Source organism: Streptomyces mangrovisoli (genome assembly GCF_000974985.2).
Lineage (GTDB): Bacteria > Actinomycetota > Actinomycetes > Streptomycetales > Streptomycetaceae > Streptomyces > Streptomyces mangrovisoli.
The window spans coordinates 112,657-166,682 of record NZ_LAVA02000034.1 but is presented as its reverse complement, the minus strand read 5'-3'; the positions used below and the strand labels follow the sequence as shown (position 1 = coordinate 166,682).

The window sequence follows — 54,026 nt, the reverse complement described above, 5'->3', positions numbered from 1 at the left end:
TGTGACATCCCATGACCGGAGGCAGGTGTGCAGGTGGAGTCAGGTGCGGTGGCCGATGCCGATTCCTTTCCGCAGGAGCGGCTGACGCGGCGGATCTTCCGTGACGAGACCCTTCTCGTCCTGGGCCTCTCGCTCGGCGCGAGCGGCGTGTCCGCCCTGATCAGCTTTGTCGGGTCGGTCACGAAGCCGGGCGGGCTCAAGGACCAGGCCGCCACGATGAACGCGTCGGCCGCGCCGGGCCGGCCCTGGCTCGACCTCGCCTGGCAGCTGTTCGGCATCGCCACGGCCCTGGTGCCCGTCGTGCTCGTCGCGCACTTCCTGATGCGCGAGCGGGAGAGCCTGCGCACGCTCGGCTTCGACCGCACCCGCCCGTGGCCCGACCTCGCCCGCGGCGCCGGCGTGGCGGCCGTGATCGGCAGCTTCGGCATCGCCTTCTACCTGGCCGCGCGCGGGCTCGGCGCCAATCTGACGGTGGTGCCCGAGGCGCTGCCCGACGTGTGGTGGAAGTACCCCGTGCTGATCCTCTCGGCGGTGCAGAACGCCGTCCTGGAGGAGGTCATCGTCGTCGGCTATCTGCTCCGCCGCCTCGGCCAGCTGGGCTGGACACCGGGCACGGCGCTGGTCGCCAGCGCCGTGCTGCGCGGCTCCTACCACCTCTACCAGGGCATCGGCGGCTTCCTCGGCAACCTGGCGATGGGCGTGGTGTTCGTGTGGCTGTACCGCCGGTGGGGCCGGGTCGGCCCCCTCGTGGTGGCGCACTCCCTGCTCGACATCGGTGCGTTCGTGGGCTACGCCCTGCTCGCGGGGCGGGTGGGCTGGCTGCCCACCGCGTGAGGGGGGCCGCGGCGGTCTCGCGGCTACGGCGTGAGGGGCCGCGCGGCGGTCTCCCGGCTACGGCGTGAGCAGCTCGCCGTCGATGACGGTGACCGCGTGCCCCGTGAGCAGGGTGCGCTCACCGCGCACCGCTGTGCGTACGTACCCGGTGCGCGGGGACGCCTGGAGGCCGGTGAGGTCGGTGCGGCCGAGGCGCGCGGACCAGAAGGGGGCCAGCGCGGTGTGGGCGCTGCCGGTGACCGGGTCCTCGTCGATGCCCACGTTCGGGAAGAAACACCGGGAGACGAAGTCGTGGTCCGCGTCCGGGTCCTCGGCGCGGGCGGTGGCGATGATCCCCCGCGAGGAGTAGGTGCCCAGCGCCTTGTGGTCCGGCGCCAGCCCCAGCACCGTCTTCTCGTCGGCCAGCTGCACCAGAAGGTCGCCGACGTCCGGCCCGGTGTCGAAGGCGACGAGCGGCTCGGCGCCGAGGGCCTCCGCGACGCCCTGCGGTACCTCCACCTCGGTGAGCGGGGCGGTCGGGAAGTCCAGGGTGATCGAGCCGTCCGCGTTCGGGGTGGCGACGAGCACCCCGCTGCGGCTGGCGAACCGGACCGGCCCCTCGATGGCGCCGGTGGTGTGCAGGACGTGCGCCGTGGCGAGCGTGGCGTGCCCGCACATGGCGACCTCGGTGAGGGGCGTGAACCAGCGCAGCGCCCAGTCGGCCGCGCCGCCCTCGGGCAGCGGGTGGGCGAACGCGGTCTCGGCGTGGTTGACCTCGAGGGCCACCCGCTGGAGCCAGGCGTCCTCCGGGAAGCTGTCGAGGAGCAGCACCCCGGCCGGGTTGCCGGCGAAGGGGCGGTCGGTGAAGGCGTCGACGATTCGAATCCGCATACCCGGACGCTAGCCGCCCGCCGGGCCCGGTGCCCAAGGCCAATCCGGGGTCCGCGGCCCTTTCGCAAAGGCGCGTCCCGCCCGGGTGCCCTAGGGCCTGTCGTCACATTCCCGTCTGCCACGCGACGCCTGGCCCTAGACTCCCGCCATGGACGTCCGGGTAGACATCGTCACGTCGGTGAGCGAGCAACTCGTGGAGGCCTTCGGGCGGTTGCTGCCGCAGCTGTCCTCGACGGCGAAGCCGCTGGACCTGGCCGCGATGGAACGGCTCGTGGCGTGCGACGCCACCACGGTGCTCGTGGCGCGCTCGGCCGGGGAGATCGTCGGCACCCTGACCCTGGTGCTGCTGCCCCTGCCGACCGGGCTGCGGGCGCGCATCGAGGACGTGGTGGTCGACGGCGCCGCGCGCGGCCGGGGCGTGGCGGGACTGCTGACCGGGGAGGCCGTCCGGCTGGCCCGGGAGGCGGGCGCCCGCACGGTGGACCTCACCTCCCGCCCGGACCGCGCCGCGGCGAACCGCCTCTACGAGCGCCTCGGCTTCCGCACCCGGTCCTCGACCGTGTACCGCCTGCCGGTGGAGGGATAGCCCCGGCCGACGTGCAAGGGCGTACGGCCCCTCAGGCGTCGGTGAAGGCCGTCTGGAGAAGATCCGCGAGCAGCGCCGCGCAGGAGCCGTCGGGGTCCAGATCGGGGTCGTAGATCGTAAGGTTGAAACCGACGCAGCGTTCCGACCGCACCAAGGTCCGCAGCAGCGGGGCGAGTTCGTCGGGCAGGAGGCCGCCGGGGTCGGGGCTGTCGACGGCGGGCATGACGGACGGGTCCAGCACGTCCGCGTCCAGGTGCACCCAGAACCCCTCGGTGACGGGCGCTTCGAGACTCGCCGCCACCGCGGCCGCGAGATCCGCGGCGCCCCACTCCCGTATCTCGCCGACGGTCGCGTTCGGGATCTTCAGCGCGGTCAGCTCGGCCCGCTCGTCGTCGTAGTCCCGGATGCCGAAGACCCGTACGTCCTCGTCCCTGATGTACGGCCGCAGCCCTTCGAGGTCGGTCAGGTCCGCCTGACCGCGGCCCGTCGCGAGGGCCAGCTCCTCGCCCCCGGCGGCCCCGATCCGGTCGGAGTTCCCGGGGTGCCGGAAGTCCGCGGATCCGTCGACGACGGCGAGTCCGTACCGCCCGATGCGGCGCAGCGCGAGGGAGGCGCCGAGCTGGATGGAGCAGTCCCCGCCGAGGACGACCGGGAAGTCCCCGCGCCGGACGTGCTGCTCCACGCGGTCGGCCAGTCTGCGTGTGTACGTGGCGATCGCCTCGGCGTTGAACACGCCGTCGCCCTCCCGCCAGCCGCCGCGGTCGTAGCGCGGCGGTACGACGACCCCGCCCTCGTAGGCCCCCAGCCGCTGCACGATCCGCTGCTCGCGCAGCGCGCCCGCCAGTTTGTAGCACCCGGGCACGGTGCCTTCGGCGGGCGGACGGAGACCGAGATTCGACGGGGCGTCGATGACGACGATGCGGCGCATCCGGCCATTCTGGCCGCGCGGCAGGGCCCGTGGCGGAACTTTCCGGAGGGCGACGCTTGCCATCCGAAGTCTTCCGATATATCGTCGAAGCATCGCGACAGATCAACGATGGAATGGAGTGATTGCGATGCGTACCCACGGATTCGAGCGTGGACATCGACAGGACGGCCCCTCCCGGCGTGGCCGGGGCGGGCGTGGCGGAGAGCGTGCGGCCTTCGGGCCCTTCGGGCCGGGTGGCCCCGGCTTCGGGCCGGGCTTCGGTCCGGGCGGACCGCAATGGGGCCCGCGAGGGCGCGGCGGCCCGCGTGGCCGGGCGCGGCGAGGTGACGTACGGGCATCGATCCTGGCCCTGCTGAAGGACCGGCCGATGCACGGTTACGAGATGATCCAGGAGATCGCCGAGCGCAGCGGCGGCGCGTGGAAGCCGAGCCCCGGCTCGGTGTACCCGACGCTCCAGCTGCTGGAGGACGAGGGCCTGATCGCCAGCGAGACCGGTGAGGGCAAGAAGCTCTTCGCGCTCACCGACGCCGGCCGCACCGCCGCCGAGGAGGGTCCCGACGCGCCTTGGGAAGAGGCGTCGCGCGGGGTTGACTGGGAGGCGCTGAACGACATCCGGCAGGCCGGCTTCGGCCTGATGGAGGCGTTCGGGCAGGTCTGGAAGACCGGTACCAAGGAACAGCGTGACAAGGCGGTCGCCGTGATCAACGAGGCCCGCAAGAAGCTGTACCTGATCCTCGCCGACGAGAACGGGACGCCGGAGGACTGACGGTGCGGTCCGGTGACGGACGGCCGACGAGAACACCCGGCGTGAAAGGCGCCCCGCGGAGTGATCCGCGGGGCGCCTTCTTTGCGCGCCGATGCGCGGTCTCAGGCCACCAGCGCGCCCAGTTTGCGCAGTGATTCCTCCAGGGCGGCCGTTGCCGAGTCCTTCAGGCGGCCCGCCATCAGGGAGACGGCCGCACCCGTGAACTCGCCGTCGATGCGCACCTCCGTGGCGTCCCCGGCGGGGGTCAGCGTGTAGCGCGTCGCGACCGTCACGGCCATCGGGCCCTTGCCACGGATGGCCAGTACCCGTGCCGGCTCCAGCTCCTCGACGGTCCACTCGACCTCGGCGGGGAACCCCATGAGCTTCATGTTCTCCTGGAACGTCGCGCCGACCTCCAGCGTCTCCGGGCCGCCCTTGGGGAAGTTGGTGTGCGTCGCGTTCCACTCGCCGTGGGCGGGCCAGTCGGTGAGCTGCGCCCACACCTTCTCCGCGGGCGCCTCCAGGCGTGCCTGCGCGCTGACTTCGGCCATGCGACCACCTCTTCGTCTCGGCTGACGTGCGCGGAACGTAACCGCAGGGGCCGCAACTTTCAATACTGATGAGCCGTCAGATATGCCCGCCGAGCGGCCTCGATGGCCCTGATGTCCTCCCCGAGGAGGAGATTGCGCGCCCGGAGGTCCACTTCCCGAGGGACATCGGCCGGCGAGAAATGCTCCCCCTCGCGGATGGCGCGCGCACCGAGGGGCTGATGGGGTGGGGAGGGTGCAACACCGTATTCCCCGGCAGCCGGATCAGGATCCCGGGCCGGCTCCCCGCCGCCCGGACAACGATGTCGGGCTCAGTGCCGAACTGGCCGCCGCGCTCGCCGCCGCCCGCCGCAGAGCGCTGCGCGACGGAGACCGGCAGATCGACTCGGCCCATCTGCTGCATGCCCTCGTGGAGTCCGACCCGCAGGCGCGCGCCGCGTTCGGCGAGGGCCCGCACGTGGCCAGACTGCTCGGCTATCTCGTCCAGCGCAGCATCGGCTACGGCCTGCGCTGGCAGACCGGGGTGGAGAACGCCCCTGCCGTCGCCCCGGCTGGGGAGACGTCCACCGCCCGCCCCCGAGCCCTGGTGAGCGCCGCCCCCGCCGGGGTCCAGGCCGAGGACTTCTCGCCGCTCGCCGCCGAGGCGCTCGCGCGTGCCGCCGCGGCCGCCGCGCGCCGGGACGGCGGGCCGGCCCGGGGCACCGACCTGCTCGCGGCCCTTCTGGCCGAGCCCGGCGCGCGCGCCGTCGAGGTGCTGACGCACGCCGGGATCGACGCGGCGGAGCCGGCCGCCCGGCTGCGCGACCCGCTCGACGGCGTCGAGGACCGGCTGGAGGGGTCCAGCCGCTGAGACAGGTGCCAACGGGGGTGACGCTCCTGTCGTCGCCTGTCATCATGTGCCGGTGCGTACGTCGGACAGCAGTCATGGAACCCCCGCGAAGGGCGTCGGCCTCGGCCTGGCGCTCGGCTCGGCACTCGCCTTCGGCGGCTCGGGGGTGGCGGCCAAGCCGCTGATCGAGGCGGGCCTCGACCCGCTCCACGTGGTGTGGCTTCGCGTGGCGGGGGCGGCGCTCGTGATGCTGCCGCTGGCCGTGCGCCACCGCGCGCTGCCGCGCCGCCGCCCGGCGCTGCTCGCGGGCTTCGGGCTGCTGGCGGTCGCCGGGGTGCAGGCGTGCTACTTCGCCGCGATATCGCGGATCCCGGTCGGCGTCGCGCTGCTCGTCGAGTACCTCGCGCCCGCCCTGGTGCTGGGCTGGGTGCGGTTCGTGCAGCGGCGGCCGGTGACGCGGGCGGCCGCGCTGGGCGTGGTGCTCGCGGCGGGCGGTCTCGCCTGTGTCGTCGAGGTCTGGTCGGGGCTGAGCTTCGACGCCCTGGGCCTCGCGCTCGCGCTGGGCGCCGCCTGCTGCCAGGTCGGCTACTTCGTCCTCTCCGACCAGGGCGGCGACGCCGGGGCCGAGGCGCCCGATCCGCTCGGCGTGATCGCGTACGGCCTGCTGGTGGGCGCCGCCGTGCTGACCGTCGTGGCCCGCCCCTGGACGATGGACTGGTCGGTGCTGGCCGGCACCGCGGACATGAACGGCACCGCGGTGCCCGCGCTCGCCCTGCTGGCCTGGATCGTGCTGATCGCCACCGTGCTCGCCTACGTCACCGGCGTCGTCTCGGTGCGCCGGCTGTCGCCGCAGGTCGCGGGCGTGGTGGCGTGCCTGGAGGCGGTGATCGCGGCCGTCCTCGCGTGGGTGCTGCTGGGGGAGCACCTCTCGGCCCCGCAACTCGTGGGCGGCGCGGTCGTCCTGCTCGGGGCGTTCATCGCGCAGTCCTCCACCCCGGCGAAGGGCTCCCCGGAGCCGGTGGCGGCCGGCGGCCCGGAACGCGAACTGTCCACGCCGGGGGCCGCCGCTTAGCACCCCGGGCGAGGAGGCCGCTCCCCGCCCGGCCGTGACGTCACTCGGTCCCGCGCCGCACCAACTGCTCCCGAGCGGCGCCGTCCCGCGGGCCCGCGCGCTCGGTCAGCCGGTCCGCGATGCGCTCCCGCACCTGCGCCGACCGCTTGCCCGCGTACTTGAACTTCGCCCGCACCCCGGTCACCTCCAGGCGCAGCCCGCGGATGCCGGACAGCAGCCTGCCGTACGGCGCCTCCCCGGCCGCGGCCCGCGCGGAGCCGCCCTCGGGCTGGAAGTGGCCGAGCTGGCGGTTGAGCAGCGCGGCCTTCTCCTCGGGATCGTCCACCACGTGAGCGGTGCAGCGGAGCTGGACGGCCGCGTAGAAGCTCGTCGGCACGCCGTGCTCCGGCGGGGTGCCGGGATCCGCCTGCCAGGGGCCCGGGACGAACACGTAGTCGTCGACGACGCTGAGCAGCACCTCGGGCGCGGCCTCGAGGGCGGCCCACAGCGGGTTCGGGCGGGCCAGGTGCGTCACCGCCTCGCCGCGCCCGGCGTCGTAGGCGAAGTGCAGCGGCTGGACGAACGGGGGCTCGCCCGGCGGTCCGTTGACGGCGAGCTGGCCGAAGTCGTGGGCTTCGAGCCAGCCCTGCCACTCGGCGTCCTCGCGCGGTGCGTCCCAGGGGTGGACCAGCATCACAGGTCCGCGAGGTAGCCGGGCACCTCGGTGCCGGGGGCGAGGCCCGCGTCGGGCTGCGGGGTGCCGTGGCTGCGACCGACCGGGACGACGCCGGCCCAGTGCGGCAGGGCCAGGTCCTCGGGCTCGTCGTTGACACCGCCGGTGCGCAGCTTGGCCGAGACCTCGTTCAGGTCCAGCCGGATCACCGAGGTGGCGGCGAGCTCCTTCTTGTTCGCGGGGCGCGAGTCGGCCGAGCGGCCCGGCACGACGTGGTCGACCAGCGCGTCCAGCGCGGTCCGCTTCTCCTCCGGGTCGGTGACCTGGTGGGCGATGCCGTGCACCACCACCGAGCGGTAGTTGATGGAGTGGTGGAACGCCGAGCGGGCCAGCACGAGACCGTCGACATGGGTCACGGTCAGGCACACCGGCAGCCCGGGGTCGGTCCGGCCCGCCATGTGCAGAGGCCGCGAGCCGGTGGAGCCGTGCACGTAGAGGGTCTCGCCGACCCGGCCGTAGAGCGTGGGCAGCACCACGGGCGCGCCGTCGCGGACGAAGCCGAGGTGGCAGACGTACGCCTCGTCGAGTATCGCGTGCACCAGCTCCCTGTCGTAGGCCGCGCGCTCGGGGGAGCGGGTGGGGACGGTGCGGTCGGTGGGTGTGTAGGCGGCGGGCGGCGTCTGCTGCTGTGTCCCCTGCATCACGGCTCTCCGTTGCGTGCTCGTTCGGTTGCCCGATGTTTTGCACTAGTGCATAATCGGCTTTGTGCTAGGAGAGTATCCGATCCAAGGGCGCCGCGCAGCTGAGATCGCGGCCAGTGTCGAGCGCGCGGTGGGCACGGGTGACCTCGAACCCGGTCAACTCCTGCCTCCCATGAGGGAGTTGGCGGACCGGTTGGGGGTCAACCCGAACACCGTCGCGGCCGCGTACCGCACCCTGCGCGAGCGCGGGGTGATCGAGACGGACGGGCGCCGCGGCAGCCGGGTCCGCCGCAGTCCCGCGACCACGGGCCGCGAGAAGGTGCGCCTGGACGTGCCCGCCGGGGTCCGCGACCTCGCGGCGGGCAACCCGGACCCCGCCCTCCTGCCGCCCCTCGCGCCCGCGCTCGCCGCGGCCGCCGCGGAGGGCGACCGGCACCCGGTCCTCTACGGCGGCGAGCCCGTCGACCCGGAACTGGCCGTGCTCGCACGCTCCGAACTGCGCGCCGACGGCGTGCCCGACGGCCCGCTCGCCGTGGTCTCCGGCGCCCTCGACGCCGTGGAGCGGGTGCTCGCCGCCCGGCTCAAACCGGGGGACACGGTGGCCGTCGAGGATCCCGGCTGGGGCCGCACCCTCGACCTCGTGCCCGCGCTCGGCCTGCGTACGGCGCCGGTGCGGGTCGACGACGACGGACCGCTCCCCGACGACGTGCGCGCCGCCCTCGCGGCCGGGGCGCGCGCCCTGATCGTCACCAGCCGGGCGCAGAACCCCACCGGCGCCGCGGTGAGCGCCACGCGCGCCCGGGAGTTGCGCGCCGTGCTGCGCGAGCATCCGCAGGCCCTGGTGATCGAGGACGACCACGGCCACGGCATGGTCGACCTGCCGCTGCATCCGCTCGCCGGGGCGGGCCGGCACTGGGCGTTCGTCCGCTCGGCCGCCAAGACCTACGGCCCCGACCTGAGGCTCGCCGTGCTCACCGGGGACGCGGAGACCGTCGACCGGGTGCGCGGCCGTCAGCGCCTCGGGCCGGGCTGGGTGAGCCTGCTGCTCCAGCGCACCCTCGTCCGGATGGTGCGGGACGGGGCCGTGGACGGTCCGGCGGTGGCGGCGGCCTACCGGGCCCGGCGCGACGGGCTCATCGAGGCCCTGGCCGAGCGCGGGATCGCGGCGCACGGGCGCAGCGGCATGAACGTGTGGGTGCCCGTCCCCGACGAGACGGGCGCGGTGGCGCGCCTGCTGCACGCGGGATGGGCGGTCGGCGCGGGGGCCCGCTTCCGCATGGGCACCCCGCCCGCCATCCGCATCACGGCCGCCACGCTGACCCCGCAGGAGACGGAGCCGCTGGCCGACGCGGTGGCGGCGGCGGTGGGGCCGTCGCCGGTCAGGGCGTATGTGTAGGGGGGTGTCCGGGGGCTGATCCGCGGGCGCCACTCGTCCGGCGGCGCCGCGCTCGGCCGTCCCGCCGCGCTCGGCCACGCGGCCGTGCTCGGCCGTCCCGCCGTCCGGTCGTCCGGCCGCGCGCCGCGTCGCCGTGTTCGTCCGCGCCGCCCTGCTCGGCCGTCCCGCCGAGCCCCGTATGCGGTCGTCCCGCCGGTCTCAGCCGCTCCGGCGCACCTGGGTCAGCGCCGCGCCCGCGAGGACGATCACCGCGCCCACCGGCGTCGACCAGCGCAGCGACTCGCCGAGGATCGCGACGCCCGCCGCCGTGGCGATGACCGGGATGAAGTAGGTGACCATCTGGGCGGTGGTCGGGCCGACTTCGGCGACCAGGCCGTACTGGACGAGGACCGCGAGTCCGGTGCCGAGCGCTCCGAGGGCGGCGATCGCCAGCAGCGGCACCACGTCCAGCCGGGTCGGCAGCGTGGTGAACAGCGGGGTGACGAAGGCGAGCTGGACCGTGGCCAGCAGCAACTGGGCCCCCGTGAGCGACAGATGGGAGTCGCCGGAGCCGGCGAGCGTGCGGCGGACGTAGATCCAGCCGACCGGGTAGCTGAGCGACGCGGCGAGGGCCATCGCGGTGCCCCGGGCGTCCAGGCCGCTGAATCCCTGCCAGGCGCCGAGGACCGTCAGCACGCCGAGGAAGCCCAGGCCGAGACCGGCGACGCGCACCCGGGTCGGGCGGTCCTCGGACAGCGCCACGATCGACAGCGCCATGCCCCACAGCGGCGAGGTCGCGTTGCAGATCCCGGCCAGCGTGGACGGGATGGTCAGCTCCGAGTAGGCGAACAGCGAGAACGGCAGCGCGTTGAGCAGGAACGCGGCCACGGCCAGATGGGCCCAGGTGCGCCCGCCGCGCGGCAGCCGCTCCCGCTTCACGGCCATGGTCACCGCCAGCACCGCCGTGCCGAAGAACAGGCGCCCGAAGGTGACCTGGAAGGGGGCGTAGCCCTCCGTGCCGACCTTGATCAGCAGGAAGCTGAAGCCCCAGATCGCCGACAGGGCGGCGAAGCGCAGCCGCCAGTCGAGCCGGCGGCGGGTGCGGGAGGGGGCCTGGGCGGTGCGGCGGGTGACCGTGGTGCTGCTCATGACCGCCACTGTGCGGGAGCGCGATGTCGTAGCACAAGCGAGAATTACAGCGCGGTATTTCGTAGGATCGCTTACATGTTGAATCTGGAGCGCCTGCGCACCCTCGACGCCCTGGCCCGGCACGGCTCGGTGAGCGGCGCGGCCGACGCCCTGCACGTCACCACGTCCGCCGTCTCCCAACAGCTGGCCAAGCTGGAGCGCGAGGTGGCGCAGCGGCTGATCGCCAAGAACGGCCGGGACGTGCGGCTGACCGACGCGGGGCGGCTGCTCGCCGACCACGCGGCGCGCATCCTCTCCCAGGTGGAGCTCGCCCAGGCGGACCTGGAGGCGCAGCGCGGGCAGGTGGTCGGCGAGCTGAGGCTGTCCGCGTTCCCGACCGCGGCCCGCGGGCTGTTCCCCGCCGCGCTGGCCGCGCTGCGCGCCGAACACCCCGCCCTGCGGGTGCGCAGTTGCGAGCTGGAGCCGGAGCGGGGCATCGCGGGCGTGGTCCGCGGCGACCTCGACCTCGCGGTGGTGCTGGACTGGTACAACAAGCCGATGCCGCTGCCCGACGGGCTGGTCAAGGCGGCGATCCTGGACGACCCCGCCGATGTCGCGATGCCGGCCGGGCACCGGCTCGCGGGCCGTGACGAGGTCGACCTCGCGGAGTTCGCCGACGACGAGTGGATCACCTGGGGCGAGGGCGAGTTCTGCCACGAGTGGCTGATGTTCACGCTCCGCTCACGCGGCGTCGAGCCGATCATCGGGCACCGCGCCGGGGAGACCCACACCCAGCTGGAGCTGGTCGCGGCGGGGCTCGGCGTGTGTGTCGCACCCGTGCTGGGCCGCCACCCGATGCCCGAGGGCGTGGTGATGGTGCCGCTCGTGCAGCGGGTGCGGCGCCATGTCTACGTCGTCTGGCGCGCCGACGCCGACCGCCGCCCGTCGATCCGTGCGGCGGTCGGGGCGCTGCGCGAGGCGGCACGCAAGATCGGGTGAAGTCCCCTTGCCCGCGCATCGGTTGGGGGCAGGACGCTCAGTTGGGTCCGAGCTTGCGGAAGTCCCAGGACACGATCTTCTCCGGGCGCAGCCGGATCCAGGCGTGCCGTCCGTCGTGCGGCATCTCCTCGAGCCCGAAGTTCTTGCGCGCGAACAGCGTCTCGGGGGCGTCGAGTTCGGCGACCAGCTCGCCCGTGCGCGGGATCTCGCCGACGAACTCCGCGGTGCCCGACAGCTCGACGCCGCGCAACTGGTCGTACTCCTCACCGCAGTCCACCACGACCGCCACCCGGGGGTCCCGGCTCAGGTCCGCCCACCGCTTGCTGCGCACGACCGAGTACAGCCACAGCGAGGTGCCGTCCCAGGCGAACCACAGCGCGCTCACGTGCGGGGCGCCGCCGCCCGAGACGGTGGCCACCCGGCAGGTGCGCTGGGTGGCGAGGAACTCGTCCAGCTCGCCGGGCGTCATCATGATCTTGCGGCCCCGGCGCTGAGTGACGGTCATTCGGCCCCCTCTTCTCTCACGTCGCGCCGGAGGAGGTCCCGTGGTCCTCCGGCGTCCTCGACCTCTTGATCCTCTGACATGGTGTCAGAAAAAGAATGGGTCGCCTTCCCTTCGCACGCAAGGGTGGCTAGTCTCGCCCGCCCCACACCCTCGGCGAAAGGGGGCGACGTGGCCTCGCGCGAACGTCCGGGCGAGCTCCTCGAACCCGCGCACACCGTCCTGCTCACCGTCGAGTGCCAGCAGGGCGTCGTCGGCGCCGACAGCGCGCTGCCCGAACTCGCCCGCGAGGCGAGGGAGTCCGGCGTGCTCGCCAACGTGGCACGACTGGTCGCCGCGGCCCACGCCGGCGGGGTGCAGGTGATCCACGCGGTCGCCGAGCGGCGCCCCGACGGGCGGGGCGCCAGCCGCAACGCGCGGCTGTTCCGCGCCGCCGAGCGGCTGCCCGTACAGCAGTTGAGCGGCACCACGGCGGTCCGCGTGGCGCCCCCGATCGTGGTCGCCGACGAGGACATCGTCGTACGACGGCTGCACGGTCTGTCGCCGCTGCACGGCACCGACGTGGACGCGCTGCTGCGCAACCTCGGCTGCCGCACGCTGATCGTCGCCGGGGTCTCCGCCAACGTGGCGATCCCCAACGCGGTGTTCGACGCCGTCAACCTCGGCTACACCGTCGTGGTGGCACGGGACGCCATCGCGGGGGTGCCTGCCGACTACACCCCCGCGATGATCCGTCACACCCTCGCGCTGGTCGCCACGGTCGCGACCACCGACGAGCTGCGCACGAGCCTCATGGGCGGGCCGCGGGCCGCGTCGCGGGTCAGGCCAGGCTGATCGAGTCCCCGCTCACCGTGACGTTCGCGGCGCTGAGCCCCGTGGTCGCGGGGCCCTTCTTGACGCTGCCGTCGGTCACGGAGAACTCGCTCTGGTGACAGGGGCACACGATCACGCCGTTCGCGATGCTGCTGACGGCGCAGCCCTGGTGCGGGCACCTGGTCGAGAACGCCTTGAACTGGCCCGACGACGGCTGCGTCACGACCACCGACTGGTCCTTGAATATCTTGCCGCCGCCCTCGGGGATGTCGCTGGTCTTGGCCAGGACCGTACCGGCGGCGCCCGATCCCGTGCCGCCGCTGCTCGCGTTCGCGCCGGCCTGGGTGTTCCCCGAGTCCGACGATCCGGAGGAGCTGTCGTTCGACGAGCACGCGGTCAGCGCGACGGCGAGCCCTGCCGCGCCGGCGGCCGCCATGACGGTTCGGCGGGCCGGTGCCTCGTGGGGCTGGAGCGATTCGCTGGTCATGCTGACGTTTCCCTTCCACTGCTGCGCGAGTTCGGTGGATCTGCACAGGGGTACGGCCGTCGGACGACCGGTGTTCAGACCCCGTCGAGATGGTGACCCGTGCGACGCATGAGGTGGGTAAAGGCCCGCTGTCACTTTGCTGTCGGCGTGCTCCCGGGGCCGGTCCGGCGGCGCGGGCGCGTCCGGCGGGGGCGGTCCGGGTGCCCGCCGCACCCCGATAGCCTGGGGCGATGCTCAAGGAAGTCACCGCGACCCGCTATGTCACGCCCCTGCGGGAGGGCGGCTCGCTGCCGGGGCTCGTCGAGGCTGACGACCTCGGTCTGTACGTCATGAAGTTCACCGGCGCCGGGCAGGGCCGCAAGACGCTGGTCGCCGAGGTGGTCTGCGGCGAGCTGGCGCGCCGGCTCGGGCTGAGGGTGCCCCGGCTGGTGACCCTCGGCCTCGACCCGGTGCTCGGCCTCGGCGAACCCGAGCAGCAGGTGCAGGACCTGCTCCGGGCCAGCGCGGGCACCAACCTGGGGATGGACTTCCTCTCCGGCGCCCTCGGCTTCGACCCGCTCGCCTTCCCGGTGGACTCCGCCGAGGCCGGGCGGATCGTCTGGTTCGACGCGCTGATCAACAACGTCGACCGGTCCTGGCGCAACCCCAACCTGCTCGTGCACCGGGGCGAGCTGTGGCTGATCGACCACGGCGCGACCATGATCTGGCACCACAACTGGCCCGGCGCCGCCGCCTCCGCGGCCCGCCCCTACGACGCCTCCGACCACGCCCTCGCCCGCTGCGCGCCCGATGTCGCGGGCGCCGCCGCCGCGCTCGCGCCCCTGGTCACCGAGGAACTGCTGGCCGAGGTCACCGCCGAGATCCCGGACGTCTGGCTGGCGGACGAGCCCGGCTTCGAGACCCCGGACGACCTGCGGCGGGCGTACGCGCGGCCGCTGCTCGACCGGGCACCCCTGGTCCACGAACGCGTCACGGGCATCGGCACCGAGACGAGCGGCCGTGAAGGCACCGGCACCGAGGCGAGCGGCCGTGAAGGCACCGGCACCGGCGCGAGCGGCCGTGAAGGCACCCGCACCCACACCCGCACCGGCACTCAGGAGGGCAAGTGAGCGAGCGCCACATCCATATGGCGGGCCATGTGGTCGAGCGCCACATCACCCGGGGCGACCAGGCCGGCGACCGGGACGTCTTCGAGTACGCCCTGCTGAAGGTCGTCCCGCGCGTCGAGCGCGGCGAGTGCATCAACGCGGGCGTCCTCGTCTACTGCCGGGCGCGGTCCTACGTCGGCGCCCGCACTCATCTCGACGAGGCGCGGCTGCTGGCCCTGGACCCGCGGGCGGACGTCGCGGGCGTCCGGGCGGCCCTCGGCGCGATCGAAGGGGTGTGCCGCGGGGGAGAGGCGGCCGGAGCGGCCGCGGGCGACGACGCGGGCCGTCGTTTCCGCTGGCTGATCGCGCCCCGTTCCGCCGTCGTGCAGCCCGGTCCGGTGCACACGGGCCTGACCGCCGATCCGGTGGCCGAGACGGAACGCTTGCTGGAACTCCTGGTGAGGTAATGGATCACACGCACCCGGTGTGCCGTTGACACCGGGTGCCAGGGCTTCTAGCGTCACGTCTGCTGAAGGTACTAAGCGGTCGCTCACCGCTGATCGGTCTTTCTCAAGGGCGAGGAGAAACAGCAATGTCCACCACTGACCAGCGGGTCGCCGTCGTCACGGGTGCCGCGCGCGGCATCGGCGCCGCCACCGCCGTACGACTGGCCGCCGAGGGCCGTGCCGTCGCCGTCGTCGACCTCGACGAGGCGGCCTGCAAGGACACCGTCGAGAAGATCACCGCGGCGGGCGGCAGGGCCATCGCCGTCGGCGCGGACGTCTCCGACGAGGCGCAGGTCGAGGCCGCGATCGCGCGCATCGCCGAGGAGCTCGGCGCGCCGACGATCCTCGTCAACAACGCGGGCGTGCTCCGCGACAACCTGCTGTTCAAGATGAGCGCGTCCGACTGGGACACGGTCATGAACGTGCACCTGCGCGGCTCGTTCCTGATGACCAAGTACATCCAGAAGCACATGGTCGACGCGGGCTTCGGCCGGATCGTCAACCTCTCCTCGTCCTCCGCCCTCGGCAACCGCGGACAGGTCAACTACTCCGCCGCCAAGGCCGGTCTCCAGGGCTTCACCAAGACCCTCGCCATCGAGCTCGGCAAGTTCGGCATCACCGCCAACGCCGTCGCCCCCGGCTTCATCGCCACCGACATGACCGCCGCGACCGCGGCCCGCGTCGGCATGGGCTTCGACGACTTCAAGGCCGCCGCCGCCACCCAGATCCCGGTGCAGCGCGTGGGCGAGCCCGACGACATCGCCAACGCCATCGCCTTCTTCACGAACGAGGCGGCCGGCTTCGTCTCCGGCCAGGTGCTCTACGTCGCCGGCGGACCGCTCAACTAGCCCATCGACCAGGGATCCGCGAGGAACACGGACATGACTGAACTCTCCGGCAAGGTAGCCCTCGTCACGGGCGCCAGCCGCGGTATCGGATACGGCGTCGCCGAGGCGCTGGTCGCCCGCGGCGACCGCGTGTGCATCACCGGCCGCAACGAGGACGCCCTCAAGGAGGCCGTCGACCAGCTCGGCGCCGACCGGGTCATCGGGGTCGCGGGCAAGGCCCACGACCTCGACCACCAGGCCGAGGCCGTGGCCCGCACGATGGAGGCGTTCGGCCGGGTCGACTACCTGGTCAACAACGCCGGCACCAACCCGGTGTTCGGGCCCATGGCCGACCTGGACCTGGGCGTCGCCCGCAAGGTGTTCGAGACCAACGTGATCTCGGCGCTCGGCTTCGCCCAGAAGACCTGGCACGCCTGGCAGAAGGACAACGGCGGCGCGATCGTGAACATCGCCTCCGTCGCGGGCATCGCGCCCTCGCCGTTCATCGGCGCGTACGGCGTCAGCAAGGCCGCCATGATCAACCTGACCCAGCAGCTGGCGCACGAGTTCGCGCCGAAGGTGCGGGTCAACGCGATCGCCCCGGCCGTCGTCAAGACCAAGTTCGCGCAGGCGCTGTACGAGGGCCGCGAGGAGGAGGCCGCGGCCGCCTACCCGCTGGGCCGGCTCGGCGTGCCGTCCGACATCGGCGGCGCCGCCGCGTTCCTCACCTCGAGTCAGTCCGACTGGGTCACCGGCCAGACGCTCGTCGTCGACGGCGGCATCTTCCTGAACGCGGGCGTGGGCTGACCCGCCCGGACCCGTGCCGACACGTGAGGCGCCGCTCCCGTCCCGGGGGCGGCGCCCTCGTCGCTTCGCGCGCCACCTTCGTCGCTTCGCGCGCCGCCCGGTACGGCGACGGCGCCCTCCGTCACCCGGTCTCCGGACCGGTTGTCAGTGGTCGCCTGTAGGTTCTGAGTTCGGCAGGACCTTCAAGAGACCGAACATCGTGAGGACGTTGACGTGACCGACATCGCCATGCTGCCCGAGTCCTGGCGCCCGGTGCTGGCCGACGAACTGAACCAGCCCTACTTCAAGGAGCTGACGGAGTTCGTCGAGGAGGAGCGGGCGAACGGCCCGGTCTACCCTCCGCGCGAGGAGGTCTTCGCCGCCCTCGACGCGACGCCGTTCGACAAGGTCAAGGTCTTCGTCCTCGGCCAGGACCCGTACCACGGCGAGGGCCAGGGTCACGGCCTGTGCTTCTCCGTCCGCCCCGGGGTGCGCGTCCCGCCCTCGCTGCGCAACATCTACAAGGAGATGCACAGCGACCTCGGCCTGCCGGTGCCGGACAACGGCTATCTGATGCCGTGGGCGAAGCAGGGCGTGCTGCTGCTCAACGCGGTGCTCACCGTCCGTGCGGGCGAGGCCAACTCGCACAAGGGGCGCGGCTGGGAGCTGTTCACCGACGCGGTGATCCGCGCGGTGGCCGACCGGCCCGACCCGGCGGTCTTCGTCCTGTGGGGCGCCTACGCGCAGAAGAAGCTCAAGCTGATCGACGAGAGCCGCCATGTGGTCGTCAAGGGCGCGCACCCCTCGCCGCTGTCGGCCAAGAAGTTCCTCGGCTCCCGCCCGTTCACGCAGATCGACGAGGCGGTCGCGGCCCAGGGCCACGAGCCCATCGACTGGACCATCCCCGATCTGGGGCGTGCCTGACCCGTTCCCGCCGGCCCGGCGGTGTCGGGCCGGCCCCGGCCGACCCGACCGCCCCGGTCGGCCCCGTGTGGCGCGGGGCCGCCTGACCGGGATCGCCGCCGCCTGCGGCTAGCGTCGAAGGCCACAGCCGGCGAAGGCGCGGAGGACGTGGTGGCGGATCATGACGGGGACGCGGCGCCGGACGGCCTGCTGACACGGATCGGGCAGGTCGTCATGTTGCACCACGCGGGGGACCGCGAGGAGGCCCGGGACCGGCTGCTGGCCCTGTGGACCGAGATCGGGGCGCAGGGGGCCGCCCTGCACCGCTGCACCCTCGCCCACTACCTCGCCGACACCCAGGACGACCCGACCGACCAACTCGCCTGGGACCTGCGGGCGCTGGCGGCGGCCGAGGAACTCTCCGACGACCACGAGGACGCGCCCGCCGTGCGCGCCCTGAGCCCGTCGCTCCATCTGGATCTCGCCGCCGACTACGTCCGGCTGGGGCGGCCCGAAGTCGCGCGCGGCCATCTGGGACGCGCCCGCCGCGCGGCCGTGGGACTCCCGGAGGATCGCTACGGCGACGGCGTCCGGGCCCGCATCCGGCGCCTGGAACAGCGGCTCGACGACCGGGATCCCGGCGGGGACTGGGGGCCGAGGCGGCGGCGGCCGTAGCCGGGGCGGCGGCGTCCGTGCCTGCCGCCCGGTCGGCGTCCGTGCCTGCCGCCCGGTCGGCGTCCGGTCAACGCCCGTACGTCCGCTCGCAGATCGTCGCCTCCGCGCTGTCCGCCGACCAGCCGCCGAACCGCCTGCCCAGCGCGCAGACGTCGGGGCTGCCGCCCGCCGGCGCGTCGACGCCCGGGAGCAGGGACCGGTGGTGCCGGGGCGCCGGGGGACGCGGGCGCGGATCGAAGTCGGCCCGCGGCGCGGGGGCGTGGTGGACCGGGGCCGCGGCCGGTGCCGGGGCGGCCCGCGCCGTCACCGCCTGCGTCGGGCGCGCGGAGGGCCGCCGCGAGGGCCCGGCCATCTCCAGGGCCTCCCGGGCCGGGGCCTGCACGATCTGCGGGTCGGCGCTGCCGTCCGGCCGTGGCGCGGAGGGCCGCGAGGGCGCCTGGGACGGAACGGCCGCCGTCGGGCGCTGGACCGTCACACAGCCGGCGAGGGCCGAGACGGCCACGGTGACCAGGAGCGTTGCGGTGGTCGTCGTTCGATGCACCCGCGCCACTCTGCTGGTTCGTCCGCCCCCGGGGAACGGAGTCCTCGACGATGATCCCCCACCCGGGTGATCTCCTGCCCCGTACGGAGGGCCCGGCCCCGCCGAGGCTGACGTCAGTCGCCGGTGCGGCCGTCGATCACCTCGCGGAGCAGGTCGGCGTGGCCGTTGTGGCGGGCGTACTCCTCGATCATGTGCGTGTAGATCCAGCGCAGGCTGAACGGCTCCCCGGTGCGGCGGCTCACCGTCTTGGAGAGGGCGTCGAGGTCCAGTCCGGCGGCGTTGCGGCGGGCGGAGGCGATCTCGGCCTGCCAGGTGGCGTGGGCCTCCTCCCAGGTGTCGGCGTCGGTGTGGTGGAAGTCGGCGTCCGGGTCCTCCTCGGTGGCGTAGACCGGTTCGTCCACGCCCGTCAGCACATGCGTGAACCAGCCGTTCTCCACCTCCGCCATGTGCCGGACCAGGCCCAGCAGGGTCAGCCCGGAGGGCGGCACCGAAGCGGTCCGCAACTGTGCGTCGGTCAGGCCCTCGCACTTCCAGGCCAGGGTCCGGCGGTGGTAGTCGAGCCAGCCTTCGAGCATGGCCCGTTCGCCGGCGTTCAGGGCGGGTTCCGTGCGTTCGGTCGTCATGCCCGCATCATGGTTCACGTCTCGGGGGAGCCACCAGGCAATTACCGCCGACCCGTATGCTTCCGAGCAGGTACAGGCAGGCGGGCAACGACTGGAGGAGCGCCACGTGAAGGTCGGCTGCATCGGTCTCGGCGACATCGCGCAGAAGGCGTATCTGCCCGTGCTGGCGGTCCAGAGCGGGATCGAACTGCACGTGCAGACCCGCACCCCGGCCACCCTCGCCCGGGTCGCCGACAGCCTGCACCTGCCCGCCGCGCAGCGCCACGCCGACCTCGACTCGCTCATCGCCGCGGGCCTCGACGCGGCCTTCGTGCACGCGCCCACCGCCGTCCACCCGGAGATCGTCGAGCGGCTCCTGGAGGCGGGCGTCCCCACCTACGTCGACAAGCCCCTCGCCTACCGGCTGGAGGACTCCGAGCGGCTCGTGGAGCTCGCCGAGCGGCGCGGCGTCGGCCTCGCGGTCGGCTTCAACCGGCGCCACGCCCCGGGGTACGTGCAGTGCGCCGACCACCCCCGCGAGCTGATCCTGATGCAGAAGAACCGCGTCGGGCTGCCCGAGGAGCCCCGCACGATGATCCTCGACGACTTCATCCACGTCGTCGACACCCTGCGCTTCCTGGTGCCCGGACCGGTCGACGACATCACCGTGCGCGCCCGCGTCGAGGACGGCCTGCTGCACCACGTCGTCCTCCAGCTCGCCGGGGACGGCTTCACCGCGCTCGGCGTGATGAACCGGCTCAGCGGCTCGGCCGAGGAGATCCTGGAGGTGTCCGGGCAGGACACCAAGCGTCAGGTGATCAACCTCGCCGAGGTCGTCGACCACAAGGGCCAGCCGACCGTGCGGCGGCGCGGCGACTGGGTGCCGGTGGCCCGGCAGCGCGGCATCGAGCAGGCCTCGCTCGCCTTCCTGGACGCCGTGCGCGCGGGCAAGGTGCTCAGCGCCCGGGACGCGCTGGCGACTCATGAGCTTGCCGAGCGGGTGGTACATGCGGTTCGGGAGCGTTCCGGCGCGGCCTGAGCGCCCGCATCCCCTCCGTCGCGCAGAAGGCCGCCAGCACCAGCAGGGCCCCGTGCACGGGCCAGTCGCCGTAGCGGACGTACGGCGTGACGCCGTGCGCGAGCGGCACCTCGTACACCCGCGCGGTGCTGTCGCCGGTGCCCAGCCACGACCCGATGCGCGTGCCGTCGGGCGCGTAGACCGCGGAGACGCCGGTCAGCGTCGCGTGCACCATCGGACGGCCGGTCTCGGCGGCGCGCAGCGCGGCGAGCGAGGCGTGCTGCTCGGGGGCCCAGCTGCCCTGGAACGTCGACGTCGACGACTGGCCGAGCAGCACGTCCGCGCCGTCCTGCGCGAGATGGCGGCTCATGTCGGGGAACGCGGTCTCGAAGCAGATCATCGGACCGATCCGCAGCCCGTGCCCGACGTCCATCACCACCTGCTCGCTGCCCCGCCGCCGGTCCTCGCCGGCCGCCTTGCCGACGGACGTCGCCCAGCCGAGCAGCGAGCGGGCGGGGACGTACTCGCCGAAGGGGACCAGGCGCATCTTGTCGTAGCGGGCTCCCGTGGGGCCGTCCGCGCCCACCAGGATGGCGCTCTTGTAGATGCCGGGCCGGTCCGAGCGGCGCGCGTCCACGTTCACCAGGATGTCCGCGCCGGTGCTGCGGGACAGCGCCGCGATCCGCCGGGCCAGATCGGGCCGCTGCCCGAGGTCGTAGCCGACGCTGCTCTCGCCCCACACGATCAGGTCCACGTCACGGCCGACCAGCCGACGGGTGAGCTGCTCCTCGCGGGCGAAGCGACGGTCGCCGCTGTCGTCGCCGCCGACCACGCCGGGCTGCACGACGGCGATCCTGACCCGTCCGTCGACGTCCGGGCGCGGTGACCACACCCAGGCCGCCGAGGTCGCGGTCGCCGTGGCCACCAGGGAGATCACGGCGGGTACCCGCGCCTCCCGCACCGACACCAGCAGCGCGACGGTGACGTTCAGCGCCACGACGAGGAAGCTGAGCAGCCAGACCCCGCCGACGGAGGCCAGCCGCAGGGCCGGCTGGACCTGCCACTGGCTGGATCCGAGCAGTCCCCAGGGGCCGCCGAGCCCCTGCCAGGACCGCACCAGCTCGACGGCCAGCCAGCCGGACGGCAGCACCAGCAGCGCGGCGGCGACCCGGCGCCCGGACGGCGTGCCCGCCAGCAGCCGGCGCACCAGCCAGCCCCAGGGCGCCCACAGCGCGCCCAGCAGGGCGGCGATCAGGAAGATGAACACGTGCAGGCTGGGCAGCAGCCAGTGGTGCACCGCCACCATGAAGCCGAAACCGCCGGCCCAGCCGTCGTAGGCCGCCCGCCGCCCGGTGGGGGCGCAGCGGGCGAGCAGTATCCAGGGGACGAGGGCGACGTAGGCGAACCACCACAGCGACGGGGCCGGGAAGGCGAACACGGGGAGCGCGCCCACGACCGCGGCCAGCAGGCTGCGGCGCCACGGGGAGGCGAGCCAGGGGTCAAAGCTCTTCATGAGACGCCTCCTGCCCGGTGGGTGGCTCCAGTGTGCGCGCTCCACGGCGATCTCGGACAGTGGGTCTTCGGGCAGGCGGATCACGCCGCGCGCCACCCGCGCCTCCTCGCGCTGCCCGCGCCTCTTCGCGCCTGTACGCCCGCGCGCCTGCCCACAGGCGCGCCCGTCCGCCCGTGCGTCCGCCCACCCGTCCGTCCGTGCGTCTGTCCGTCCGTGCGTCCCTGCGTCCGCCCGGCAGGTCTACGCCGCCCGGCCGTCGCCCGGTGGGGGCAGGCGCCGCCACTTCTCGTGTACGGCGACCCGGCGCAGCCGCCAGCCCGCGGCGGTGCGCAGCAGGCCGAAGGTGTAGCGGCCGCCGCAGACGAAGTCCGGAGCGGTCGAGGCCAGGTCGTCGTCGGAGGCGAACCGCATCGGGTTGATGTAGTCCGCCTGCACGCTCGCCGTGTCCCCGGTGTCCTGCTCCAGGACGCCGAAGCGCACCCGGCGGTTGACGACGAGATGCTGCCGCATGGGGAACAGCCGCATGGTGTCGGCGAGCCAGTCGGCCACCTCCCGCGCGGATCCCTCGATGCCGCCCGCCGAGCGGTAGTCCGCCCGCCCGTCCGCCGTGAACAGCTCCTGGTACGCCGTCCAGTCGCCGTCGTCCACCGCCACCGCGTACTCGGTGACCAGCCCGTCGAGGGCCACCCGGTCCAGCATCGTCGCCAGCTCCGCACGCTGCGTCATCGGGTCAGTGTTGGGCACGGGGCGCGCGGAGCCAAGAGGGCGGCGCGGAACGGATGTCCGCGCCCGGGCCGGTCAGGCCGCCTCGATGATCTCGCCGCGGATGGCGGCGGCCCATCTGACCACCAGCAACTCGTACTCCGCGCGCTCCTGAGCCGACAGGGTCGCGCCCGCGCGCAGCCACAACGCGCGGATCCGCTCGTTGAGTTCGGCCGCGGACCGCACGGAACCAGGGGTCGGTGAATCGGGGGACATGTGGCTCAGCCTAGGGGCAGACGCTGACCCTGCGCCACCGGGCGGCTACGCAATCGGTATGCGGTCGGTCACGTGCGGCCCCGGAAGCTCAGTCCGTCCACGCGACGACGCACTCGCCCCGCCCCGCGGCGACCCGGTAGAACTCCCGCAGCGCCTCGAAGTGCCAGACCAGGTACGCGCGTACGTCCCCGTCGAAGCCGGGGTCGAATCCGCAGGCCGTCGCCGCCTCCTCGGTGCCGGCGGGGAGTTCGGCGAGCAGGGCGTCGAGTCCGATCGTGTCCAGCGCCCGGGACACCTCGGCGACCGCCTGCGGCAGCAGCATCCGCGGGGGGTCGCCGAACCCCTCGTACACGTCGTCGTGGTCGAGATAGCCGACGGTGGTGTCCCCGGAGGCGGCGCGGTCCAGCAGATCGACCAGGCCGGCGTCGGCGCCCGCGGAGCGGCCGTACCGGACCAGCCCCCACAACGCCCAGTCCGTGTCCAGCAGATCCGCTTCCGGGGGGTCCCAGCCGGGGGTCGCGCCGGGGGAGTCGAGGGCCGACGAACGGCAGCGCTCCAGATACTCCAAGGTGACGCGGGCGAACCGCTGGGTGAGCGTCATGTGTCGAATTATCGCCGTCGCAGGGGCGGTTCAGCCCGCCGATTCCGCCGCGTGCGGGCTGAGCACGCCGACCGTCACCAACGCGATGATCACGATGCCCAGCACGATGCGGTACCAGACGAACGGCATGAAGCTCTTGCTGGAGATCCACTTCATGAACCACGCGATCACCGCGTACCCGGACGCGAAGGCGATCACCGTTGCGAACAGCGTGGGCCCCCAGTCGACATGGCCCTGGTCCAGGGAGTCCTTGACCTCGAACACCCCGGACGCGAGCACCGCCGGGATCGCCAGCAGGAAGGAGTAACGGGCCGCCGCCTCACGCCGGTAGCCCATGAACAGGCCGCCGCTGATGGTGGCTCCGGAGCGGGAGACGCCCGGGACGAGCGCGCACGCCTGGCACAACCCGTAGATCAGGCCGTCCTTGACGCTCAGATCCTCGAGCGACTTGCGCTGCTTGGGCGTTCGGTGCCGGCCGCCCTTCTCGTCGCGCGCCGCCATCCGGTCGGCGATGCCGATGACGACGCCGACGACGATCAACATGGTGGCGGTGACCCGCAGATCGCGGAACGGCCCCTCGATCTGGTCCTTGAGCGTCACCCCGAGGACGCCGATCGGGATCGAGCCGACGATGACCAGCCAGCCCACCTGCGCGTCGTGGTCGGCGCGCATCGCCCGGTCGGTGAGCGAGCGGGCCCACGCCGAGACGATCCGGCCGATGTCCCGGCGGAAGTAGAGCACTACGGCCGTCTCGGTGCCGATCTGGGTGATCGCCGTGAAGGCGGCGCCCGGGTCCTCCCAGCCCGCGAAGGCGGCCGTCAGCCGCAGATGGGCGCTGGAGGAGACCGGCAGGAACTCGGTCAGCCCCTGGACGAGTCCGAGGACGAGGGATTCAAACCATGACATGCGGAAGAGGCGTCCAAGTCGCTGATCGGGGACGGCGGGCGGCCCGCCGAGCGGGTCGGCGTGCGACTCACCGAGCGGGCCGGCGGGAGGGGGCTAGGTAGGAAGTGGGTAAGGAAGCGGCCGGAGTTGTTGCGTGCGGTGATCATGTGTGCTTACCGCAGCGTAGCGTCCCGCCCCTCCGGAGCCTCGCCGGGGGCCGGTGGGGCCCCTGCGTGCAGTTCCCCGCGCCCCGGAAGGAGCGCCCCCCAGGCCTGGTTGCGCGGGTCGTCATGGCCGGACAGGTCCTACGCCGCCGTCGGCCCCGCCACCGTCCAGCCCTCCGCGTGCGGGTGTGCCGTCAGGTCCTCGTGTCGGACCGGGGTGCCGCAGGCCGCGCAGGTGACCTGCGGGAGCAGGTCGTGGCCGCAGTTGTGCTCGATCACCATCGGCCGGTCCCCGCTGTCCCTCAGGTGCCGGTCGCCCCACGCCATCAAGGTCATCAGGACCGGCTCCAGGTCCAGTCCCGCCTGCGTGGGGAGGTACTCGAACCGCTGCGGGCGCTCGCTGTACGGCCGCTTGGTGAGGATCCCCGCGTCGACGAGGCGGCGCAGCCGCGCGGCCAGGATGTCGCGCGGCGCGCCCACGTTGCGGACCAGCTGGTCGAAGCGGCGGTTGCCGAGGCACACCTCCCGCAGGACCAGCAGGGAGTACTTCTCGCCGACGACGGCGAGCGTGTCGGCGATGGAACAGGGGCGCGGGTCTTTGCGGGCGGCCATGCCCCCATTCTAGGTGAGGGTTTGAAATTCCAACTCGCCGAGCTATGGTGGGTCCAGAAAACCTACTCACTGGTAATCGGCCGGGTGCCGCCGTCCGCGACCTGCCCGCGTGACAGGCCCGAGCGGCGACTGGCGGCCAAGGAGGCCCGCACCATGCGTGACGCAGTGATCGTCGAAGCCGTACGCACCCCTGTCGGCAAGGGCAAGCCGGGCGGCGCGCTCGCCCACGTCCACCCCGTCGAGCTCCTCGCCCACACCCTGCGCGCCCTCGTCGAGCGCTCCGGCGTCGACCCCGCGCTGATCGACGACGTCATCGGCGGCACCGTCGACCAGGTCGGCGAACAGGCCATGAACACCACCCGCTACGCCGCCCTGTCCGCGGGGCTGCCCGAGTCCGTCCCCGCGACCACCGTCGACCGGCAGTGCGGCTCCTCCCAGCAGGCCGTGCACTTCGCCGCGCAGGGCGTCATGGCGGGGGCGTACGACCTCGTCGTCGCCTGTGGCGTCGAGTCGATGAGCCGCGTGCCGATGTGGTCCAACGTGCCGCCCGGCGCGGACCCCTTCGGCCCCGGCGTCGCGTCGCGCTACCCCGAGGGCCTGGTCCCGCAGGGCATCAGCGCCGAGCTGATCTCCGCCAAGTGGTCCCTGACCCGCGAGCAGTTGGACGCCTTCGCGGTCAGCTCGCACCACCGTGCCGCCGCCGCCCGGGACGCCGGCCTGTTCGACGCGGAGATCGCCCCGCTCGACGGGGTCGGCCGCGACGAGTGCATCCGGCCCGGCAGCACCCCGGAGATCCTCGCCGGCCTCAAGTCCGCCTACTACGACGAGCAGTTCGCCGAGCGCTTCCCGCAGATCGAGTGGAACGTCACCGCGGGCAACGCCAGTCCGATCAACGACGGCGCCTCCGCCGTCCTCATCGCCTCCGCCGAGACCGCCGACCGCCTCGGCCTGCGCCCGCTCGCCCGGCTGGCAGGCTTCGCCGTCACCGGCTCCGACCCGCTGCTGATGCTCACCGGTGTCGTCCCGGCCACCGAGAAGGTGCTGCGCAGGACCGGCCTGTCGGTCGCCGACATCGACCTGTTCGAGGTCAACGAGGCTTTCGCGAGCGTGGTCCTGGCCTGGCAGCAGGAGACCGGCGCCGACCTGTCCAAGGTCAACGTCCACGGTGGCGCCATCGCCATCGGGCACCCCCTCGGCGCGAGCGGCACCCGGCTGACCACCACCCTCGTGCACGCCATGCGGGCCCGCGGCGCCCGCTACGCGCTCCAGACCATGTGCGAGGCGGGCGGCCTCGCCAACGCGATGATCCTCGAAGCCGTCTGACCGCACTACGGCGCCGTTGCCGCCGGCGGCCCTCTCGGTGCCGGAGCGTCAGTTCCCGCGCAGGTGGTGACGCTTGCGCCAGGCCACCACCGTGCCCGCCAGCGCCGGGACCGCGATGCACGCCATCGCGATCAAAAACGCCGGCGAGGTCGGCGAGGAGGCGCGGGCCCCCGCGACGGCGTAGGCGGCGGTGTTCGGGACCGACCCGAGCGCCGTCGCCAGCAGGAACGGCAGCCAGCCCATCCGGGACACCGCGGCGCAGTAGTTCGCCGCCCAGAACGGCACGCCCGGGAACAGCCGCGCCACCATCATCGAACGGAACCCGTGCCGGCTCAGCTGCCCGTCGGCCGCCTTCAGCCAGCGCCCGCGCAGCAGCGGCCGCAGCGCGTCCTGGCCGAGCATCCGGCCCAGACCGAACGCCACCCCGGCGCCCAGCACCGTCCCGGCGAGCGCCGAGCCGAGGCCCAGCTGGGAGCCGAACAGCGCCCCCGCCGCGAGATTCAGCAGCGGGCGCGGCACGAACGCCACCGTGCACAGGCCGTACGCCCCCGCGAACACCAGCGCCGCGAGAGCCCCGCCGAGCTGCGGCGGCCAGCCGTCGGCCAGCAGCCGCTGCGGATGGAACAGCAGCACGGCGGAGGCGGCCGCCCCGAGCAGGGCTATCAGCAGCGAGAGCCGTGACCACGGCGACAGCGCCGCCCGCGCGCAGCGGGCGGTCAGCCCCGGCGGCGCCGGCCGCAGGGCGGGCGCGGGCAGGGGGACGGAGAGCTCCGTGGCGGTGGCCCGGGGAGAGGCCGTAGCGGTGCCAGAGCGGTTGGCATCGAGCATTCGGCGACCCTAACCGAATGACGTGTGTGATCGCCGTATGGTTCGTCTCATGAGCGTCACGAAGGCGCGGTCCCCGCGGGTGCCGCCCAGCTCACTCGCCGACACCGTGCTGGAGCGGCTGACCACGGTCTATCCCGCCGCGGCCGACCCCGAGCGGGCCGCGCCCATGCGGGCGTACATGAAGGACGTCGCCCCCTACCTCGGCATCCCCACCCCCGCCCGCCGCGCCCTGTCCCGCACCGTCCTCGCGGGCACCGCGCGCCCCGCCGAGGACGACTGCGCGGCGATCGCCCTGCGCTGCTGGCGGCTGCCCGAGCGCGAGTACCACTACTTCGCCGTGGACTACCTGCGCCGCCAGGTGGCGCACTGCTCGACCGCGTTCCTGCCGGTGGTACGGCATCTGCTCACCACCGACCCCTGGTGGGACACCGTCGACCCGCTCGCCGCGCACGTGGTCGGCCCGCTCGTCACCGCCGACCCGCAGCTGGTCGCCGAGATGGACCGCTGGATCGAGGACGACGACCTCTGGCTGGTGCGCACCGCGCTGCTGCACCAGCTGCGCTACAAGGAACACACCGACACCGAGCGCCTGTTCGCCTACTGTCTGCGCCAGTCCGGGCATCCCGACTTCTTCGTACGCAAGGCCATCGGCTGGTGCCTGCGCGAGTACGCCTGGACCGACCCGGAGGCGGTGCGCGGCTTCCTCGACCGCGAACGGGCGCGCTTCGCACCGCTGTCGGTGCGCGAGGCGCTGAAGAACATCGGCGCCTGAGCCTGACGCGAGGGGGCGCAGCCCGCCGGGGGCGCAGCCCGCGGAAAACCATTCGACGCCGAACGGGCCGTAGGCGATGATCGGCACCATGTTCCGGCAGGCCTTCCTTCACGCAGCATCCGCGGTCGCGGATGCGCCGAAGGCTGCCGTCCCGCTCTTCCTCACGGCCGTCGACGGCGCCCGAAGCTGACCCTCCCCGGATCGTCCGGCGGACCCCGCAGGGGGAGGGTCGGCATCACCTTGGGGTCCCCGCTCCACCCACCAGGCTTCGAGGATCAGCCATGCCCAAGACGGCGTACGTGCGCACCAAGCCGCACCTGAACATCGGCACCATGGGCCACGTCGACCACGGCAAGACCACCCTGACCGCCGCCATCACCAAGGTTCTCGCCGAGCGCGGGGCCGGCACCTTCGTCCCGTTCGACCGCATCGACCGGGCCCCGGAGGAGGTCGCCCGCGGCATCACCATCAACATCGCGCACGTCGAGTACGAGACCGACACCCGGCACTACGCGCACGTCGACATGCCGGGCCACGCCGACTACGTCAAGAACATGGTCACCGGCGCCGCGCAGCTCGACGGGGCGATCCTCGTCGTGTCCGCGCTCGACGGGATCATGCCGCAGACCGCCGAGCACGTGCTGCTCGCCCGGCAGGTGGGCGTCGACCACATCGTCGTCGCCCTCAACAAGGCCGACGCGGGCGACGAGGAGCTCACCGACCTCGTCGAGCTGGAGGTCCGCGACCTGCTCACCGCGCAGGGTTACGGCGGCGACTCCGTACCCGTCGTACGGGTCTCCGGGCTGAAGGCGCTGGAGGGCGACCCCCGCTGGACGGCGTCCATCGAGGCGCTGCTCGACGCGGTGGACACGTACGTGCCCATGCCCGAGAGGTACGTCGACGCGCCGTTCCTGCTGCCGGTGGAGAACGTGCTCACCATCACCGGGCGCGGCACGGTCGTCACCGGCGCCGTCGAGCGCGGCACGGTCCGCGTCGGAGACCGGGTCGACGTGCTCGGCGCCGGCCTGGAGTCCGTCGTCACGGGCCTGGAGACCTTCGGCAAGCCGATGGACGAGGCCCAGGCGGGCGACAACGTGGCGCTGCTGCTGCGCGGCGTCGCGCGCGGCGCGGTCCGGCGCGGGCACGTGGTGGCCGCGCCGGGCAGCGTGTCGCCCAGCCGGCGCTTCACGGCACGGGTGTACGTCCTGCCGACCCGCGAGGGCGGGCGTACGACACCGGTGTCCACGGGGTATCGGCCGCAGTTCTACATCCGCACCGCGGACGTCGTCGGCGACGTCGACCTCGGTACGGCGGCCGTCGCCCGGCCCGGCGACACGGTGGACATGACCGTGGAGCTGGGCCGGGACGTCCCGCTGGAGCCCGGCCTCGGCTTCGCGATCCGCGAGGGCGGCCGGACGGTGGGCGCGGGCACGGTCACGGAGGTGCTCTGAGGCTCCGCCGGTTCGGCAGCGGGGGTGGCGGAGAGGGCGGCCCCGGGAGGGCCCGCCCCCTCCGCCCTCCGCCGGCCGGCAGGGGGGCGCTGCGCGTGCCGGGGCGCCGGAGCGGTGCTCTCTGGGCGGGGCGGTGCTCTTGGGGCGGGGCGGCGTTCTCCGGACAGAGCGGCGTTCTCCGGACGGACTGGTGCTCTCTATGCGGAGCAGTGCTCCCTGTGCGGCGCGGTGCTCGCGGAGTTGTCCGGTCGGGGTGCCTCGGCCGTGCCCTCGCGCCGGTCTGCCCGGCACAATGTCCTCGTGAGCGAAGTGAGCGAACCCATACCCGTGACCAGGGAAGTCGACCACGGCGTCGCCAAGCTGATGCCGGACGTCGACCGGGACCGCGCCTGGCTGCTGACGGTGGACGGGGCGCCGCAGTCGTACGTCGACCTCGACGAGCCGGCGCATCTCGAGTTCGAGTACGCGCGGCGGCTCGGGCACGTGCTCGACGGCCTCGCCGAGCCGGGGCGGCCGCTGGACGTGCTGCACCTCGGCGGGGGCGCGCTCACCCTGCCCCGCTACGTCGCCGTGACCCGCCCCGGCTCCGCACAGGACGTCGTCGAGGCCGACCGGGGGCTGCTCGCCCTGGTCACCGAGCATCTGCCGCTGCCCGCCGGCTCCGGCGTCGGTCTGCACGCCGCCGACGCCCGGACCTGGCTGGAGGCCGCCCCGGACGGTTCGGCCGACGTGCTGATCGCGGACGTCTTCGGCGGCTCCCGGGTACCCGCCCACCTCACCACCCTGTCGTACGCGAAGGAGGCGGAACGGGTGCTGCGGGACGGCGGCGTCTATCTGGCCAACCTCGCCGATGCCGCGCCGTTCGCGTTCCTCCGTTCCCAACTCGCCACCTTCGGCGCCGTCTTCGAGGAGCTGGCGCTGATCGCCGAGCCGGCCGTGCTGCGCGGTCGGCGCTTCGGCAACGCCGTGCTCGTCGCCTCCCACCACCCCCTGGACACCGCCGCGCTGGCTCGCCGCACGGCCGCGGACGCCTTCCCGGCGCGGGTCGAACACGGGCCCCGGCTGCGGGAGTTCATCGGTGGCGCCCGCCCGGTGCGGGACGCGGACGCCGTCCCGTCACCCGAGCCTCCCGACGGCGCCTTCGGCATCGGCTGACCGAACCCCGCCCCCCATCCGGCCTTCCGCCCCGGCGACCGCGCCACGGCTCTCCGCCCCGGCTTCGGTGGCCCGGGTCAGGTTCCGTACCTCGGGCACCAGCAGCACCGCCGCCGTCACCAGAACCACCAGCCCCGCACACGTCCACAGCGCCGCCGTTCGCCCGACCGCCTCCTCGGCGGGCCCGGCCAGCGCGGTCGCGACCGGCACCAAAGACACGGACCCGAACCAGTCGTACGCCGACACCCGCGACAGCTTGTCCTCGGCCACCTCCTGGTGCAGCGCGGTCATCCAGCTCACCCCGAACACCTCGACCGTGCAGCCCGACACGAACATCACCGCGTACAGCACGCCGACCGGGACCGGGACCGCCAGGGCCGCGGAGGGCAGGGCGAGCGGGAACACGCACAGGGTGCCCGCGAGCAGCAGGCGGCGTGGCTTCCAGCGGGTCATCAGCAGCGCGCCGCCCACCGTGCCCGCTCCGAACGCCGCCAGCGCCAGGCCCCACGGACCCGCGCCGCCGAGGCTGTCGCGGGCCACCAGCGGACCGTAGACCGCGTCGGCCGCGACCACCACCGCGTTCGCCACGGAGAACTGCGCCACGATGCCCCACAGCCACGGCCGGCCGGTGAACTCCCGCCAGCCGTCGCGGAGATCGGCGAGCAGGCCGCCGCCCGCCGTCCGGGCCGGGGCGGCGCCGACGTCGAGGAAGGAGCGCAGCGCCCCGGCGAACGCGAACCCGGCCGCGTCCACCGCGAGCACCCACCCGGGCCCGACCGCCGCCACCAGGGCCCCGCCGAGGGCCGCGCCGCCCAGGCCCGCGCCCTGTACCGCCATGCGGAACACCGCGAACGCCCGGCCCGCCTGCGCGCCCTGGACGCTCGACATCACCATGGCTTCCGCGGCGGGGCTGAAGAACGCCTGTCCGGTGCCGCAGAGCGCCGTGAGCAGCATCATCTGCCAGATGCGGGCGCCGTCGGTCAGCACGAGGGCCGCGAAGGCCGCCTGCGACAGGCAGTTGAGGGCGTTCGCGGCGACCATCACCCGGTGCCGTGGCACCCGGTCCGCGACGGCGCCGCCCACCAGCAGGAACAGCACCAGGGGAACCGTGCGCGACGCGGCCACCAGGCCGACGTCCCCGGCGTCGCCGCCGGCCTCCAGCACCGCGAAGGCGGAGGCGATCAGGGTGCCGTTGGCCCCCAGCCCGGTCACGACCGCCGCCGTGGTCAGCAGAGTGAAGTTGCGGTTCGCCCAGGCCGGGGTCCTGCGGGGTCGCGAGGCGGCGGGGGCGTCGGTGGGGGAGGCGTCGGCGGAGGAGGTCACCGGGTGACTATCCCCGCCGGGCCGCCCGCCGCCAAATGAATTGCCGCCAGGTGGGCCCGGCCCGGCCAGTCGCCGGCGGGTGGGCCCGGCCCCCGCCCGCCGGACGGACCCGGCTCAGCTCCCCGTCGGGTCGCCGTTCAGCCGTACCGTGTTGAGGATCTTCATGATCGTCGCCTTCGGGATCTCCTTGGAGACTCCCTTGGCGCCGAAGAAGTTCCACGACACGAAGTCCCCGGCCGAGTTCTTGAAGCCGAAGGTCAGCGCCTTGCCGTCGCTCGCGCACTTGCCCTTGCGGGGCGTGTTCGTCGACTGCGCCCACGCGATGCTGCCCTTGATGCCCGAGGCCGTGGTGTAGGGCTGGGCCTTCTTGTCGTAGGTGAGGCTCTTCTTGTCCGGCTGGGTGTAGCCGCCGTAGACCCACCACGCGACGGTGTTGACCGCCACCTCGTCGGTGTTCTTCGCGCCGTTGGCGCCCTTGCTGCCCACCGCGCCGAGCGAGGTGTCGTCGCTGTGGCCGTCCTTGTCGTCGTCGGACGTGCACCACTTCGACTGGTACTCGGCGGTGCCCGACATGGTGACGAGGGGCTTGAAGTCGTCGGACTTCTCGTCCTCGAACGCGATGGACAGGGTGGGGGACTGCACCTCCCAGTCCGGCGGCACGTCGAAGGCGATGCCCCACTTGGGGTTCACCACCACCTTCCAGCCCGCGATCGTCGGCTTCTGGGTCGACGCGCCACGCGGGTTGTCGTCCGAACCGGACGCCGACGCCGTCGGGTCGGCGGACGCGGACGCCGACGGCGTGTGCTTGCCGCCGCCGTTCGCGTCGTCGCTCTTGTCGTTGCCCCCGAGCACCAGGACGCCCGTCACGCCGGCGGCGACGACCACCGCCGTGGCCGCCGCTATCGCCACCCACTTGGTCCGGTTCCCGCCGCCCCCGCCCTGCGGCGGCTGCGGGGCCCCGGTCGGCGTCGGCGCACCCCACTGCGGCTGCTGCGCATAGGGGTTGGGCTGCTCATAGCCGGGCCCGGGCTGCTGATAGCCGGGTTGCTGATAGGGATTCGGCTGCTGGTATCCCGGTTGCTGGTACGGATTGTGCTGCGGGTTCTGCTGCGGGTTCTGCTGCGGGTTGTGCTGCGGGTTCTGCTCGCCCCCGGGCGGCTGCTGTCCTGGCCACATGGTGAGTCACCCTAGTCTCCCCTGTGACACGTTTGGGTCACCGTCCCTTGTCAGGGACGTACCGAGTCCGGGGGCGGCGGCGCGGTGTCGGATCAGCCGTCGGACGGGGTGTAGAGCCGCACGGTGGTGAGGATCCGGCGGACCGTCGCGTCCGGCACCTCACCGGTCACCCCCGCCGCGCCGACGAACGACCACGACGCGAAGTCGCCCGCCGCGTCGGTGAAGGCGAACGTCGTGGCCTTGCCGTCGCTGTCGCACTTGTGCTTCTTCGCGACGCCGGACGACCGCGAGGTGACCAGACTGCCCGTCAGACCGGACGCGGTGGTGAACTCCGTGACCGTGCCGGTCGCCACCTTCTTGTGGTCGGGCTGCGTGTACAGGCCGTAGACCCAGGCCGCGGAGTCGGCGCGGGCGGCGGCGGCCGTGCTCGTCGCGCCGTTGTTGCCGCGCGTGCCCACGTTCGCCAGCGCGGTGTCCTCGCTGTGGCCGTCCTTGTCGTCGTCGGACGTGCACCACTTCTCCTTGAGCACCGCGGGTGCCTTCATCGCGACGAGCGGCTTCTCCTCGGGGTCGTCGTCCTCGGCGACGTACGTCACCCAGGACGGCGACTTGGCCGTCCAGGACGGCGGCACGTCGAAGGCCACGCCGAGGTCCGCGTTCACGACGACCTTCCAGCCGGCGACGGTCGGCTGCCCGCCGTCGGCGGTGCGCGGGTTCCCGGTCGCCGAAGTGGACGCCGACGCCGAGGACTTCGTGGGTGCGGGCGCGGGGTCGTCGTTGTCGCCGCCGAGCATTACCGCGCCGGTCACGGACGCGGCCGCCACGACGGCCGCGGCGGCGCCGATCGCGACGATCCGGGTACGCCGGCCCCCGCCGGGCCCGTGCGGTCCCGGCCCCGCCGCCTGCGCGGTCCCCGCGGTCTGCGCGGTCCCCGCGGTCTGTGCGAGGTACGGATTCGGCTGCTGGTAGCCGGGTTGCGCGTAGGGATTCGGCGGCTGGCCGGCCGGTGGCCGCTGGGCGTAGGGGTTCGGCGCCTGGGCGCCCGGACCCGGCTGGGCATAGGGGTTCGGCGGTGGCCCGCCCGGCCCTGGCTGCGCGTACGGATGCGGCGGTGGCCCGCCCTGCTGTCCGTACGGGTTCGGCTGTTGCTCCTGCGGATTCGTCCCGCCCCCTGGCGGCTGCTCCCCTGGCCACATGGGGCGCCACCCTACTGTGACCGTCTGTGCGGCTCTGGCCCTGTCGGCTACTCGTGAGTAACATGTCGGTCATGAGCGCAGACCAGATGTCCATAGGCGAGATGCTCGCCGCCACGGTGCCCATGGTTCGCACGCTGAACCTGGAGTACCTGGAGACCTCCCCCGAGCGGGCGGTGCTCGCGCTGCCCGACCAGGGCGAGTACCACAACCACATCGGCGGCCCGCACGCCGGAGCCATGTTCACCCTCGCCGAGTCGGCCAGCGGAGCCATCGTGCTCGCCGCCTTCGGCGACCAGCTCTCCCGGGCCGTGCCGCTCGCGGTCAGTGCCGAGATCGCCTACAAGAAGGTCGCCCTCGGTCCGGTCACGGCCACCGCGACCCTCGGGCGTCCGGCCGCCGAGGTGATCGCCGAGCTCGACGCGGGCAAGCGCCCCGAGTTCCCGGTGGCCGTCGCCATCCGGCGCGAGGACGGGGCGGTGACCGGCGAGATGACCGTCGTGTGGACGCTGCGCCCCAACGGCTGACCCGCCCGCCCACCGAAGCGACGAGGGCCCCGGCCGCGGCAACGTGCGGCCGGGGCGGAGTCGTCCGGGCCGCACGACGCTCCCGCCTGGAGGCGCCCCAGGCCACGTGACGCTCCCGCCGGGCGCGTCCGGGCCGCGCGACCCTCCCGCCCGGCGCGTCCAGGTCGAGTGACGTTCCCGCCGGGCGCGCCCAAGCCACGTGACGCTTCCCTCCAAGGCGGAGCCGGTCAGGCCGCGAAGCGTTCCCGCCCGGAGCGCTCGGCCTCCGTCAGACCCGCGACGAACTCCTTGAGCCAGGCCACGAACTCCGGCCCCAGATCCGGGCGTTCGCACGCGAGCCGGACCACCGTGCGCAGATAGTCCGCCTTGTCGCCGGTGTCGTAGCGCCGGCCGCGGAAGACGACACCGTGGACCGTGCCGCGCCCGGCGAGTTCCTGGAGGGCGTCGGTCAGCTGGATCTCGCCTCCCCGGCCCGGCGGGGTGCGCTCCAGGACGTCGAAGACGCCCGGTTCGAGGACGTAGCGCCCGATCACGGCGTAGTTGCTCGGTGCGTTCTCGGGTGAGGGCTTCTCCACCAGGCCGGTCACCCGCACCACCCCGTCCTCGCCGGTGGGCTCCACGGCCGCGCAGCCGTAGAGATGGATCTGCGACGGGTCGACCTCCATCAGGGCCACCACGCTGCCCTCGTGCCGGTCGCGCACGTCGAGCATCCGGCTGAGCAGGGTCTCGCGCGGATCGATCAGGTCGTCGCCGAGGAGTACGGCGAAGGGCTGGTCGCCGACGTGGTTGCGGGCGCAGAGCACGGCGTGGCCGAGGCCGAGCGGATCGCGCTGACGGATGTGGTGGATGTCGGCGAGCCGGGCAGGGTCGCGCACGGCGTCCAGGCGCACCGAGTCGCCCTTGGCGGCCAGCGCCTGCTCCAGCTCGAAGGCGTTGTCGAAGTGGTCCTCGATGGCCCGCTTGTGGCGCCCGGTGACCATGAGCACGTCGTCGAGCCCGGCCGCGGCCGCCTCCTCCACGACGTACTGGATCGCCGGCTTGTCGACGACCGGCAGCATCTCCTTCGGGGTCGCCTTCGTCGCGGGCAGGAAGCGGGTGCCGAGTCCGGCCGCCGGGACCACCGCCTTGCGGACCGTACGGGCGGGCGTGGGGGCCGATGCGGAGTGGGGGGCGTTCATGCGCGCCATGCTGGGGCACCCCGATGAGAGCGGGCCGAGAGCGGCTTATGAGCCGACTGTGTCTCGCGCCCGGCGCCGGGCGGCCGCCCCCGCTCGGGCCGCGGACCTGCGGCCGCGGACCTGCGGCTGCGGACGCGCGCGAGGGCGGGCGGTAGGCTTCCCGGCAGGTGCCCGCGCGGCACCTGCCGGGAACCGCAGGGGCGGCGACACGCGCATCGGCAAGAGCGGTAACACGCGCATCGGCAGTGGCAGCAACACACGAATCGGGAGGGACCGGCGTTGCACGTCCAGGAGTGGCTCGACACCGTGCCCGCGGCGGCGGTCTACGCCGTGGTGGCGCTGGTCATCGGCGTGGAGAGCCTGGGCATCCCGCTGCCCGGCGAGATCGTGCTGGTCTCGGCGGCGCTGCTCTCCTCGCAGCACTCGGGCATCAACCCGTTCGTGCTCGCCGCCTGCGCCAGCCTCGGCGCGGTCGTCGGCGACTCGATCGGCTACGCCATCGGCCGCAAGGGCGGCAGGCCGCTGCTCGCCTGGCTCGGCCGGAAGTTCCCGCGCCACTTCGGCGAGGGGCACATCGCGACGGCGGAGCGCTCCTTCGAGAAGTGGGGCATGTGGGCCGTCTTCTTCGGCCGTTTCGTCGCCCTGCTGCGGATCTTCGCGGGCCCGCTCGCCGGTGTGCTGCGGATGCCGTACTGGAAGTTCCTGATCGCCAACCTGCTCGGTGGCGTCGTCTGGGCGGGCGGCACCACGATGGTCGTCTACTACGTCGGCAGGGTCGCCGAGGACTGGCTCAAGCGCTTCTCCTACGCCGGCCTCGGGGTGGCGGTGCTGATCGGCGTCGCGTCGATGCTGGTGGTCCGGCGCAAGGCGCAGCGGGCCCAGCGGGTGGAGCCGGAGCCGGAGAAGGCCCCGGCCGCGGCCGGAGAATAGGGGTCCACCCGGTCACGGCCGGGAACCGTGGCTCCCCGCCCGTCGCGCCGACGGCGCCCGCGGGCGTCACTCGTGCGCGTCGCGGTGCGCCTTCGCCAGCTCCGCGTACATGGTGCCGTTCAGGGTGATGCCCTGGCGCTCCTCCTCGGTCAGCGCCCGCTTCACCTTCGCCGGTACGCCCGCGACCAGCGACCCCGGCGGCACCACCATCCCCTGCGGGACCAGCGCCTGCGCGGCGACGAGCGAGCCCGCGCCGATCACCGCGCCGTTGAGGACCGTGGCGCCCATGCCGACCAGGCAGTCGTCCTCGACGGTCGCCCCGTGCACCACCGCGTTGTGGCCGACGGACACCCGCTCGCCGACGGTGACGGGGAAACCGGGGTCGGCGTGCAGCGTGCAGTTGTCCTGGATGTTGCTCGCGGCGCCCACGGCGATCCGCTCGACGTCGCCGCGCAGCACCGCGCCGTACCAGACGCTCGCCCCGGCCCCCAGCGTCACGTCACCGATCACCGATGCGGTCGGCGCCACGAACGCCTGCCCGTCGATGCGCGGCTCGCGGCCGGCGATGCCCGTGATCAGTGGCCGGTGCGTCATCTGCGTCTCCTTCTCGTCGCTCACCATCGCACCGTACGCCACCCGGTGGGGCGAAGATCACAGCCCTTGGCCGTCATGGGCGCGGGCGGCGCTGAGTACCGTGAGCGCGTGCCCAAACGCAAGAACACGTTCTCATCATGGCGGCGCGGACTCGCGCAGCGCGCCGTCCACGCGGGCTGGGCATGGGTGCAGCGGATGGGTTCCGTGAGCGCGGAGCACCCCGGCCGGCTGCGGTTCGGCGCGATGGGGGAGGCGACCCGGCTCGCCTTCCCGCTGGGCACGGTCTTCGGCGAGCCGTGGATCCACCTGGGCTCGTACTGCATCATCGCCGAGCAGGTCACCCTGACCGCGGGCCTGATGCCCGACCTGGACCTGGGGCCCGAGCCGATCCTGCGGATCGGCGACGGTGTCGTCCTCGGCCGCGGCAGCCATGTCATCGCCGACTCCACGGTCACCATCGGCAACGACTGCTACTTCGGGCCGTACGTCTACGTCACCTCCACCAATCACTCCTACGACGACCCGGACGAGCCCATCGGCAAGCAGTGGCCGCGGTTCGAGCCGGTGGAGATCGGGTCAGGGTGCTGGATCGGCACCGGCGCGGTGATCCTGCCGGGGGCGCGGATCGGGCGGAACGTGGTGGTCGCGGCGGGCGCGGTGGTCCGCGGGACGGTGCCCGACCACGCCGTGGTCGCGGGCGCCCCCGCCCGGGTCGTACGGCGCTGGACGCCCGACGCGGGCTGGCAGCCCCCGCTGCGGACCCCGGCCCCCGTGCCGATCCCGGACGGCGTCACGCCGGACCAGCTCTCCGCGCTCGCGGACCTGGACGAGGAGACCGTGGCCCGCCTCGCGGAACTGGACGAGGAGACCACCACCCCGCTGGCGGAACTGGACGCGAAGGCCGCGCGGGACGCGTGAGCGCGTCCGCGCCGCAGGACATTCGCGCCGCAGGACGTTCACGCCGCAGGACACTCGCGCTGCCTGCGCGTGTCCGGAGGGGTGCGCGCTCGCGGCGGCCGAGCGCATGGGGACGGAAAGGTGCCCGTCCCGCCTGCGCGTGACCGGTCGGGCGGCTGGGCGCGTCAGCCCGTCGCCAGCAGGACCGTCCCCACCAGCGCCAGCCCCGCCCCCGCCGCCTGCACGGTGCGCAGGCGCTCGCTGAGGAAGCCGCGCGCGGCGAGCGCGGTCACCACCGGGTACAGGGAGGCCAGCACGGCGGCCACGGTCACCGGGCCGCGCTGCGCGGCCACCGCGTAGGTGCCGTTGGCGGCGACGTCGGCGAGACCGACGAACGCGAGCGCCGGGAACGAGCCCCACGGAAAACCGCCGGCGGGCAGGGCGGGCGTCCCGCGGCGTACGGCGCCGTACAGCGCGGCGCCCCCGACCGCCACGTTCGTCACGCGCTGCACGAACAGCGCCAGGAACAGCCCGGTGACGGTCGTCGACGCCTCGGTGATCAGCACGAACACCGTGCCGAAGCCGAGCGCCGCGACCAGCGTGAGCAGCACCGCCTGCCGTTGCACCGCCGCCCCGCGCAGTTGCGGCCCGCCCGCGAGGACGACCCCGGTGACGGCGACCGCGATACCCGCGAGCTGGGCCGGCCCCGGGCGCTCGCCGAGCAGCAGCCCCACCGTGACGGGGACGGCCACGCTCAGCGTGGCGAGCGGGGAGACCACGCCCATCGGGCCGAGGGCGAGCGCCTTGTAGAAGGAGATCAGGGCCACCGGCCCGACGAGACCCGCCGCGAGCGCGAACCACAGCCGGGGGCCCGCCTCGGACCAGCCGCCGGTGGCGGCCACCAGGGCGCCGAGCACCACCGCGGCGGCGCCCTGCGAGATCACCACCACGGTCAGCGCGGGGAGGCGCCGGGTCAGCAGCCCGCCGCCGAAGTCGGCCAGGCCCCACAGCAGGCTGGTGGCCAGGGCGAAGAGTGCTGTCACGGCCTGCCTCGCAGTACAGTTCGGTGAACGATCGGGTGCACCCCACCGTAGTTCATTCAAGTGAACCCTGTCATCCAGAATACTTGACCGTACGTGTCGCTGGGCCCCTGCCTCCCGCGGGCGTCACCCGAGCGGCATCGGAACATGGACGGAACGTGTCGGACCTCGACCTGCTGACCCAGTCCCTGGCGCGCAACGTGAAGCGCTGGCGCACCGAGCGCGGCTTCACCCTGGACACGCTCGCCGGCCGCGCCGGAGTCAGCCGGGGCATGCTCATCCAGATCGAGCAGGCCCGCACCAACCCCAGCATCGGCACCGTGGTCAAGATCGGCGACGCCCTCGGGGTCAGCATCACCACCCTGCTCGACTACGAACAGGGCCCGAAGGTCCGGGTCGTCCCCGCCGACCAGGCGGTCCGTCTCTGGCACACCGACGCGGGCAGCTACAACCGGCTGCTCGCCGGCACCGAGGCCCCGGGCCCGCTGGAGATGTGGGACTGGCGGCTGATGCCCGGCGAGTCCAGCCCCTCCGACCCGCACCCGGCCGGCACCGTCGAGCTGGTGCACGTCACCGCGGGGGAGCTGACCCTCACCGTCGACGGCACGTCGTACCGCGTCCCGGCCGGCGCGAGCGCCTCCTTCGAGGCCGACTCGCCCCATGTCTACGGCAACGAGGGCGACGAGCCGATGGAGCTGGTGATGGCGGTGTCCGTGCCGCCGGTGCACTGAGGCACGCCTCCGGGCCGCGCCGGCCCGCCTGTTAGCGTGCCGCCATGCGCGCACCCATCGGAGACTTCGACACCGCGATCCCCGCCCCCGACTGCCTCGACCTGCTGATCGGTCCGGTCGCCGACGCCGTACGGAACTGGCGCGGCAGCGTACCCGCCGAGCAGATCGTGTACGTCGAGACGGACCCGCGGTGGGCCGACACGGCCGTCTTCGTCGAGCACTACGGGCAGGAGCTGCTGGAGCGGTCCGCCAACTGCGTGGTGGTCGCCGGGAAGCGCGGCGGCACGACCACGCTGGCCGCGTGCCTGGCGCTCTCCACCACCCGCGTCGACGTCAACAACGTGGTGCGCCGCCGGCTCGACGCCCGCAAGGCGTCCTTCGCGTCGATGGACACCGCGACCGGCGAGACCGGCATGGAGTACGGCGGCATCACCCCCGTCGGACTGCCCGCGGGCTGGCCGCTGCTGGTCGACCCGGCCGTCGTCGACCTGCCCTACGTCCTCGTCGGCAGCGGCCGCCGCCGCGGCAAGCTCCTGGTCCCGGGCAAGGCCTTCGCCGAACTGCCCGGCGCGGAAGTGGTGGAGGGCCTCGGCGTCTGAGCGGGCGGACCCGGCACCGGGACCGGTCGGGCTGCCTGCGCAGCGGGACAGGCACCAGCACCGGCACCAGCTGCCTGCGCAGCGGGACCGGCACCAGCACCGGCACCAGCTGCCTGCGCAGCGGGACCGGCACCAGCACCGGCACCGGCTAGCCGCGCAGCAGCGGGATCTCGATCGCCGGGCAGCGGTCCATGACCATCGCGAGCCCGGCGTCCCGCACCCGGTCGTAGGCGTCCTCGTCGATCACGCCGAGCTGGAACCACACGGCCTTCGCGCCCTTGGCCACCGCCTCGTCGGCGACCTGCCCGGCCAGCTGGCTGTTGACGAAGACGTCGACCACGTCGACGCCGAACGGGATGTCGGCGAGCGAGGCGTACCCCTGCTCGCCGAGCACCCTCTCGGCCTTCGGATGCACCGGAACCACCCGCTTGCCGAAGCTCTGCAGGACCTGTGCGATGCCGTACGCCGCACGCCCGTGGTTCTGGGACAGACCGACCACCGCCCACGTGTCGCCGAGCTCGGTCAGGATCCTGCGGATCGTCGCGTTGTCGCCGTACACCGGCGGCCTCCTCCGGCTGAGAAAGGGTGTTCCCCGGACAACATGCCACGCCGAGCGGCTCATTCCCCTGTCATCGGCGGTCGCAATCGGCGTCAGATGCTGCGGCGGACCCGCCGCCCCCCTACGCTCGGGCCGTGCTCCGCATCACCGACGCCCGTACCGGCGAGCTCGTCGCCGCCGCCCCCGCCCGCCGCGGCCTGACCAGGGTCCAGGCCCACACCCCGTGGTTCGACGCCACCGCCCTGCGGGTGCTCCTCACCGCCGACCTCCTCGTCCGCGCCCTGGAGATCGGCGGCACCCCCGTGTGGGCGCTGCTGACCGGCGAGCGGCAGCAGGCCGAGCTGCACGCGGCGGCGGCCGCGCTCGGCCTGCGGCCCTTCGAGGACAGCCGGGACATCGGCGCCGGGCTCGGCGAGGCCCAGGTCGTCCATGTGGCGGCCCTCGGCGGTCCGCTGCCGGAGGGCGTGGTGGCCGGCGCCGGACCCGTCGAGCCCGCCACCGCGGCGCCCGCCGAGGGCGCCGACCCCGCCGTGCTGCGCCTGGCCCTGCTCTCCACGGCCCGCGACCGCCCCGTCCGCATCGACGGCGGTGTCCTCGCCGCGGCCGAGGCCACCCTCGACCGCTGGCGGCAGGCCGTCGCCGGGTGGGCCCGCACCCCCTCCCGGCCGGTCCCCGACGCCGTACGCGTACGGCTGCGCACGGCCTGGGAGGACGACCTCGACGTACCGGAGGTGCTGCGCGTGCTGGCCTGGGTCGAGGACACCCCCGAACTGCCCGACGGAGCCCGCTTCGAGACGTTCGCGCACGCCGACCGGCTGCTCGGCCTCGACCTCACCCGCGACCTGGGGAGCCCCGCGTGACCACCCCGGGCGGAGCCGGTCCGCTGCGCCGTCTGGTCGTGCTGCGGCACGCCAAGTCCGCCTGGCCGGAGGGTGCGGCCGACCACCGGCGCCCGCTCGCGCCGCGCGGCCTGCGGGACGCGCCCGCCGCGGGCCGCGCCCTCGCCGAGGCCGACTGGCTGCCGGACCTCGCCCTGTGCTCCACGGCCGTACGGGCCCGGCAGACCTGGGAGCTGGCGTCCGCGGAGTGGGGCACCCCGCCGCCGGTGCGCCACGAGCCGCGGCTGTACGACGCCGACGCCGACGAGATCCTGGACGTGGTGCGCGAGGTGCCGGGCGAGGTGGGGACCCTGCTGCTCGTCGGCCACAACCCGGGCCTCGCCGACCTGGTCCTCGACCTGGCCGGGGACGGGCTGGACGACACCCTGGACCGGGTCCGGCTGAAGTTCCCGACCTCAGCGGTCGCGGTCCTGGCCTGGCACGGCGTCGGCTGGCACGCCCTCGCCCCGGGCACCGCGCTGCTGACGGCGGTGGTGGTGCCCAGGGGGTCGAAGACGTGAGGTGCCGGGGCGCCCCGGGAGGATCCCCCCAGGGCGCTCGGCGGGCGCCCCCGGTCCGAGGGCGCCGATGTTCCCGCGGGGGCGTCAGCCCACGTGCACCCGGGGCCGCCGCTCCACGTCCTGTTCGGCGCGGCGCAGCACCTCACGGGTGACCGGCGCGACCTCGCCGTCGCCGAACACCAGGAACCGGATCAGATGGCTGACCGGTCCGCCCTCCGTCCAGTCGAAGTAGGCGTGCGGCACCTGGCCGGTGCGGTCGCGCAGCGCCATCAGCACCGCCGCGATGGTGTTGGGCACCGTCGGGCCCTCGACCCGGAGCCGGCGTACGCCGTGCTTCTCGTCGCCGTGCACCAACACGTCCGCGGTGAAGTCGGACGAGTCGCGCACGAACACCTCAAGGAACAGCACGGGGCCGCCGTCGGGCATGTGGGTGTGCTCGCGCTGGCTGTACTCCTTCGCCCGGTACTCCCGGGTGCTGTGCTCCTGGGGCTCGTTCGCGATCAGGCGCAGCGGGCCGTGGGCCGCGGCCTCGTCGACGAAGCGCAGGGCCGCCTCGTCGAGCGTGACCTGCCCGGCCCGCAGCTCGAACGCGCGGTGCACGCGCGAGCCGAACGACGTGACCAGGATCGCCACGATGAAGATCAGCGCGATCTTGATGCCGTCGGGCCGCTCGATGACGTTCGTGACGAGGGTGTAGGCGAAGACGGCGGTGATCACGCCGAAGCCGATCGCGGCGGCCCGGTGGCCGCGCCGGTGCACGGCGACCGTGGAGGCGAAGGCGGCCGACAGCATCAGCACCAGCACGCCGGTGGCGTAGGCGCCGCTCTGCGCGTCCACGTTCGCGTCGAACCACAGGGTGATGACGACCGCCGCCACCATGAACACCAGGACCAGCGGCCGCACGGCGCGCGTCCACTCCGGCGCCATGCCGTAGCGCGGCAGATAGCGCGGCACGAGGTTGAGCAGGCCGGCCAGCGCGGAGGCGCCCGCGAACCACAGGATGGCGATCGTGGAGATGTCGTAGACCGTGCCGAAGGCCTCGCCGAGGTGCTGGTGCGCCAGGTAGGCGAGGGCGCGGCCGTTGGCGGGGCCGCCCGCCTCGAAGGCGGACTGCGGGATCAGGATCGTCGTCGCGAGGCTGGAGAGCAGGAGGAAGCAGCTCATGATCACGGCGGCCGTGGTGAGCAGCTTGCGGGTCTCGCGCACCCGGCCCGCGGGCCGCGCGAAGGTGTCGCTCGCGTCGCCCTTGACCTGCGGCATGACCGCCACGCCGGTCTCGAAGCCGGACATGCCGAGCGCGAGCTTGGGGAACACCAGCAGCGCCACGCCGATGATCGCGACCGGTGAGGAGTGCTCGGTGGTCATCGCGGAGGTCCAGTCGCCGATCCGCACCGGATGGCTGAGCACCTCCCACGCGGACACGGCGAGGACGACCAGGTTCAGCACCAGATAGGTGCCGACCAGGGCGACCGCGATGCCGATGGCCTCCCGGAAGCCCTTCAGGAAGACCGCGCCGAGCAGCGCGAGCAGCAGCAGGGTGATCCAGGCGTTGCCGCCGTGCATCCAGTGCGGCGCGAACGGGTTCTCCACGACGTGCGCGGCGGCGTCGGCGGCCGACAGGGTCATGGTGATCATGAAGTCGGTGGCTGCGAAGCCCAGCAGCACCAGGACGAAGATCTTCCCCGACCACCAGGGCAGCAGCCGCTCCAGCATGGCGATGGACCCCTCGCCGTGCGGGCTCTCGTGCGCCACCCTGCGGTACACCGGCAGGGCGCCCAGCAGGGTCAGCGCGATCAGCACCAGGGTCGCGAACGGCGACAGCAGGCCGGCCGCGAGGGCGGCGATGCCCGGCTGGTAGCCGAGGGTGGAGAAGTAGTCCACACCGGTCAGGCACATCACGCGCCACCACGTGTGGCCCGCGTGCTCCTCCTTGGGGGTGGCGTGCGGGCCGGGGTGCCGGGCCGACTGGTCGCTCAGGCCCTCCAGGAGCCACGCCCGCCAGCGGGGCGCGACGGCGGAGGGCTTCGGATCGTGGGGTTCGGCGGTGTCCGTGGTGTCCACCTGCGCGCCGGTCATGCTTCTTGCTCCTAGGGATGGTGGGCGTGGCGTGGGCGTACGTCGTGCGGCCCCGGTGGAGGACGAGCCCGGCCCCCGGGCACGGTGAGCGAGTATCCACCACCCCCTTGCCCCCGTCGGAGCCGGGGCAGTCCCGAACGGTGCGGTGGAGCGGGCGCGTGCGGTGCGGCGGGACGCGCCGTGAACTCGGCTTAGGCTGGCCAGATGCCAGACGAGTACCGCACCGTCGCGCGCGCGGGCGTGCACGAGACCGAGGTGAACCGCTCCCGCTTCCTGTGCGCGCTCGCCCCCGCCGCCACCGAGCAGGAGGCCCAGGACTTCGTCGCCGCCGTCCGCAAGGAGCACGCGGACGCCTCCCACAACTGCTGGGCCTACGTCGTCGGCGCCGACGCGTCCGTGCAGAAGGCGAGCGACGACGGCGAGCCGGGCGGCACCGCGGGCGTGCCCATGCTCCAGATGCTGCTCCGCCGCGACATGCGCTACGTCGTCGCCGTCGTCACCCGCTACTACGGCGGCGTGAAGCTCGGCGCGGGCGGCCTGATCCGCGCCTACGGCGGCGCGGTCGGCGAGGCCCTGGACGAGCTCGGCACCCTGACCCGCCGCCGCTTCCGCCTGGCCACGGTGACCGTCGACCACCAGCGCGCGGGCAAGGTCCAGAACGACCTGCGCGCCACCGGCCGCGAGGTCCGGGACGTGCGCTACGGCGAGGCGGTCGCCATCGAGATCGCCCTCCCGGACGCCGACGTGCCCGCCTTCCGCGCCTGGCTGGCGGACGCGACGTCGGGCACGGCGGAGGTCGAGCTGGGGGGCGAGGCGTACGGGGACGCGTGAGGTTCGGCGGGGCTCCGAGGGGTTCCGAGGGGTCCCGCGGGGCTCCGAGGGGTTTGGGGTTCCGAGGGGTCCCGAGGGGGCGCACTGAGACGCATCACACGTGGGGCGAGCGGCACCGATTCGTACATAACCGGACATAACGCCCCGGTGTCGAGGGGGTCATGACGGGCTGATACGGGAGTAACCGCCCGGGTTGTCGGACCCTGCCGTTAGTCTCGGGGATCATGAGGCTGCTGCACACTTCCGACTGGCATCTGGGCCGGGCGTTCCACCGGGTGAACATGCTCGACGCCCAGGCCGAGTTCATCGGTCACCTCGTCGCGACCGTGCGCGAGCACGACGTCGACGCGGTGGTCGTGTCGGGGGACGTGTACGACCGCGCGGTCCCGCCGCTCGCCGCCGTCGAACTCTTCGACGACGCTCTGCACCGCCTCGCCGCCCTCGGCGTGCCCACGGTGATGATCAGCGGCAACCACGACTCCGCCCGCCGCCTCGGCGTCGGCGCGGGCCTCATCGGGCGCGCGGGTATCCACCTGCGCACCGCGCCGTCCGCGTGCGGCACCCCGGTCGTGCTGCGGGACGACTTCGGAGAGGTCGCCTTCTACGGGCTGCCTTATCTCGAACCGGCCCTGGTGAAGGACGAGTTCGGTGTCGAGAAGGCCGGGCACGAGTCGGTGCTCGCCGCCGCCATGGACCGGGTGCGCGCCGACCTCGCGGGCCGCGCGCCGGGGACCCGCTCGGTCGTTCTCGCGCACGCCTTCGTCACCGGCGGCGAGGCCAGCGACAGCGAACGGGACATCACCGTCGGCGGTGTGGCCGCCGTCCCGGCCGGTGTCTTCGACGGCGTCGACTACGTCGCGCTCGGGCATCTGCACGGGTGCCAGACGCTCACCGACCGCGTGCGCTACTCCGGCTCACCGCTCGCCTACTCCTTCTCCGAGGCCGAGCACCGCAAGAGCATGTGGCTGATCGACCTCGACGCGGCCGGCGCGGTGCGGGCCGAGCGGCTGGACTGCCCGGTGCCGCGGCCGCTCGCCCGGATCCGCGGCCGCCTCGAGGACCTGCTGCTCGACCCGGAGCTGTCCCGGCACGCGGAGGCCTGGGTCGAGGCCACCCTCACCGACCCGGTCCGGCCCGCCGATCCGTTCGCCCGGCTCGCCGAGCAGCTCCCGCACCTGCTCAGCCTCGCCTTCGCGCCGGACCGCACCGACGACGCCGACGAGGTGTCGTACGCCACGCGCCTCGCGGGCCGCGGCGACCAGGAGATCGCCGAGGACTTCGTCGCCCATGTGCGCGGCGCCGGGCCCGACGCGGCCGAACAGGCCGTGCTGCGCGACGCGTTCGACGCCGTGCGCGCCGACGCCACCCTGCGGGAGGTCGCCCGATGAGGCTGCACGAGCTGCGCATCGGCGCCTTCGGCCCGTTCGGCGAGGCCCAGACCGTCGACTTCGACGCCCTGTCGGCCGCCGGCCTGTTCCTGCTGCACGGCCCCACCGGCGCCGGGAAGACCTCCGTACTCGACGCCGTGTGCTACGCCCTGTACGGCGCCGTCCCCGGCGCCCGCCAGAGCGGCCAGGGCCAGAACCTGCGCAGCGACCACGCGGACCCCGGCCTGCGCACCGAGGTCGCCCTCACCTTCACCGTCGCTGGACGGCGCCTGGAGATCACCCGGCAGCCGCCCTGGGAGCGCCCCAAGAAGCGCGGCACCGGCACCACTCTCGACAAGGCCCAGAGCTGGCTGCGCGAACGCGACAGCGCGACCGGCGCCTGGAAGGACCTCAGCCGCTCCCACCAGGAGATCGGCGAGGAGATCACCCAGCTGCTCGGCATGAGCCGCGAGCAGTTCTGCCAGGTCGTGCTGCTGCCCCAGGGCGACTTCGCGCGCTTCCTGCGCGCCGACGCCGAGGCCCGCGGCCGGCTGCTCGGCCGACTCTTCGACACCCAGCGCTTCGCCGACGTCGAAAAGCGCCTCGCCGAGCGGCGCCGCGCCGCCGAGATGCGGGTCCGCGAGAACGACCAGTCCCTGCTCGCCCACGCGCACCGGATGCAGCAGGCCGCGGGCGGCGCCATGCCGCTGCCGGAGCTGGCCCCCGGCGACCCGGGCCTCGCCGAGACCGTCCTGGTCGCCGCGGCCGTGGCCCGCGCCACCGTACGCGAGCAGCTCACCGTCGCCCACTGCCGGCTCACCGCCGCCGAGTCCGCCCACGCGGGCGCCGACCACGACCTGGCGGACGTACGCGAACTGGCCCGGCTGCAGGGCCGGTTCGAGCAGGCCCGGCAGCGGGCCGGCGCGCTGGAGGAGCGCGCCGACGCGCACCGCGAGGCCGAGGCCCGCATGGAGCGGGCGCGCAAGGCCGAGGCGGTCGCCCCCGCCCTCGACCTGCGCGACAGCGCCGACGCCGAACACCGTCGCGCCGCCGCGGACGAGGCCCGCACCCGCGCCCTGCTGCCGCGCACCGACGCCGACGCGGGCGCGGCCGGACTCGCCGCCGCCGCGCGCCGCGCCGCCGAGGAGCTCGGCGGACTGGAGTCGGCCCGCCGCGCCGAGCACCGGCTCACCGCCCTGGTCGCCGAGCGCGCCGGGCTCGACCGTCAGGAGCGGGCCGACGAGGACGTCCTCCAGGAGGCCGACGCCTGGCTCGCCGGCTGGGAGGCCACCCGCACCGGGCTCCAGTCCCGCGTCGACTCCGCGCAGGAGGCCGCGACCCGGGCCGAACAGCTCGCGGTGCGCCGCGAACCCGTGCGGCAGCGGCTGGCCGCCGCCCGGCTGCGCGACCAGCTCGCGGGCGACACCGACCGCGCCGCCCAGCTGGCCCTGGACCGCGCCGACCGCGCCCAGCGCGCCCGGGAACACTGGCTGGACCTCAAGGAACAACGGCTGAACGGCATCGCCGCCGAACTCGCCGCCTCCCTCACCGACGGCGAACCCTGCGCGGTCTGCGGCGCCACCGAACACCCCGCGCCCGCCCGCAAGGACGCCGGGCACGTCGACCGCGCCGCGGAGGAACAGGCCCTCGCCGCCTACCAGCACGCCGACGAGCAGCGCGCCGAGCACGACAGCGCCCTCGCCACCGTGCGCGAGGCGCTCGCCGCCGCCGGCGCCGAGGCCGGCGACACCCCCACCGACCGGCTCGCCGCCGAGGCCGACGAACTGGAGCGGGAGTACGCCCGCGCCCGCCGCGACGCCTCCGCCCTGCACGCCGCCCACGAGGAGCTGCGCCGCGCCGAGCAGGAGCGCGAGCGCCGCCTGACCGACCGCCAGGAAGCCGCCGTACGGGCCGCCTCGCGGGCCGCCCGCCGGGACACCCTGGAGCGGGAACGGGCCGTGCTGGAGGAGGAGTTGGCGGAGGCGCGGGGCTCCGCCGCGAGCGTCGCCGCGCGCACCGCCGAACTGGAGCTGCGCGCCGCCCGGCTCACCGACGCCGCCGACGCCGCGCGCACCGCCGAGGAGACCGCCCAGCGGCTCAAGGACGCCGACGCCCGCCTCGCCGACGCCGCCTTCCGCGCCGGGTTCGACACCCCGCGGGACGCGGCCGCCGCCCTCCTGGACGGCACCGCCCACCGCGAACTCCAGCGGCGCCTGGACGCCTGGCAGCAGGAGGAGTCCCAGGTGCGGGCGGTCCTCGCCGAGGCCGACACCGTGGCCGCCGCCGCGCACCCGCCCGCCGACGTGGCGGCAGCACAGGCGCGTGCCGACGCCGCGGCCCGGCGGCTGCGCGACGCCGCCTCCGCGCGGGACGCGGCCGCCCGCCGGTGCACCGAGCTCGACCGGCTCTCCGCGCAGGCGACCCAGGGCGTGCGGGCGCTGGCGCCGCTGCGCGAGGAGCACGACCGCGTCGCCCGCCTCGCCGCCCTCGCCGCGGGCACCTCGGCCGACAACGAGCGCCGGATGCGCCTGGAGTCGTACGTCCTCGCGGCGCGGCTCGAACAGGTCGCCGCGGCCGCGACGGCGCGGCTGACCCGCATGTCCTCCGGGCGCTACACGCTGGTGCACTCGGACGACCGCTCCGGGCGCGGCCGCAGCGGGCTCGGGCTGCACGTGGTCGACGCCTGGACCGGCCGTGAGCGCGACACGTCGACCCTGTCGGGCGGCGAGACGTTCTTCGCCTCCCTGGCGCTCGCCCTCGGCCTCGCCGACGTCGTCACGGACGAGGCCGGCGGGGTGCGGCTGGACACCCTCTTCATCGACGAGGGCTTCGGCAGTCTCGACGACCAGACCCTCGACGAGGTCCTCGACGTGCTGGACTCCCTCCGGGAGCGCGACCGCAGCGTGGGCATCGTCAGCCACGTGCCCGACCTGCGCCGCCGCGTCCACGCCCAGCTGGAGGTGGTCAAGGGGCGCTCGGGATCGACGCTGCGGCAGCACGGGGCCTGAACCGCCGTACACGCACGGGGAGTCACTGCCCCACGGACCGCCGCGGCAGCGGGGAGGAGTACACGACGCTCGTGGTGACCGAGCCCAGTGTGCCGAGCCGGCCCGAGACCTCCTCAAGATGCCGCATCGAGCGTGCCGTGACCTTGATGACGAAGCAGTCGTCGCCGGTCACGTGGTGGGCCTCCAGGATCTCGGGCGTGACCGCGACGAGGTCGTGGAAGGGCTTGTAGTTGCCGTTGGGGTAGCGCAGCCGGACGAACGCCATGATCGGCAGCCCCAGCCGCTCGGGGTCCACGACGGCCGCGTACCCCTGGATGACGCCCGCCTCCTCCAGCCGCCGCACCCGCTCGGTGACGGCGCTCGCGGACATGGAGACGGCGCGCGCGAGGTCGGCGAAGCTGACCCGGCCGTCCCGCTGGAGGACATCGAGAATGCGCCAGTCGGTGGCGTCCGGGGAATACGCGGTCATGTCCGATGAATAGCAGGGGAATCCCCGGCGGATCAAGGCCGGAGCCGGGGAACGCGTCTTCAGGGCCCGGCTTCGCGACCGTAGATTTCTCGGTGTCGACCAGCAGCGAGCAACTCCGCACGAAGGGCCGCCCCATGACCGCCACCGCCCCCGAGACCGCCACCGCGACCCTCACCACCCCCGAGACCGAAACCGCCGCCGCCCCCGCCGCCAACCCCGTCCTGCGTGTCGCCCCCGCGGCCTCCGCCGAGGCCGCCGCGTACTTCCGCGCGAGCCTCGCCTTCCACGCCGACGTCTCCGACGTGGCCGCCGCGCTCGCGGCCGACGGCGACCCCGGCTTCGTCGTGCTGGACAGCCGCTCCACCGAGTCCTGGGACCAGGGCCACATCCCCGGCGCGGTCCACCTGCCGACCGCGCTCATCCCCGAGCAGGCCGCCGGGCTGCTCGACCCGGCCGTGCCGGTGGTGACGTACTGCTGGGGACCCGGCTGCAACGGCGCCACCCGCGCGGCCCTCGCCCTCGCCGAACGCGGCTACCGGGTCAAGGAGATGCTCGGCGGCTTCGAGTACTGGGCGCGCGAGGGGTTCCCGTACGAGACCTGGCAGGGCCCGGTCCGCCCCGACGCCGACCCGCTGACGGCACCGGTGGGCACCGACGACTGCGGCTGCTGAGGCCCCGCACGGTGCGAGCCGGGGTGCCGGCGGCGTACGCCCGCCGCCGGCACCCGCCCGTCACAGCTGGGACAGCTCGTCCACCAGGTCGTCCAGGCCGAGCGAGCCCTGCGAGAGGGCCGCCATGTGCCAGGCCTTCAGGTCGAACGCGTCGCCGTGCCGCTCACGGGCCTTCTCCCGGCCGAGCAGCCACGCCCGCTCGCCCAGCTTGTAGCCGATCGCCTGGCCCGGGATGGTCAGATAGCGGGTCAGCTCGCTCTCCACGAAGTCCGCCGGGCGGCTGCTGTGCGCGCCGAAGAACTCCTGCGCCAGCTCCGGCGTCCACCGCTCGCCCGGGTGGAACGGCGAGTCCGCGGGGATCTCCAGCTCCAGGTGCATGCCGATGTCGACGATGACCCGGGCCGCCCGCATCATCTGCGCGTCGAGATAGCCGAGCCGCTGCTCGGCGTCGGTCAGATAGCCGAGCTCGTCCATCAGCCGCTCCGCGTACAGCGCCCAGCCCTCGGCGTTGGCGCTCACCCCGCCGAGGGTGGCCTGGTAGCGGGAGAGGTCCGCCGCCACGTGCGCCCACTGCGCGAGCTGGAGGTGGTGGCCGGGCACGCCCTCGTGGTACCAGGTCGACACCAGGTCGTAGACCGGGAAGCGGGTCTGGCCCATGGTCGGCAGCCAGGTGCGGCCGGGCCGGGAGAAGTCCTCGGACGGGGCCGTGTAGTACGGCGCCGCGGCGCCGCCGGGCGGAGCGATGCGGGACTCCACCCGCCGTACCCGCTCGGCCAGTTCGAAGTGGGTGCCGTCCAGCTCCTCGATGGCCTGGTCCATCAGGCCCTGGAGCCACTCGCGGACCTCTTCGACGCCCTCGATGTGCCGGCCGTGCTCGTCGAGGTGGGCGAGCGCGACCCACGGGGTCCCGGCGCCCGGCAGGATCTTCTCCGCCTCGAGCCGCATCTCGCCGAGGAGGCGGTGGTACTCGGCCCAGCCGTAGGCGTACGCCTCGTCCAGGTCGAGGTCGGTGCCGTTGAAGTAGCGGGCCCAGCGGGCGTAGCGCTCGCGGCCGACGGTGTTGGGCGCGCCCTCGATGGTCGGCACGTACACGTCGCGCATCCAGTCCCGCAGCTCGACGACGGAGGCCGTGGCGGCGCGGGCGGCCTCGTCGAGTTCGGCGCGGAGCGCCTCGGGTCCCTCGGACGCGAAGTCCTCGAACCAGCCGCGGCCCTCGCCGGTGTCGGCCCACTCGGTGAGCTGGCCGACGAACGTCTCCGTCGGGCGCGGGGCCGCGTACAGCTTGCGTTCCAGGCCGAGCTGGAGGGACTCGCGGTAGCCCGCGAACGCGGCCGGCACGGCGCGCAGCCGCTCGGCGATCGCGGCCCAGTCCTCCTCGCTCTGGTTCGGCGTCACGGTGAAGACGTCGCGCACCTCGTGCGCGGGGGTGGCCATGTTGCCGACCGCGCGCAGGCCCTCCTCGGCCTCGTGCACGGCGAGTTCGGCGGTGAGCCGCTCACGCAGCAGGCGGCCGCAGCGGCGCTCGACGGCGCTGTCCGCGCCGGGGGTGCGCTCGGCCTCGTCCAGTCGCGCGAGGGTCTCCCGCGCGAGCTGTGCGCGGGCCTCCTGGCCCGCGGGAGAGGTGTCGGGAAGCCTGCCGGAGCTTTCTTTGACGCCGAGATATGTGCCGGTGACCGGATCAAGGGCGATCAGCGCGTCGACGTAGGCGTCGGCGACCTGACGGGGAAGAAGGCTGTTGGCATCAGACATGCCGTCCATACTCTACGGCGACGATGCCCACGTCACCCCGATTCAGCTGTCGGCTTGGCGGGCGTCGCGCCCGGTGGCAGCAGGGGCCCGCAGTCCCACTGCTGGAAGATCAGCCGGGTCTCCACGCGGGCCACCTCACGGTGCGCGGTGAACTCGTCCAGGACCAGCCGTTGCAGGTCGGCCATGTCCGCGACGGCCACATGCACCAGGTAGTCGTCCGGACCGGTGATGTGGAAGACCGTCCGGGACTCCGGCAGCGCCCTGATCCGCTCCACGAACGGTCCGACCAGCTCCCGCCGGTGCGGTCTGACCTGCACCGACAGCAGCGCCTCCAGGCCGCGGCCGAGCTTCGCGGGGTCCAGGCGCAGCTGGTGGCCGAGGATCACGCCGCTGCGCCGCAGCCGGGTGACGCGGTCCAGACAGGTCGACGGCGCCACCCCGATCTGGGCGGCGAGGTCGCGGTAGGTGGTCCGGGCGTCGTTCTGCAACAGCCGCAGCAGATGCAGATCCACCGGATCCAGTTCGACGGATTCGGCCATGTGCCGAACGTAGCACGCTCTTCTCCCCTGTCACCCCGTCCACTGTTCACTCTTCCGGCCATGGATGCAGCGCGCACACAGGCGTACGACGCCGTACGCGCCGGACGGGGAGCAGCCGTCCGGGCGGGCCGGGACGCGGATCTCCGCCTCCGGCCGAGGGCTCTGGCGACCGAGGCCGTCCACGCCGGCCGCGAGGACCTCGCGGGGCAGGGGCTGCACGCCCCGCCGATCGACCTGTCCACCACCTACCCGTCCTACGACTCCCGGGGCGAGGCCGCCCGGATCGACGCGTTCGCCGCCGAGGGCGCGGACCCCGAGGGCCCGCCGATCTACGGGCGGCTCGGCAACCCGACCGTGGCCCGCTTCGAGACCGCGCTCGCCCGCCTGGAGGGCACCGAGGCCGCGGTCGCCTTCGCCACCGGCATGGCGGCGCTCAGCGCGGTCCTCCTGGTGCGCGCCGCGGCCGGGCTGCGCCATGTGGTCGCCGTACGGCCGCTGTACGGGTGCAGCGACCACCTGCTGACGGCCGGCCTGCTCGGCACGGAGGTCACCTGGACCGACCCGGCCGGGATCACGGACGCGCTGCGCCCGGACACCGGCCTGGTGATGGTCGAGTCCCCGGCCAACCCGACGCTCGCCGAACTCGACCTGCGGGCGATCGCGCACGCCTGCGGCTCGGTGCCGCTGCTCGCGGACAACACCTTCGCGACGCCGGTGCTGCAACGGCCCGCCGAGCAGGGGGCGCGGCTCGTGCTGCACAGCGCGACCAAGTATCTGGGCGGGCACGGGGACGTGATGGCGGGCGTCGTCGCCTGCGACGAGGAACTCGCGCGTGGGCTGCGGCAGGTCCGCTTCGCCACCGGCGGGGTGCTG

General features: G+C 73.9%; 59 protein-coding genes (1 of these 59 running past the window's edge). 31 read left to right on the top strand and 28 right to left on the bottom strand.

Annotation, left to right across the window (positions count from 1 at the left end; all coding sequences use genetic code 11):
- The first annotated feature begins 27 nt into the window (after positions 1-27).
- Positions 28-834 carry a CPBP family intramembrane glutamic endopeptidase gene (locus WN71_RS16220; RefSeq protein ID WP_046587710.1) on the top strand — a complete coding sequence of 269 codons (807 nt, stop codon included), beginning with the start codon at positions 28-30 and terminating at the stop codon, positions 832-834.
- 57 nt (positions 835-891) lie between these two features.
- Here the strand turns inward: WN71_RS16220 and WN71_RS16215 are convergent, their stop codons facing one another.
- Positions 892-1,704 carry a PhzF family phenazine biosynthesis protein gene (locus WN71_RS16215; RefSeq protein ID WP_046587708.1) on the bottom strand — a complete coding sequence of 271 codons (813 nt, stop codon included), beginning with the start codon at positions 1,702-1,704 and terminating at the stop codon, positions 892-894.
- 148 nt (positions 1,705-1,852) lie between these two features.
- On the opposite strand from WN71_RS16215, the gene WN71_RS16210 reads away from it, so the two are divergent.
- Positions 1,853-2,290, top strand: coding sequence for a GNAT family N-acetyltransferase (locus tag WN71_RS16210; protein WP_071369853.1), 438 nt, complete (start codon positions 1,853-1,855; stop codon positions 2,288-2,290).
- Between the two features lie 31 nt (positions 2,291-2,321).
- On the opposite strand, the gene WN71_RS16205 is transcribed toward WN71_RS16210, so the two are convergent.
- Positions 2,322-3,218, bottom strand: a complete 897-nt coding sequence (locus WN71_RS16205; RefSeq protein WP_046587704.1) for an arginase family protein — start codon at positions 3,216-3,218, stop codon at positions 2,322-2,324.
- A gap of 127 nt (positions 3,219-3,345) precedes the next feature.
- Here WN71_RS16205 and WN71_RS39835 point away from each other — a divergent pair, with 127 nt between their 5' ends.
- Positions 3,346-3,984 carry a PadR family transcriptional regulator gene (locus WN71_RS39835; protein WP_079177895.1) on the top strand — a complete coding sequence of 213 codons (639 nt, stop codon included), beginning with the start codon at positions 3,346-3,348 and terminating at the stop codon, positions 3,982-3,984.
- Positions 3,985-4,085: 101 nt separating this feature from the next.
- On the opposite strand, the gene WN71_RS16195 is transcribed toward WN71_RS39835, so the two are convergent.
- Positions 4,086-4,514 (bottom strand): type II toxin-antitoxin system Rv0910 family toxin, encoded by a 429-nt coding sequence (locus WN71_RS16195; RefSeq protein WP_046587699.1) that lies wholly within the window; start codon positions 4,512-4,514, stop codon positions 4,086-4,088.
- A gap of 232 nt (positions 4,515-4,746) precedes the next feature.
- Here WN71_RS16195 and WN71_RS16190 point away from each other — a divergent pair, with 232 nt between their 5' ends.
- Together WN71_RS16190 and WN71_RS16185 are read left to right on the top strand one after the other, a co-directional pair.
- Positions 4,747-5,361, top strand: a complete 615-nt coding sequence (locus tag WN71_RS16190; protein WP_046587697.1) for a Clp protease N-terminal domain-containing protein — start codon at positions 4,747-4,749, stop codon at positions 5,359-5,361.
- Positions 5,362-5,407: 46 nt separating this feature from the next.
- Positions 5,408-6,412 carry an EamA family transporter gene (locus WN71_RS16185; protein ID WP_046587695.1) on the top strand — a complete coding sequence of 335 codons (1,005 nt, stop codon included), beginning with the start codon at positions 5,408-5,410 and terminating at the stop codon, positions 6,410-6,412.
- A gap of 40 nt (positions 6,413-6,452) precedes the next feature.
- Here WN71_RS16185 and WN71_RS16180 read toward each other — a convergent pair whose 3' ends face one another.
- The gene (locus WN71_RS16180) at positions 6,453-7,085 is read right to left on the bottom strand and encodes an FMN-binding negative transcriptional regulator (protein WP_046587693.1); all 633 of its coding nucleotides are present in this window, start codon (positions 7,083-7,085) and stop codon (positions 6,453-6,455) included.
- Positions 7,085-7,765 (bottom strand): pyridoxamine 5'-phosphate oxidase family protein, encoded by a 681-nt coding sequence (locus WN71_RS16175; RefSeq protein WP_046587691.1) that lies wholly within the window; start codon positions 7,763-7,765, stop codon positions 7,085-7,087. The genes WN71_RS16180 and WN71_RS16175 overlap by 1 nt, the downstream gene beginning before the upstream one ends.
- Before the next feature lie 64 nt (positions 7,766-7,829).
- Here WN71_RS16175 and WN71_RS16170 point away from each other — a divergent pair, with 64 nt between their 5' ends.
- A complete protein-coding gene (locus tag WN71_RS16170; protein ID WP_079177893.1) occupies positions 7,830-9,161 on the top strand; it encodes an aminotransferase class I/II-fold pyridoxal phosphate-dependent enzyme in 1,332 nt (443 codons plus the stop codon).
- A 198-nt stretch (positions 9,162-9,359) separates the two neighbouring features.
- Here WN71_RS16170 and WN71_RS16165 read toward each other — a convergent pair whose 3' ends face one another.
- Entirely contained in the window at positions 9,360-10,289 is a 930-nt protein-coding gene (locus WN71_RS16165; protein ID WP_046587687.1) for a DMT family transporter, read from the bottom strand.
- Between the two features lie 75 nt (positions 10,290-10,364).
- On the opposite strand from WN71_RS16165, the gene WN71_RS16160 reads away from it, so the two are divergent.
- Positions 10,365-11,267, top strand: coding sequence for a LysR family transcriptional regulator (locus WN71_RS16160; protein ID WP_046587684.1), 903 nt, complete (start codon positions 10,365-10,367; stop codon positions 11,265-11,267).
- 37 nt (positions 11,268-11,304) lie between these two features.
- On the opposite strand, the gene WN71_RS16155 is transcribed toward WN71_RS16160, so the two are convergent.
- On the bottom strand, positions 11,305-11,772 hold the full coding sequence (locus WN71_RS16155) for a pyridoxamine 5'-phosphate oxidase family protein (protein WP_046587682.1): 468 nt from the start codon (positions 11,770-11,772) through the stop codon (positions 11,305-11,307).
- 78 nt (positions 11,773-11,850) lie between these two features.
- Here WN71_RS16155 and WN71_RS16150 point away from each other — a divergent pair, with 78 nt between their 5' ends.
- Positions 11,851-12,603 (top strand): cysteine hydrolase family protein, encoded by a 753-nt coding sequence (locus WN71_RS16150; RefSeq protein WP_206300087.1) that lies wholly within the window; start codon positions 11,851-11,853, stop codon positions 12,601-12,603.
- Here the strand turns inward: WN71_RS16150 and WN71_RS16145 are convergent.
- On the bottom strand, positions 12,590-13,069 hold the full coding sequence (locus WN71_RS16145) for a Rieske (2Fe-2S) protein (protein WP_046587677.1): 480 nt from the start codon (positions 13,067-13,069) through the stop codon (positions 12,590-12,592). The genes WN71_RS16150 and WN71_RS16145 overlap by 14 nt on opposite strands.
- A gap of 230 nt (positions 13,070-13,299) precedes the next feature.
- Between WN71_RS16145 and WN71_RS16140 the strand changes: the two genes are divergently transcribed.
- From WN71_RS16140 to WN71_RS16115, 6 genes are all read left to right on the top strand, one after another.
- Positions 13,300-14,178: a HipA family kinase gene (locus WN71_RS16140; RefSeq protein WP_240529673.1), complete on the top strand. Its 879-nt coding sequence runs from the start codon at positions 13,300-13,302 to the stop codon at positions 14,176-14,178.
- A 17-nt stretch (positions 14,179-14,195) separates the two neighbouring features.
- Entirely contained in the window at positions 14,196-14,624 is a 429-nt protein-coding gene (locus WN71_RS16135; protein WP_046587675.1) for a DUF3037 domain-containing protein, read from the top strand.
- 125 nt (positions 14,625-14,749) lie between these two features.
- Positions 14,750-15,511, top strand: coding sequence for a 3-oxoacyl-ACP reductase FabG (fabG, locus tag WN71_RS16130; protein ID WP_046587673.1), 762 nt, complete (start codon positions 14,750-14,752; stop codon positions 15,509-15,511).
- 33 nt (positions 15,512-15,544) lie between these two features.
- Positions 15,545-16,297 carry an SDR family oxidoreductase gene (locus tag WN71_RS16125; RefSeq protein WP_046587670.1) on the top strand — a complete coding sequence of 251 codons (753 nt, stop codon included), beginning with the start codon at positions 15,545-15,547 and terminating at the stop codon, positions 16,295-16,297.
- Positions 16,298-16,510: 213 nt separating this feature from the next.
- Positions 16,511-17,200 (top strand): uracil-DNA glycosylase, encoded by a 690-nt coding sequence (gene ung, locus WN71_RS16120; protein ID WP_046587667.1) that lies wholly within the window; start codon positions 16,511-16,513, stop codon positions 17,198-17,200.
- A 150-nt stretch (positions 17,201-17,350) separates the two neighbouring features.
- On the top strand, positions 17,351-17,854 hold the full coding sequence (locus WN71_RS16115; RefSeq protein ID WP_046587665.1) for a hypothetical protein: 504 nt from the start codon (positions 17,351-17,353) through the stop codon (positions 17,852-17,854).
- A gap of 67 nt (positions 17,855-17,921) precedes the next feature.
- Here the strand turns inward: WN71_RS16115 and WN71_RS16110 are convergent, their stop codons facing one another.
- Together WN71_RS16110 and WN71_RS16105 are read right to left on the bottom strand one after the other, a co-directional pair.
- Positions 17,922-18,395 (bottom strand): hypothetical protein, encoded by a 474-nt coding sequence (locus tag WN71_RS16110; protein WP_240529672.1) that lies wholly within the window; start codon positions 18,393-18,395, stop codon positions 17,922-17,924.
- A 113-nt stretch (positions 18,396-18,508) separates the two neighbouring features.
- Positions 18,509-19,018 (bottom strand): DinB family protein, encoded by a 510-nt coding sequence (locus tag WN71_RS16105; protein ID WP_046587662.1) that lies wholly within the window; start codon positions 19,016-19,018, stop codon positions 18,509-18,511.
- 106 nt (positions 19,019-19,124) lie between these two features.
- Here WN71_RS16105 and WN71_RS16100 point away from each other — a divergent pair, with 106 nt between their 5' ends.
- Positions 19,125-20,036, top strand: a complete 912-nt coding sequence (locus WN71_RS16100; RefSeq protein WP_046587660.1) for a Gfo/Idh/MocA family protein — start codon at positions 19,125-19,127, stop codon at positions 20,034-20,036.
- On the opposite strand, the gene lnt is transcribed toward WN71_RS16100, so the two are convergent.
- The 6 genes from lnt to WN71_RS16075 all read right to left on the bottom strand — a co-directional run bounded on the left by lnt (position 19,954) and on the right by WN71_RS16075 (position 24,768).
- Positions 19,954-21,528 carry an apolipoprotein N-acyltransferase gene (gene lnt / locus WN71_RS16095; protein WP_046587657.1) on the bottom strand — a complete coding sequence of 525 codons (1,575 nt, stop codon included), beginning with the start codon at positions 21,526-21,528 and terminating at the stop codon, positions 19,954-19,956. The genes WN71_RS16100 and lnt overlap by 83 nt on opposite strands.
- 240 nt (positions 21,529-21,768) lie before the next feature.
- Positions 21,769-22,254: a nuclear transport factor 2 family protein gene (locus WN71_RS16090; protein ID WP_046587655.1), complete on the bottom strand. Its 486-nt coding sequence runs from the start codon at positions 22,252-22,254 to the stop codon at positions 21,769-21,771.
- Positions 22,255-22,326: 72 nt separating this feature from the next.
- Positions 22,327-22,506, bottom strand: a complete 180-nt coding sequence (locus WN71_RS39830) for a hypothetical protein (protein ID WP_079177892.1) — start codon at positions 22,504-22,506, stop codon at positions 22,327-22,329.
- Positions 22,507-22,594: 88 nt separating this feature from the next.
- A complete protein-coding gene (locus WN71_RS16085) occupies positions 22,595-23,107 on the bottom strand; it encodes a DUF1877 family protein (protein WP_046587653.1) in 513 nt (170 codons plus the stop codon).
- A gap of 30 nt (positions 23,108-23,137) precedes the next feature.
- Entirely contained in the window at positions 23,138-24,013 is an 876-nt protein-coding gene (locus WN71_RS16080; protein WP_046587651.1) for an undecaprenyl-diphosphate phosphatase, read from the bottom strand.
- Between the two features lie 284 nt (positions 24,014-24,297).
- Complete coding sequence (locus tag WN71_RS16075; RefSeq protein ID WP_046587648.1) at positions 24,298-24,768, bottom strand: winged helix-turn-helix transcriptional regulator; 471 nt, start codon at positions 24,766-24,768, stop codon at positions 24,298-24,300.
- A gap of 153 nt (positions 24,769-24,921) precedes the next feature.
- Here WN71_RS16075 and WN71_RS16070 point away from each other — a divergent pair, with 153 nt between their 5' ends.
- Positions 24,922-26,091, top strand: coding sequence for a thiolase family protein (locus tag WN71_RS16070; protein WP_046587647.1), 1,170 nt, complete (start codon positions 24,922-24,924; stop codon positions 26,089-26,091).
- A 48-nt stretch (positions 26,092-26,139) separates the two neighbouring features.
- Here WN71_RS16070 and WN71_RS16065 read toward each other — a convergent pair whose 3' ends face one another.
- Positions 26,140-26,919, bottom strand: a complete 780-nt coding sequence (locus WN71_RS16065; protein WP_046587645.1) for a TVP38/TMEM64 family protein — start codon at positions 26,917-26,919, stop codon at positions 26,140-26,142.
- Between the two features lie 49 nt (positions 26,920-26,968).
- Between WN71_RS16065 and WN71_RS16060 the strand changes: the two genes are divergently transcribed.
- The 3 genes from WN71_RS16060 (at position 26,969) to WN71_RS16050 (ending at position 30,297) form a co-directional block, all read left to right on the top strand.
- Positions 26,969-27,691 (top strand): DNA alkylation repair protein, encoded by a 723-nt coding sequence (locus WN71_RS16060; RefSeq protein WP_046587643.1) that lies wholly within the window; start codon positions 26,969-26,971, stop codon positions 27,689-27,691.
- Positions 27,692-27,972: 281 nt separating this feature from the next.
- Positions 27,973-29,142 (top strand): elongation factor Tu, encoded by a 1,170-nt coding sequence (gene tuf / locus WN71_RS16055; protein WP_046587642.1) that lies wholly within the window; start codon positions 27,973-27,975, stop codon positions 29,140-29,142.
- A 309-nt stretch (positions 29,143-29,451) separates the two neighbouring features.
- The gene (locus WN71_RS16050; protein WP_206300089.1) at positions 29,452-30,297 is read left to right on the top strand and encodes a spermidine synthase; all 846 of its coding nucleotides are present in this window, start codon (positions 29,452-29,454) and stop codon (positions 30,295-30,297) included.
- On the opposite strand, the gene WN71_RS16045 is transcribed toward WN71_RS16050, so the two are convergent.
- The 3 genes from WN71_RS16045 to WN71_RS16035 form a co-directional block, all read right to left on the bottom strand.
- Positions 30,259-31,620, bottom strand: coding sequence for an MFS transporter (locus WN71_RS16045; RefSeq protein WP_046587639.1), 1,362 nt, complete (start codon positions 31,618-31,620; stop codon positions 30,259-30,261). The genes WN71_RS16050 and WN71_RS16045 overlap by 39 nt on opposite strands.
- Positions 31,621-31,734: 114 nt before the next feature.
- Entirely contained in the window at positions 31,735-32,796 is a 1,062-nt protein-coding gene (locus WN71_RS16040; RefSeq protein ID WP_046587637.1) for a DUF8017 domain-containing protein, read from the bottom strand.
- Positions 32,797-32,888: 92 nt separating this feature from the next.
- Entirely contained in the window at positions 32,889-33,992 is a 1,104-nt protein-coding gene (locus WN71_RS16035) for a DUF8017 domain-containing protein (protein ID WP_079177891.1), read from the bottom strand.
- Between the two features lie 86 nt (positions 33,993-34,078).
- Here WN71_RS16035 and WN71_RS16030 point away from each other — a divergent pair, with 86 nt between their 5' ends.
- Positions 34,079-34,516 carry a DUF4442 domain-containing protein gene (locus tag WN71_RS16030; RefSeq protein WP_046587634.1) on the top strand — a complete coding sequence of 146 codons (438 nt, stop codon included), beginning with the start codon at positions 34,079-34,081 and terminating at the stop codon, positions 34,514-34,516.
- A gap of 227 nt (positions 34,517-34,743) precedes the next feature.
- On the opposite strand, the gene galU is transcribed toward WN71_RS16030, so the two are convergent.
- Positions 34,744-35,694: a UTP--glucose-1-phosphate uridylyltransferase GalU gene (gene galU / locus WN71_RS16025; protein ID WP_046587811.1), complete on the bottom strand. Its 951-nt coding sequence runs from the start codon at positions 35,692-35,694 to the stop codon at positions 34,744-34,746.
- Between the two features lie 279 nt (positions 35,695-35,973).
- Between galU and WN71_RS16020 the strand changes: the two genes are divergently transcribed.
- Positions 35,974-36,624 (top strand): DedA family protein, encoded by a 651-nt coding sequence (locus WN71_RS16020; RefSeq protein ID WP_046587632.1) that lies wholly within the window; start codon positions 35,974-35,976, stop codon positions 36,622-36,624.
- Between the two features lie 66 nt (positions 36,625-36,690).
- Here WN71_RS16020 and WN71_RS16015 read toward each other — a convergent pair whose 3' ends face one another.
- Positions 36,691-37,218, bottom strand: a complete 528-nt coding sequence (locus WN71_RS16015) for a gamma carbonic anhydrase family protein (protein WP_046587809.1) — start codon at positions 37,216-37,218, stop codon at positions 36,691-36,693.
- A 75-nt stretch (positions 37,219-37,293) separates the two neighbouring features.
- On the opposite strand from WN71_RS16015, the gene WN71_RS16010 reads away from it, so the two are divergent.
- Positions 37,294-38,136 carry a DapH/DapD/GlmU-related protein gene (locus WN71_RS16010; protein ID WP_071369852.1) on the top strand — a complete coding sequence of 281 codons (843 nt, stop codon included), beginning with the start codon at positions 37,294-37,296 and terminating at the stop codon, positions 38,134-38,136.
- Positions 38,137-38,300: 164 nt separating this feature from the next.
- Here WN71_RS16010 and WN71_RS16005 read toward each other — a convergent pair whose 3' ends face one another.
- Positions 38,301-39,158 carry a DMT family transporter gene (locus WN71_RS16005; protein WP_046587630.1) on the bottom strand — a complete coding sequence of 286 codons (858 nt, stop codon included), beginning with the start codon at positions 39,156-39,158 and terminating at the stop codon, positions 38,301-38,303.
- 155 nt (positions 39,159-39,313) lie between these two features.
- On the opposite strand from WN71_RS16005, the gene WN71_RS16000 reads away from it, so the two are divergent.
- Together WN71_RS16000 and WN71_RS15995 are read left to right on the top strand one after the other, a co-directional pair.
- A complete protein-coding gene (locus tag WN71_RS16000) occupies positions 39,314-39,886 on the top strand; it encodes a helix-turn-helix domain-containing protein (RefSeq protein WP_046587627.1) in 573 nt (190 codons plus the stop codon).
- A 44-nt stretch (positions 39,887-39,930) separates the two neighbouring features.
- Positions 39,931-40,485: a YbaK/EbsC family protein gene (locus tag WN71_RS15995; protein WP_046587625.1), complete on the top strand. Its 555-nt coding sequence runs from the start codon at positions 39,931-39,933 to the stop codon at positions 40,483-40,485.
- Between the two features lie 148 nt (positions 40,486-40,633).
- Here WN71_RS15995 and WN71_RS15990 read toward each other — a convergent pair whose 3' ends face one another.
- On the bottom strand, positions 40,634-41,044 hold the full coding sequence (locus tag WN71_RS15990) for a CoA-binding protein (protein WP_046587623.1): 411 nt from the start codon (positions 41,042-41,044) through the stop codon (positions 40,634-40,636).
- Between the two features lie 134 nt (positions 41,045-41,178).
- On the opposite strand from WN71_RS15990, the gene WN71_RS15985 reads away from it, so the two are divergent.
- The gene (locus WN71_RS15985) at positions 41,179-41,904 is read left to right on the top strand and encodes a cysteinyl-tRNA synthetase (RefSeq protein WP_046587621.1); all 726 of its coding nucleotides are present in this window, start codon (positions 41,179-41,181) and stop codon (positions 41,902-41,904) included.
- Positions 41,901-42,443 (top strand): SixA phosphatase family protein, encoded by a 543-nt coding sequence (locus WN71_RS15980; RefSeq protein WP_046587619.1) that lies wholly within the window; start codon positions 41,901-41,903, stop codon positions 42,441-42,443. The genes WN71_RS15985 and WN71_RS15980 overlap by 4 nt, the downstream gene beginning before the upstream one ends.
- Before the next feature lie 84 nt (positions 42,444-42,527).
- Here the strand turns inward: WN71_RS15980 and WN71_RS15975 are convergent, their stop codons facing one another.
- On the bottom strand, positions 42,528-44,519 hold the full coding sequence (locus WN71_RS15975; RefSeq protein WP_206300086.1) for an APC family permease: 1,992 nt from the start codon (positions 44,517-44,519) through the stop codon (positions 42,528-42,530).
- Positions 44,520-44,723: 204 nt separating this feature from the next.
- Here WN71_RS15975 and WN71_RS15970 point away from each other — a divergent pair, with 204 nt between their 5' ends.
- The 3 genes from WN71_RS15970 (at position 44,724) to WN71_RS15960 (ending at position 49,725) form a co-directional block, all read left to right on the top strand.
- A complete protein-coding gene (locus WN71_RS15970) occupies positions 44,724-45,350 on the top strand; it encodes a YigZ family protein (RefSeq protein ID WP_046587618.1) in 627 nt (208 codons plus the stop codon).
- A gap of 224 nt (positions 45,351-45,574) precedes the next feature.
- A complete protein-coding gene (locus WN71_RS15965) occupies positions 45,575-46,738 on the top strand; it encodes an exonuclease SbcCD subunit D (protein WP_046587615.1) in 1,164 nt (387 codons plus the stop codon).
- Positions 46,735-49,725 (top strand): AAA family ATPase, encoded by a 2,991-nt coding sequence (locus WN71_RS15960; RefSeq protein WP_046587613.1) that lies wholly within the window; start codon positions 46,735-46,737, stop codon positions 49,723-49,725. Before WN71_RS15965 ends, WN71_RS15960 begins: the two co-directional genes overlap by 4 nt.
- 22 nt (positions 49,726-49,747) lie before the next feature.
- Here the strand turns inward: WN71_RS15960 and WN71_RS15955 are convergent, their stop codons facing one another.
- On the bottom strand, positions 49,748-50,194 hold the full coding sequence (locus WN71_RS15955; RefSeq protein ID WP_046587610.1) for an Lrp/AsnC family transcriptional regulator: 447 nt from the start codon (positions 50,192-50,194) through the stop codon (positions 49,748-49,750).
- 134 nt (positions 50,195-50,328) lie between these two features.
- Between WN71_RS15955 and WN71_RS15950 the strand changes: the two genes are divergently transcribed.
- Positions 50,329-50,865 carry a rhodanese-like domain-containing protein gene (locus WN71_RS15950; protein ID WP_079177890.1) on the top strand — a complete coding sequence of 179 codons (537 nt, stop codon included), beginning with the start codon at positions 50,329-50,331 and terminating at the stop codon, positions 50,863-50,865.
- A 60-nt stretch (positions 50,866-50,925) separates the two neighbouring features.
- On the opposite strand, the gene WN71_RS15945 is transcribed toward WN71_RS15950, so the two are convergent.
- Together WN71_RS15945 and WN71_RS15940 are read right to left on the bottom strand one after the other, a co-directional pair.
- A complete protein-coding gene (locus WN71_RS15945) occupies positions 50,926-52,614 on the bottom strand; it encodes a DUF885 domain-containing protein (RefSeq protein WP_046587800.1) in 1,689 nt (562 codons plus the stop codon).
- A 32-nt stretch (positions 52,615-52,646) separates the two neighbouring features.
- On the bottom strand, positions 52,647-53,153 hold the full coding sequence (locus WN71_RS15940) for an Lrp/AsnC family transcriptional regulator (protein ID WP_046587608.1): 507 nt from the start codon (positions 53,151-53,153) through the stop codon (positions 52,647-52,649).
- A 60-nt stretch (positions 53,154-53,213) separates the two neighbouring features.
- Here WN71_RS15940 and WN71_RS15935 point away from each other — a divergent pair, with 60 nt between their 5' ends.
- Positions 53,214-54,026: the 5' portion of a trans-sulfuration enzyme family protein gene (locus tag WN71_RS15935; RefSeq protein ID WP_240529671.1), read on the top strand. It continues 402 nt past the right edge of the window; the window shows 813 of its 1,215 coding nt (coding positions 1-813); it begins with the start codon at positions 53,214-53,216; its stop codon lies beyond the right edge, outside the window.

Excerpts from the sequence above, each read along its gene's own strand:
- WN71_RS16215 (WP_046587708.1), bottom strand. The coding sequence starts at position 1,704 with ATGCGGATTCGAATCGTCGACGCCTTCACCGACCGCCCCTTCGCCGGC.
- WN71_RS16210 (WP_071369853.1), top strand. The coding sequence starts at position 1,853 with ATGGACGTCCGGGTAGACATCGTCACGTCGGTGAGCGAGCAACTCGTG.
- WN71_RS16205 (WP_046587704.1), bottom strand. The coding sequence starts at position 3,218 with ATGCGCCGCATCGTCGTCATCGACGCCCCGTCGAATCTCGGTCTCCGT.
- WN71_RS39835 (WP_079177895.1), top strand. The coding sequence starts at position 3,346 with ATGCGTACCCACGGATTCGAGCGTGGACATCGACAGGACGGCCCCTCC.
- WN71_RS16195 (WP_046587699.1), bottom strand. The coding sequence starts at position 4,514 with ATGGCCGAAGTCAGCGCGCAGGCACGCCTGGAGGCGCCCGCGGAGAAG.
- WN71_RS16180 (WP_046587693.1), bottom strand. The coding sequence starts at position 7,085 with ATGCTGGTCCACCCCTGGGACGCACCGCGCGAGGACGCCGAGTGGCAG.
- WN71_RS16175 (WP_046587691.1), bottom strand. The coding sequence starts at position 7,765 with ATGCAGGGGACACAGCAGCAGACGCCGCCCGCCGCCTACACACCCACC.
- WN71_RS16165 (WP_046587687.1), bottom strand. The coding sequence starts at position 10,289 with ATGAGCAGCACCACGGTCACCCGCCGCACCGCCCAGGCCCCCTCCCGC.
- WN71_RS16160 (WP_046587684.1), top strand. The coding sequence starts at position 10,365 with ATGTTGAATCTGGAGCGCCTGCGCACCCTCGACGCCCTGGCCCGGCAC.
- WN71_RS16155 (WP_046587682.1), bottom strand. The coding sequence starts at position 11,772 with ATGACCGTCACTCAGCGCCGGGGCCGCAAGATCATGATGACGCCCGGC.
- WN71_RS16150 (WP_206300087.1), top strand. The coding sequence starts at position 11,851 with ATGGTGTCAGAAAAAGAATGGGTCGCCTTCCCTTCGCACGCAAGGGTG.
- WN71_RS16145 (WP_046587677.1), bottom strand. The coding sequence starts at position 13,069 with ATGACCAGCGAATCGCTCCAGCCCCACGAGGCACCGGCCCGCCGAACC.
- WN71_RS16140 (WP_240529673.1), top strand. The coding sequence starts at position 13,300 with ATGCTCAAGGAAGTCACCGCGACCCGCTATGTCACGCCCCTGCGGGAG.
- WN71_RS16135 (WP_046587675.1), top strand. The coding sequence starts at position 14,196 with ATGGCGGGCCATGTGGTCGAGCGCCACATCACCCGGGGCGACCAGGCC.
- fabG (WP_046587673.1), top strand. The coding sequence starts at position 14,750 with ATGTCCACCACTGACCAGCGGGTCGCCGTCGTCACGGGTGCCGCGCGC.
- WN71_RS16125 (WP_046587670.1), top strand. The coding sequence starts at position 15,545 with ATGACTGAACTCTCCGGCAAGGTAGCCCTCGTCACGGGCGCCAGCCGC.
- WN71_RS16105 (WP_046587662.1), bottom strand. The coding sequence starts at position 19,018 with ATGACGACCGAACGCACGGAACCCGCCCTGAACGCCGGCGAACGGGCC.
- lnt (WP_046587657.1), bottom strand. The coding sequence starts at position 21,528 with ATGAAGAGCTTTGACCCCTGGCTCGCCTCCCCGTGGCGCCGCAGCCTG.
- WN71_RS16090 (WP_046587655.1), bottom strand. The coding sequence starts at position 22,254 with ATGACGCAGCGTGCGGAGCTGGCGACGATGCTGGACCGGGTGGCCCTC.
- WN71_RS39830 (WP_079177892.1), bottom strand. The coding sequence starts at position 22,506 with ATGTCCCCCGATTCACCGACCCCTGGTTCCGTGCGGTCCGCGGCCGAA.
- WN71_RS16085 (WP_046587653.1), bottom strand. The coding sequence starts at position 23,107 with ATGACGCTCACCCAGCGGTTCGCCCGCGTCACCTTGGAGTATCTGGAG.
- WN71_RS16080 (WP_046587651.1), bottom strand. The coding sequence starts at position 24,013 with ATGTCATGGTTTGAATCCCTCGTCCTCGGACTCGTCCAGGGGCTGACC.
- WN71_RS16075 (WP_046587648.1), bottom strand. The coding sequence starts at position 24,768 with ATGGCCGCCCGCAAAGACCCGCGCCCCTGTTCCATCGCCGACACGCTC.
- WN71_RS16070 (WP_046587647.1), top strand. The coding sequence starts at position 24,922 with ATGCGTGACGCAGTGATCGTCGAAGCCGTACGCACCCCTGTCGGCAAG.
- WN71_RS16065 (WP_046587645.1), bottom strand. The coding sequence starts at position 26,919 with ATGCTCGATGCCAACCGCTCTGGCACCGCTACGGCCTCTCCCCGGGCC.
- WN71_RS16060 (WP_046587643.1), top strand. The coding sequence starts at position 26,969 with ATGAGCGTCACGAAGGCGCGGTCCCCGCGGGTGCCGCCCAGCTCACTC.
- tuf (WP_046587642.1), top strand. The coding sequence starts at position 27,973 with ATGCCCAAGACGGCGTACGTGCGCACCAAGCCGCACCTGAACATCGGC.
- WN71_RS16040 (WP_046587637.1), bottom strand. The coding sequence starts at position 32,796 with ATGTGGCCAGGACAGCAGCCGCCCGGGGGCGAGCAGAACCCGCAGCAC.
- WN71_RS16035 (WP_079177891.1), bottom strand. The coding sequence starts at position 33,992 with ATGTGGCCAGGGGAGCAGCCGCCAGGGGGCGGGACGAATCCGCAGGAG.
- WN71_RS16030 (WP_046587634.1), top strand. The coding sequence starts at position 34,079 with ATGTCCATAGGCGAGATGCTCGCCGCCACGGTGCCCATGGTTCGCACG.
- galU (WP_046587811.1), bottom strand. The coding sequence starts at position 35,694 with ATGAACGCCCCCCACTCCGCATCGGCCCCCACGCCCGCCCGTACGGTC.
- WN71_RS16015 (WP_046587809.1), bottom strand. The coding sequence starts at position 37,218 with ATGACGCACCGGCCACTGATCACGGGCATCGCCGGCCGCGAGCCGCGC.
- WN71_RS16010 (WP_071369852.1), top strand. The coding sequence starts at position 37,294 with ATGGGCGCGGGCGGCGCTGAGTACCGTGAGCGCGTGCCCAAACGCAAG.
- WN71_RS15995 (WP_046587625.1), top strand. The coding sequence starts at position 39,931 with ATGCGCGCACCCATCGGAGACTTCGACACCGCGATCCCCGCCCCCGAC.
- WN71_RS15975 (WP_206300086.1), bottom strand. The coding sequence starts at position 44,519 with ATGACCGGCGCGCAGGTGGACACCACGGACACCGCCGAACCCCACGAT.
- WN71_RS15970 (WP_046587618.1), top strand. The coding sequence starts at position 44,724 with ATGCCAGACGAGTACCGCACCGTCGCGCGCGCGGGCGTGCACGAGACC.
- WN71_RS15965 (WP_046587615.1), top strand. The coding sequence starts at position 45,575 with ATGAGGCTGCTGCACACTTCCGACTGGCATCTGGGCCGGGCGTTCCAC.
- WN71_RS15960 (WP_046587613.1), top strand. The coding sequence starts at position 46,735 with ATGAGGCTGCACGAGCTGCGCATCGGCGCCTTCGGCCCGTTCGGCGAG.
- WN71_RS15955 (WP_046587610.1), bottom strand. The coding sequence starts at position 50,194 with ATGACCGCGTATTCCCCGGACGCCACCGACTGGCGCATTCTCGATGTC.
- WN71_RS15950 (WP_079177890.1), top strand. The coding sequence starts at position 50,329 with ATGACCGCCACCGCCCCCGAGACCGCCACCGCGACCCTCACCACCCCC.
- WN71_RS15945 (WP_046587800.1), bottom strand. The coding sequence starts at position 52,614 with ATGTCTGATGCCAACAGCCTTCTTCCCCGTCAGGTCGCCGACGCCTAC.
- WN71_RS15940 (WP_046587608.1), bottom strand. The coding sequence starts at position 53,153 with ATGGCCGAATCCGTCGAACTGGATCCGGTGGATCTGCATCTGCTGCGG.